The following is a 57,671-nucleotide window of genomic DNA, read 5'->3' as shown; positions in this document are numbered from 1 at the left end:
GACCACCGGCGGTGGCGGGCTGGGAGGTGGCCGACGACTCCGCCTTCGACGCGGCCCGTGGTTGGGGCTGGCAGGACGCGGCCGGTCTTCAGACCCGAGGCGACCGCAACGGCACCAAGGATCCGCGCCTCGCCAGCTACGTGCTGACGACCGGAGGGAAGTTCCGGCTCCAGGTTCCCGATGGCCGGTACCATGTGGCGGCGTCCGTGGGAGACAACACCTTCGGCTCGGGCCTCGCGAGCGTGGAGCTCGCGGGCGCGGGCATCGTCTACGGCGTCGGCGCGGGCAACACGGCGGGAGCCGGCATCGTCGAAGCCACCGGAGGCAAGGGCCTCGTCTTCGACGTCGTGGGGCCCATCAACTGGCTCGCGGTGATGCCGGTCAACGGCCTGGATTTCGACGAGGCGCTCGCCGCGGCGAAGACCTGGTAGCGGACGAAGCCCGCGCTGGCTCAGCGGTACTTCTCGATGAACTGAGTCACCGCGGTAAGGAAGGCCTCGGGCTCCTCGAAGGGTGCCATGTGCGCGGACTTCTCGAAGATGACGAGGAACTTGTGCTCGGGAGGTGTACCCAGGTTGTCATAGGCGTCGTGCGCCATGGCAACCGGCACCGCGCCGTCGTGCCGCCCCCACAGCACGAGTGAGGGAATGGTGATGCGCGAGAGCTTCGGGGACATCCGCAGCGCGTCGTAGAAGGTGTCGTCGGAGAGGATCTTCTCGAGGACGACACCGTTGTTCGTGCGCAGGGCCCCCATCGAGAAGGGCGAGAAGAGCAGCATATCCGCGCCAAGGCCGGGCGAATTCGACGGATCATGGAAGTAGCCCCCCGCCTTGGTGCACAAGCGCTGCCATTTCCAGAGGTTGTCGCTGATCATCCGCGTCCCCTTCATCGACTCGGCCCACTCGGGAACGCCGCGCCACGTGTCCACCTCCTCGCCCGCGGCCAGCTTCCGCTCGGCGTGGACCTTCACGTAGTCGAGCGCGAAGTCCCAGTTCTTCTGCCAGTCGTGGTTGCCATCCAGGTCGATCCATCCGGCCACGCCCTCCTGGTGCTCGAGGAGGTAGGCGGCCCCCAGGGTGCCGCCCCAGCTCGGACCCAAGAGGAAGAGCTTCTGGACATCATGGCGCTGGCGAAGCGTACTGATGACGGCGTGGGTGTCCGCGACGAACTGCCCGAGCGAGAGCGTCTCGGGTGTGGGGTTACCCTGGGCCACCCCGGTGACGCGCTGGTCCCAGTAGACGACGGCGTACTTCTCCTCGAGGGACTCCGTGACGGGCGACACATAGGACATGCTCGAATTACCAGGGCCTCCGGCGAGCACCACCATGAAGACACCGGAGTCCGTGTTGCCACGCACCCACACCGGCAGGTCCGCGCCAGCACTGCGCACGAAGAAGAAATCGCCCTCGGTCTGGAACCGGCCGCAGCCAGTCAGGAGCGCGGCGAGCAACAGGGCGACGGTCGCGAGGGTTCTCATTGGAAGCGGACTCCGAGTTGCACGGCCGCATGGGGCAACAGCCGCTGGTTGAAGGGGAATTGACCGAAGAGCGTCACGCGGGTGAAGAGGGCAAGCGGGGCCACTCCATTGCGTTGCAGGTCCCACCCCAGGCCCAGGCTGGCGGTGGGCATGAGGGCAGGCCTGCCAGCATCCGCGGCCGGCTGCACGGCGCCGTCCGGCGAGACCCCATAGGCCGGGCCTTGCAGGAAGGTGTGCAGGTAACCAGCACCGGCGAGCAGCTCTCCATACAGGCCAAAGGGAGCCGTGAGGCGTCCGCCTACCTCGGCGGAGGCGAAGAGCCCCACGTGGTTGCGCGAGTGGACGTAGCCGCCCAGATTGCCCGTCAGAACGATGGCACCGCTGCCACCACGAACCAGGCTCAGCTCCGTCCCAACGGTAAGTCCCGGATGAACGAGCGTCTCTCCAAAGTACGCCACGGTCAGCGGAAGGCGCGTCGGCGATTCATCGGCACGGGCCGGGGAAGAGAGAAGAGCGGCAGCAGATATCACCGCGGCGAGCGCCAGCCGCTGGGTGACAGGTAACTGAAAATCCATGGGTGCTGTTCCTCCTCCCCATGGAACACCACGGCCCCGTCAAACCGTCACCGCGCTGCGCCTCGATGGGCCTCCGCTTATTTGGACTCGACCCGTCCGAGCGGCCTGGCTACGCCAGTCAGCGCGTTTTGCGCTTCCTGCCAGGCGGAGTCTCCGGGGTAGAGCGCGGTGCGGAGGTAGGCCCAGGTGAGAAGCTGAACGGCAGCCACTCGCTCGGGGTTCTCGTCCGTGGTCTCGGCGACGTCATATCCCGAGACTCCGCCCAGCCCGTGCCCTGCGTCGAACAGGGTGAGCAGGGACTTGGGGCTTGGGGAGAGGAAGTAGGGATCGGCGTGCCAGTCGGCGCCTGCGACCGTCAGGTGGGGAGAGTCGTCCTTGTCGCCGGCGACCACGAGCGCGGGCGTCGTCATCCTGGAGTAATCGATGGTCGAGAAGAAGGAGTAGTTCTCGGCCGCGAACTTGCTGAGGGCGTCGCCTCTGCCGGGCGCGGCGAGCAGCACGCCCGCCTTGATCCGGGGCTCGGCGAAGTTCACTTCCGTTCCGTCGTGGGGATCCGTGTGCCGCGCGCCAAGCAGCAGGCTCGCGGTGTGCCCGCCCATCGAGTGCCCGACGACGGCCACCTTGCTTCGGTCCAAGCGCCCGGCGAGCGCAGCGACGGCGCGCTCGATCGCGTCGAGTTGGTCGAGGATGCGCTTCATGTCCTCGGCCCGCGCTCGCCAGTACAGAGGCGCATCGGGGTCATTGGAGTCGAGGGTGAGCGTCTTTGAGTCGAGATGGGTGGGCTGGATCACGACGAAGCCGTGTGCCGCGAAGTAGTTGGCGAGTGGGGCGTAGCCGTTCAATGAGGAGAGGTGGTTGGAGCGGCCGTGGCCGTGCGAGAGCAAGAGGATGGGCAGTTCGCTTCCGGTCACGGGCGCGGAGACTCGCACCTGGAGATCGACGGCGCGGCCGGGAGCTGGCAGCACGACGGGGCTGACCGAGAGGACCGGCGTGGGTGCGCTGGGGGTGTTGGCCGCGAAAGTCGGTTCGCTCATGATCCTGATTTCCTTTCATGGGCTCGGCCCCGTGAAAACGCCCGGAGACGAGAGCGCGAACCATGCTGCGCGGCGCGATCCGTGAATTGGAAGGACCGGACATTTTCATCGTTCCTTCCGCGCCGGATTGAATGGCCGCAGTGGACGCGCAAGGATACGAGGATGTCTCGCACGATGGACTTTGCCGCCTCGACCTTCTCAATTTCCCGCTTCGTCGAGGACGTTCGCGGTGTCGTGCCAGTCGATGGACGCGCAAGTCACGAACGGCTGCCCGACGGAAGAACGATCCTTGTCTTTCGAGTGTTCGAGGAGGATCGGAAAGGGGATGTGTGCGTCGCGGGCCCGCGAACGCGGGCGCTGTTCAAGAACGCAACCGGCGTCACGCGGGCGGTAATGCTTCAGTTCAAGCCAGGCTGGTCGGCGCAGCTCCTGGGCGTGGCCGCGAGCGAGCTGACGGACCGGATCGTGCAGCTGGAAGACATCTGGGGCCGTTCGGGCGGCGACCTCTGCCTCAAGCTCCTCGCGGCGCGAAGCCTGCCGGAGATGCTCGACCGACTCTCCCACGCGATCGCCCTTCGTGCCCACCAGACATCCGACCCGGCATCGGCACGGCTCGCTCGCCGCGCGGTTCGCTTGTTCGAAGGAGACGAGGTTCGGGTGGAGAGCGTGGCGGAGCGGCTTGGCGTCACGGCGCGGCATCTTCGCCGCGCGTTCACGGAGAGCGTCGGCATCGGGCCGAAGGATTTCGCGCGGGCCGTTCGCCTGCGGCGTGCCGTGGGGATGGCTGCGACCTCGAAGGACTGGGGACGCATCGCCGCGGACGCGGGCTATTACGACCAGGCGCACCTCATTGCCGACTTCCGGGAGCTCGTCGGGCTCACACCGGGCGCCTTCGTGAAGCGTGCGGGCGATCGGGGCGTTCGGTGCGGCTCCGGCGAGGCGGAGGCCGATCTCCACGACACCACGGAGCGACTCGGGAGCTGCTCGATTCCGACTCCGCCAGGCACACCCTCTCAGACAGGGGCCCCCGAGCGGGTCCTCAGGGTGCCCCATCGCTTCATGAGTCGTTAGCGCTCAATAGCTCGGGTCATAGCCGACGCCGGTCCTGAGGGACAAACTGGTCGAATCGCAACGATGATCCGGATTGCCATTCGCGTCGTAGTCGCACTCATAGGTGCCACTTCCGAGGTAATAGCGGTGACTGCCAGGCTGGAGGTTGGTGCTGAGGTTGGACCTCATCGAGGTGTTGTACTTGTAGTTATAGTACGTGGAGAGATAGTTCAGCTGGATGGCGGCGCCCAGATTGACGGGGATGGTGCGGGCGCGATCGGCCCAGAAGGTGACGTAGTAGTCCGTCGCCACGTAGACGTACCATGGGTTTTCAGACCGCGCGGCTTCGACCTCCTCCATGGTGGCGAAGGGCACCCCGGCCAAACCCATGACGCTCAGGTCTCCCGAGGACAGCGCGTCGCGGTTGGCGTCGAAGGAGGTGCCGCTCTTCTTCTCCAGCGTGATGGTCCCATCCGGGCTCTGAGCGGTGGACGGGACCGCCGTCGCGGGCTCCTGCTCACTGGAGGCATCGAGTTCCGGCTGGCAGGCAAACGCCAAGGGGAGCAGCGCGAGTGATGCGGCAAGGAAGGTTCGTTTCATGGGGCTCGAGGTGAGGCGCTAGGTGGACAGTCATGGCGACGAATGCGCCGCCACCACGATTATCGGAGCAAGTGGTTGAATCATGTCAATCAAATCAAGAGCTGCACGTTTTTTCTGATTCTACGAAAAAGAAAGAACACCGTGACTGCCACAGACATGGTCAAGCGCGAGCGAACTTCATGGGCCGAGCTGGCCGCCTCGATTTGAGTGCGTTGACGAGAAGGACAAAGGTAGCCTGGCTGGGGCGGCTTGAGCCTCAACACCACGCGGCCCGAGGGGGCTCGCGCGCCGGGGCCAGCCTCGCACCTGCCGTAGGCAGGCCCACTCCTCCACCTGCCCCTCCCCTGCCACACCTTGCCAGGGCACACATCACCGTCAGCCTCCCACGGCCTCCGTTGAGCCCTCGGCTGCTCGTAGGGTTCGAGGCCTACGAGAGCTCCACCCGCTGCGCTCAGGTTCGAGCATCAGGCGCCCGCGTTTATCGTGAGGGTTAGCGACGTGGGATTGATCACCTCGCCGTTACCCGCGTCGAGCTCCACCTCGTCGTAGCCGAAACAGAATGCATGCCTGGCAATGGCGCGCTCATGGATCGCCTTGGCATATAGAAAGACCGGATCATTCTGGTAATAAAGGCCCCGGTCGGCCTGCGGAACCGGAAAGCGCGAATCGTTCATGAGCGTTGACCGCAACAACGAAGCCCCCAACACCGCCGCGATCCGGTTGCCCGGCCCGTCGTTCGGGTGTGACTGAATCGCATTGCGATAGACTGCCTCAGTCCCCGTCCCGGTCCTCGTGATCGGTGGCTTGAGGCCCTTGACACCCATCGTGTACTTCTGCCCATCGGTGCCGCGGATGAACGTGAACTGGTCCGCCTCGATGACGCACCGATATTCCGCGCCATCATACTCGAGGACCAATGGGTGTTCCCGGTCTTTGTAATAGCTCAAGCACGCGTCAATGTATGGCTCGAGCTGGGTTTCGGGAAACCGGAGATCGACGGGATAGAGGTCACCGTAGGCGATCGCGAAGCCCGGCATCAGCGCCCTGACCCGCTCCCCCTGCGCGTTCTTGATGACCAGCCGCCGCCATGGCTCCGCCGCCTCCAGCCTGGCGAAGATCTCCGCCCGGGCGGAATCGCTGGCAAACCCCATGTCGAAGCGCTTCTCCCGGGTCGGATCGCCAGGATCATAGCCGCTAAACTGGAGCCGCAGTGCGAGCCCGAACGCGTCCACCTGGGTCACGTTGGCGTGTAACCGGGATTTTTCGACCCCGCCATTGGCCGTCGCGAGCCAGTTGAGCTCGATGAAGTCCCATACGATGTCGTAGTTTGGATTACCCTTCGGAGTTCCGGCATCCACCGTTATCGGGCGACCGGTGCCATCCGTGCCGACTTGCAGCTTTCGGCCAAACGAGACATACGCCCGCATGGCCTCGAGCTGTGGCAACTTCAGCCGATTCTCGCCAGGCTCCAGCGCGAGACCATACGAGCCACCCGGCTGGCTTGCTGGAAACCGCGCGACAGTGCCCTCGCGATCGACGAGGTACTCCAGCGTCTTGTTACTGAACAGGTAGAGGTACGCCGGCTTGCTCGATCCACTGTTGTTGAAGATCGTGAACGGAAGGGTTGGACGAGAGGACTTGTCGAGTGACATGCAACGCCTCGTGAAGTTGAGCTGCCAGGAAATAACCGTTCACGGGTGAAATCCCCCGCGTTCGCCGCGCCCCTACCAACCCATGGACGTCCGAAGGCCCTTACCCGTGACTGGTGACCCAGGGAATTTCATCGTTCCCTCAAGCAGGGGCGGAGCCGGAGGAGGCAAGAACCTGCTCAGCAGGGGTCGAACGACACCGACTGGAAATTCGTACGCCCGTAGCTGCCCAGGGTTGTGCGAGATTCCACGCCATGACCTTCGACCATTTGAAGTTCCTCGAAGTCGAGATCCAGATGCCGCTCATGAAGCTTCCGGTGCGCACGAGCCTCATCGAGCTCGAGCGCGCACGAGTGCTCTTGTCACCGGCCTCGACGCTCACCGAGGCGAAGCTTCGCGACGCGGGAGAGGTCACCGACATCATCGCTCCCAGCCTCCTTCATACCGCCGGAATGAAGAGCGCCGCGGCCGTCCACCCGCGTGCCCGCCTCTGGGGCCCGGTCGGCATCCGGGAAAAGCTCCCCGCGCTCTCGTGGCACGGCATCCTGGGAGTCGACGCCTGGCCGTACGAAGGTGAGCTCCGTCACGTGGCCCTTGGAGGAATGCCCGGTTTCAATGAGAGCGTGTTCCTGCACGAGCGCTCGCGGGTGCTGCTCGTGAGCGACCTGGTCTTCAACATCGAGGAGCCACGTGGCATCGGCGCATGGCTGATCCTCAGTCTGTTCGGCACGTATCGCCGGTTGGGTGCCAGCCGCCTGTTCCTCCGCGCCGTGAAAGATCGAGCTGCGTTTCTGGAGTCAATCCAACGAATCGCCGCGCTCGACTTCGCGCACGTCGCTCCCGCGCATGGGGGCGTGGTGTCGAACGAAGGAAAGGCAAAGCTGCTCGCCGCACTGCGCGAGCGGGGCTACGCGACCTGAACATGGCCGTGACGACCCCGTGCCGCGCGCACGGGCAGGACCTGCACGTGGGCAGGGCGCTCCCCGCGCTCGCGCGGGAGGCCGGCGTGGAGGTCGTGCGCGACCAGGTGGTTCGCATGACCTTGCCGGGCCATCGCATGGCCATGCTCCATTACCTCAACATCCAGACCTGGCGGAGCGACGCCTTCGTGTCGAGCCACTACTCCGCCGTGCAGCTCGATGCCTTGGAGGCGGAGCTCCGCGAGCTCGCGGAACGCCCCGACCCGGCCGTGTCCGTCGACTACCACATGCGGCAGATGGTGCTCGCGGCGAGGGCGTAGCTCCCGCGAGCGCCTGCTGCACGTTCAGGAAGATGGCGGTGGGCAGGGCAGCACCTTCCGCTTCTCGCTCCCCGCCGCCCGCGGCTGACGCGTCAGCACGCGTTCCGACATGGGTTCCCCCACGGCTCCCAGTCCGCTTCACTCGGAGAGGCCTGTTGGCATGGGTGTTGCCATGCATCCCGTCAGCGGAAGTATGCCGGCTTTCCCCCTTCCACCTGGGGTACGCCCCAACCTTCTCGCAACACCGTAGCCGAACCACCCTGACACACCCTGAGAGGCTTCCTAGGAGTCCAAACGAGCGCTGGTAAAGGTGGGAGGAAATTCCGACGCCACATCAATACAGTCCTCGCCTGTGTAAATGGCGTAGTGACGGAGGTTGACAACGTGGTCCAGAACTCCTCCCGACTCCGCTCGAAGCCACTCCAGCCAAAGAGAATTACCCACCAGGAAGACGCCAGAAGTGGAATAGGGCGTGCGCTTATGCCAGGTTCGGAGGCGGAAGCTCTCGTTGATATTTCGGTATCCTACGAACCCCTCGAATGTTAACTCGATAGATCGCTCGCTGGCGACGTCGCCGAGGATGATTTGCAAGCCCAGATGCGTGTCGATCAGGCTTTTGCATTCAAGGCCCTTGAACCCTGAGGTGCCCACATCGATGGGTTCGTACGTCTCCGTTATGATGTCATGGGCCATATCGAATTTTTATTCTCTTCTTTCCATCTTGGATTTCAACACGGCAAAGTTGAACGTCCTCCTGAACAACCCCGCCTGGTCCACTCGCGGCGTCTTCTCCTTCATCGGTTCCTTCCTGGCCGCTGCCTGGGGTGCCACGCTCGCCTTCTCCCCACCTGCGTGACGAGGGCCGCGACGAGGATGCGCATGAGGGCATCCACGGGTTGTTCATTACCTTTCAAGCCTCCTCCGAGAAGAAGGGGACCCGCACGCGCCGGGAGGCTACTCTTGGCCGATGCTTCGCCGCGCACTCGTTCCCATCGTCCTCTGCGCTTCGCTCGCCTGGCCTCTGCATGTGCTCGCCTGCAGCAACTCGATGGAGTCCAGCGAAATCAGCTTCACCCAGCCTCTCTGGGTCGATCTGCTCTTCTGGAGCGCGGGCGCGGTGTTCTTGAACCGCGTCGTCCTCGTGAAGCTCTGGGGACCGACCGCCGAGGGTCAGGCCGGGCCTTCATTGCTCCTCCGCTACTTCTTCCTGCTCGTCTTCGGCGCTGTCGTCGTGCTGCTGGCCATGATCGTGGCCGGAGGCCCTCTTCTCAGCCGTAGCTCGGCAGGCTTCTCCACATGCTGGGTGAACCACTCCGTCCTGGTGGTGCTGGTGCTCTGCCCTGTCGTCCTCTTCACCCTGCAGGCCGCGCTCTTCCATGGATGGGCCAACCGGTCAGCCGGAAAGAAGGGGGTTGCCGTTCTCGTGAGCCTGGTGGCCACCTCGGCGGTGCTGGTGTTCGTGATGGCGGTGACTCGCGATACGGTGTTCCTCCCCGAACTCTGCCGGTCCTCGCCGAACTTCTTCGCCAGAGGCTACCGCCCCCCCGACGATTGAGCTACCCCCTGGAGCACCCTCTTGGCCACGCGCTCCCTTCCGCTCGCCTACCTCTCCGGTGCCGCGCTCCTTGCAGTGATTGCCGGAGGCGGCTTCGTGCTGGTCCGCGACGCCGATGTGCTGGCGCTGCGACTGCCAACGCGAGTCCTTGCCCCCACGAAGCACTCGCTCGAGAGTCCACGCGATGCCGTGGAGCACTTCCAGTGCAACCGGTGCCACGTGGTGCCCGGCATCGAGCCGACCTCGGCTCGCATGAGCGAGAACTGCGTCACCTGCCATCAGGCCATCACCGCCGGGCGGCTCGACCTCTGGTACAAAGCAGCCTACGTCCAGCGGTGGAAGGAGCACCTCACGCATCTGGTGCGGACGCCGGACCTCGGCTCGCTGGGCCAGCGCGTCAAGCGGAGCTGGCTCACCACCTGGCTCCAGGCGCCGCACGTGGTGAGGCCCCTCTACGGGGCCACCATGCCCAAGATGAAGATCGGCCCGCGGGAGGCCGAGCTCATCGCCGACTTCTTCGAGGTCACCGAGGAGGACTCCCCAGAGCTCCCGCGAGGTGACGCGGCGGCGGGCCGGGCGCTCTACGAGAAGAGCCAGTGCTCGAGCTGTCACTATCGCGGAGACGCCCCGCTCGAGTCGCTGCGCTACGGCGCGCCCGAGTTCCGCGGCCCCTCGGCTCGCAGGCGCGCCCCCGACCTGCGGTTCGTGCGCAGCCGCATGTCGCTCGCGCAGCTACGAAGCTGGCTGGGTGAGCCGCACCGCATCCTCCCCGACACCGAGATGCCCACCTTCCCGTTCACCTCGAAGGACATCGAGGACCTGGCGACCTTCCTCAGCGAGCCTCTGCCAGGGGTAGCGGCCGAGCCGCGCCCCGCGTACCGGCCGCGCCGGCTCGAGCGAGAGGTGCACTACCAGGAGGTCGCGCAGAAGCTCTCGCGGCACCTCTGCTTCCACTGCCACTCCGACAGGAACCGGGAGGGTGACCAGGGGCCGGGCAACAGCGGCGGGTTCGGCTACGACGGCGTCTCGCTCGATCTCGCCACGCGGGAGGGCATCCTCCGAGGCATCAAGCGGGACGGGCGGTTCCGCGGGCTCCCGGATCGGCTCGAGAATGGCACGCCCCGGCTGGTGGCCAGCCTGCTCGCCCGCCACGCCGAGCTGAGCGGGAATTACGACCCGGCGGTGATGGGCATGCCCCTCGGCCTCCCACCCATTCCCAACGAGGAGATCGATCTGATCTACACGTGGATAGAGCAGGGCGCGCCTGAGTAGACGGGGTCGAATCCCGCCGTCTTCTCTTCTCCTTCCCGCCACGTGGAGCGCCCCGACCCGGCCGTGTCCGTCGACTACCACATGCGGCAGATGGTGCTCGCGGCGAGGGCGTAGCTCCCGCGAGCGGTGTGACGTTCGCTGGCCAGTCGGACGCGAAGATCGCCATGACGTGGAGCGAGCTGTTCCCTCCGGCCGCGGCGCCGGTTGCGAGGCGCTGGGTGAACGTGCCGGCGCCCGTGGGCGTCACGCTCAAGCAGATCTCGGTGGGGAGCGCGAATGCCATCTGGGTGCTCGATACCGCTGGCTCCCCCTGGAAGTGGAACGGCTCCGCCTGGGAGAAGAAGGCCGGCACCGTGAGCACCATCTCCGCCGCCCCGGACGGGACGCAGTGGGCCACCAACCCCCCGGACGCCAACCGCGTGCTGCGCTGGACCGGCACCGGGTGGGACGCCAGCCTCCCCGCGGGAATGACCTACGTGTCCGTGGGCAACGCCAACAACATCTGACGACAGGTGCTCGCCCAAGCAGGTGAGGAGGCGAGCGTAGCGCTCGAGGCAGCGGCCAGGAAGGAACCGATGAGGGAGAGGACGCCGCGAGTGGACCAGGCAGAGTTGCCGCGCAGGACATTCGCGGTGGACGTGTTCGCTTCTCCTTCCCGCCACGTGTCTCGCCGCGTGGTGTCGCTCAAGTTCTTTGACACCCTCACGGAGGCCCCCCTGCTCCAGCGCATCCTCCGCGGCCTCCTCAAGTGCGAGCCCGGGTCATCCGGGCGGCACCCTTGGACGCCATAGCCCTCGCGAAGGTTCCTCGCCGGGACTATCGAGCGGGTGGAGTCGTTCCCGAGATGGACGCCAACACGCGGACGAGCTTGTCGAAACTGTCGGAACGCTTGCGGACACGAGCGATATCGAGCTTCTGAGTCTCCCGCAGCTGGTGGGTCGTCGGGAGATAACTTGGGACGAGTCTGGCCAACGCTTCCTTGGCTCCCCGCTTGCGTTCAGGCTCTGGCGCACCAGCGCCCGCCAGTTGCTCGTCCGTGTAGTTGAGCAACAGCCAGGTCTCGTACTCTCGAAGAGCCATGACCGCGCCTCCCAACGAGAGGCTGCTCACCACACGCGCGGCATCAGGGCCCCATGTCGCAGGACAGTCATCGTCAGCGTCGCATAATACGAGCACCGCATTCGCCTTCCGGGTCTGCTTCGCGAGTTGGATGGCCCTCCGCAGACCTTCTTCCTGACAGGTGCGCTGCGGGCTCCTCTTCTTCTCATCCACCAACTTGCCGCGTGGGTGCCGGATGGGCGCATTGTCAACGACCCACTCGAAGTCATTGAGATGCTGGCGCAGGATCCGCATACACAGGTTCGGGACCGCCCCCACCTCGCCCTTTCCCTCGACGATGCAGACGAGCTTCTTCATGGTGCACGGTTCAGAGTTGGACGATGCCGGGCTCGTCACCTTCGATCCGGAGAGGCTCGGAGCGCATGAGCTCAGCCACGGTAAACAGCCCTTGCCGGACGACCTCACGCTGCACGGACGCGAGCGGGCCTACCTGCGTCACCCCGTCACGATAGGAGCACACGAGAATCTCCTCCTCGCGCGCGGCATCGAGGAGATCCGCGCTGTGCGTGGTGATGAGCACCGAGCCTTGGGTCGAGGCGTCCTTCAAGACATCGAAGAGCAACTGGGCCGCTCCGACATGGATGGCGACCTCCGGCTCCTCGATGATGAGGAGCTCGTCCCGAGCCATCTGCTGCGTGGCAACGAGGATTCCGAGAGCACGCAAGGCGCCTTCCGACATCTCGCTCGTCGAGAACCTCGCCACCTGACCAGCGGCCTGCTGTTGCTCGAAACGCAAGAGCAGGAAGCGATCGAACGACTCCACGAACATGCGGAGGAGCCCGGGGACGATCCGCTGCATAGCCGTGACCACACGCTCCTGCCCCGTGGCGTCGAGGCTCCTGAAGGCCACCGCGATATTGCTCCCCGACTCCTCCAAGCGCGTGTTCTCCGTGGCGGACTGCGGCTGGCGCATGGAGTCCGGGTTGAGGCGGATCCGCGTCACGTTTCGGAGAGCCGCGCGGCGGGACAGGAGCGCCATCTGACGGGCGAAGACCATCGCGCTGGCGGTCTCGCTCAATTTGGGAATCCGTCCGACCGACTCAGCCAGCCGTTCTGGCTCGATCTCCACACCGTCGGGCGTTCTCTCGAGGCGAAACACCGGCTCTCCTCGGGAGAAGAGTTCGATGGTCTCACCGCGGAAGGACCAGCCCCGCGCGCCTCCGCTACGAATGGTGAATTGATGGCGTAGATAGTCGGTATCCAGGCCAGCGCGGGACGTGGCTGAGCGGATGTCCACGGACAGGTCGGCATCCTCTCCAGGCTGCCAGCGCCGGAGACCCACTAGGCCTCCGCGCCGCTCCACGGCCGTCTCGGCATCCGTCGCTACGTCCCGCGCGAACACGAAGGCATCGGCGAAGTTGGACTTTCCGCTGCCATTGGGACCCACCACCACCGTGAAGGGAGCGAGTTCCACGCTGGCCTCGGCGATGCTCCGGTAGTTCTTGAGCTCGATGCGGCGCCACATCTGCTCCAGACTCTCCGTCCGCTCCTCCGCAGCCAGCGGCCGGGCTTCGACGTAACGGTGGATGGCGAGACTGAACTCATTCGCGGAGATCTCGTCCAGGCCAACCACACGGGCATAGCGCGGGACGTCCACGAATTCGTTGAAGGTCGTGACGATTCTGGCGACATCCTCGGCGCGTAGGCGGTTCCACGGACGCTCTTCATGGAATTCCTGCGAGGCATCGATGAAGAGGACCTTTCCCTTCCTCTTCTCTGGTTTACTCCGGTTCAAGACCAGGATCGCCGCCGGGAGAGAGGTGCCAAGGAACAGCCCACCAGGAAGCCCTATCACTGCCTCGAACAAATCATCGCCTAGCATCGCGGCGCGTATCTTCGCCTCCACCTTCCCGCGGAACAGCACACCATGCGGTACGACCGTCGCGAGCTGACCACTCGGCTTCAACGTCGCGACCATGTGCTGGAGGAAGGCGAAGTCGCCGTGATCCCGAGGCGGCATGCCATACCGGAAACGTCCGTAGGGATCGTACGACGCTACCTCGTGCCCCCACCAACGGAGGGAGAAGGGAGGATTGGCAATCACTCGGTCATAGCGGTCCAACTGACCATCCGTCACCAGCCTGGGCTCTCGAATCGTATCGCCCGCTTCAATCCTGGCTTCATGCAGCCCGTGCAGGAGCATGTTGATCCTGGCCAGAACCCAATTGTCGATCTGCTTCTCCTGCCCTTCGAGTCGGATATTCCTTGCATCGCCTCCGTGTGCTTCGACGTACTCCGCGCATCCGAGCAACGTCGAGCCTGTGCCGCACACCGGATCACAAATGCTCATGCCTTCTTGTGGATCGAGGAGTTCGACCATGAGCCTCACGAGCATCACGGGCGTAAAGGATGTTCCCCCACGTTTCCTAGCCCGATGCGCTGTCTGCTCGAGAAAGGCCGAATAGGCATGCCCAAGCGCACCCGGTTCTGCCAGAGCGAGCTCATGGAGCGGGAGCCCTGAGAAAGAATGGACAAGCGTTTGAAGCAATGACTTCCGCTGGGAAGGACCGCCGAACCATCGTTCATCCGCGAAATCGACCGAAGTGAGTACACGCTCGAGCTGTGGATTCGCATGCTCAATGATCGAACAGGCGCGGTTCAGATCATGGTCGATGTGGAGATGCGAGAGGTACCTGAGCCTTGACCATCTCGCCTCCTCAGGGATGAAGAACTCGTGTTCATCGGGGTCTCCATAGGCAACAGCCTCGGGTGCTCCTTCCGCCAGGAGTTCGGCGACGCGCTCTTCGAATACGTCGTTGAGGCGTTTCAGCAAGAGCAGAACGGAGAGGGATGTCCGGTGATGGACCGGCTCTCCCGTGCCACGCAAGAATTCAAAGGAACCGAGGAGCTGGTCGAGGAGCTGCGCCCCACTCACCCTTCGGGGAAAGGCGGCCACTATTGAGACCGAGGTCGGGGCTTCACCGTAAACAGAAACAGGTTCTGCCGCCTCCACAGCCTCGCTGGTGCTCTCGGAGAGCAGGCGCGCAACCAATCCAGCCTTGTCCCGCCCACCTGTCTCCAGGCCCAGCTTGCGGCACAACTCCTTCAGTTGCTCCCGGCTGAGCAGGAGCAACATCTCCTCGGCCTTCCCTCCTGGCAACGAGACCAGAGCGTCCACGATCGGCTGCTTGCTGCGCCGCCCGGGCGGTTCGACACCGAGACGATCGGCCAGCCAGAGGAGGTCGGCCCTCGGGAGGAGCTCCAGGACTTCACGAGGCGTCGGCATGGTCGCCCGTGAGGATACACATGGAGCCCCACTACCGCGACTCCAGTCAGGTGCTCCATTACGGGCCATCCCGCCGACGCCGTCAGCGCTTCTCCAGTTCCTCAAGGTGGAAGACGCGCGAGGCCACCCGGTCCAGCACCTCGTCGCCCCACACGAGGCTCGCCTTCGCCAGCCGGTTCATGTTCTTCGCGAAGACCTTGCCCTCGGGCATCTGCGTGTAGACGCGGCTGAGGCGTATAAGAAGGATGGGAGGCGTGTTGAGGGAGTGGGCAGGTCTGCAGTGAACCGGGCATCCCCGAGCTGGCGCGCCAGACGCAGATCCTGCGGCACGGAGATGGGCTCGCTGTTGCCGCTGTTCGGCCCACGCGGTTCGCCATCCCCCGGTTGACCGACCCTCCTCCGGATGACCGACCTCCTCCCGATGACGGACGCGCGACGTCCCGGGAACGTGCGATTCCCCCTCGCATGAAACGAATCCCGGGACTCTCGAAGCTCGCCTTCATCACCGTGGGTGTCCTCGCCGTCCTGCTCGGCGCCTTCACCCTCTTCGGCAACAACCTCCGCAAGCTCTTCGGCGCCAGCGCGGAGTCACTCGCCGGCACCTCGGAGCTGTCGGCGTACCGGGGGGGGGCCACCAGTCAACTCCAGCGCAAGTCGCTGAGGAACTTCGGCGCGAACAAGGACGACGAGGGCGATTCGTACGCGGCACCGGCTCCGGCTCCGACTCCGGCCTCTGCTCCGAGGTCCGCAGCCGTGGTGCCGGCGCAGGCCACGCGGATGGCCGAGCCCGTCACCACCGGCAACACCCACGCCGCCGAGCGGCCCAACCCCTACACCCTCACCACCGAGGACCGCTTCTCCACCTTCGCGGTGGACGTGGACACCGCCTCCTACACCCTCTTCCGCCGCTCCATCACCGGCGGCTCCCTCCCCCCGCCCGAGTCCGTGCGCGTGGAGGAGTGGGTGAACTACTTCACCTACCGCTACCCCAAGCCCGAGGAGGGTGACTTCCGGGTGGACCTCGAGGGCGCCCCCTCCCCCTTCACCCGGGGCCGCCACCTGGTGCGCGTGGGCGTCCAGGGCCGCACCCTCGCCAAGAGCCAGCGCAAGCCCACCCACCTCGTCTTCCTGGTGGACACCAGCGGCTCCATGTCCCAGCCCGACAAACTGCCGCTCGCGCAGAAGGCCATGAAGCTGATGGTGGACGGGCTCAACGAGTCGGACACCGTGGCGCTCGTCACCTACGCCGGCAGCGTGCGCGACGTGCTGCCCCCCACCCCCGCCTCCCAGCGCTCCACCCTCTTCGACGCCATCGACTCGCTCACCGCCGGCGGCGGCACCGCCATGGGCAGCGGGTTGGAGCTCGCCTACAAGCACGCCGTGAAGAAGGCCAGCTCCAAGGCCGTCTCCCGCGTCGTCGTGCTCACCGACGGTGACACCAACCTCGGCCCCAACCTCACCGCCGAGAGCATGCTCCAGAGCGTCCACGGCTACGTGCAGGAGGGCGTCACGCTGACCACCATCGGCCTGGGCATGGGCAACTACCGCGATGACCTGATGGAGAAGCTGGCCAACAAGGGCAACGGCAACTGCTTCTACATCGACAGCGAGCGCGAGGCCCGCCGCGTCTTCCAGGAGCGGCTCGCCGGTACCCTGGAGGTCATCGCCCAGGACGTGAAGGTGCAGGTGGAGTTCGACCCCGCCACCGTGCGCGGCTACCGGCTGCTGGGCTACGAGAACCGCGCCATCGCCGACAAGGACTTCCGCAACGACAAGGTGGACGCGGGAGAGATCGGCGCCGGCCACACCGTCACCGCCCTCTACGAGGTGGAGCTCACCGGCGAGGGCCAGGACGTGGCCACCGTGCGCGTGCGCGCCAAGAAGCCCGGTGGGGCCGAGGCCTCCGAGCAGCGCTTCTCCCTGGCACGCGCGCAGCTGCGCGGCTCGCTGGAAGAGGCCTCCTCGGACCTGCGCTTCGCCACCGCCGTGGCCGGCACCGCGGACATCCTCCGGGGCGCGCCCCAGGCCGGGGACTGGAGCCTGGCCACCGCCGAGTCGCTCGCCGAGGACGCCGTGGACGGCATGAGCGACCGCGCCGAGTTCCTCGGCCTGCTGCGGCTGGCGCGCGAGCACCGCACCCCCGCCCTGGCCCGCGAGTAGCTAGCGGGAGCCTTCGAGGCCTCGCCCGGCCGCCGCGTCCACCCAGACCTCCACGTTGCCGTGGAGTTGGAGGAGCGAGGCCGGGCACTGGGTGGTCAGGGGGCCGCGCACCAGCGCCGTCACCGCCGCCGCCTTGTTCACCCCGAAGGCCAGTAGCACCACCCGGCGCGCTTGCAGCAACGAGCCCATGCCCAGCGTGAGCCCCGCCAGCGGCACCTTCGACACGTCCTCCCCGAAGAAGGAGGCCAGGGCCTGGCGTGAATCCCGGGACAGCCTCGCCCGGTGGCTCGCCGACTGCAGATTCTCCCCCGGCTCGTTGAAGGCCACCTGCCCGTTCGAGCCGACGCCCAACAGCAACAGGTCCAACCCTCCCGCCATCGCCAGCTGCGCGTCATAGCGGGCGCACTCGCGCTCGGCCCGCTCCGCGCTCCCATCCAGGAAATGGATGCGCTCGGGGGCCAGGTTGACGTGCTGGAAGAGGTGTCGCTCCATGTAGGCCCGGAAGCTGCCCGGGTCGTCGGGCGGCAGGCCGAGGAACTCGTCCACGTTGAAGGTGGTCACCCGCGAGAGGTCCACCTCCCCGCGCCGGTGCAGGGCCCCCATCTCCCGGTACACGTTGAGCGGAGTGCGTCCGGTCGGCAGCCCGAGGACCAACGAGGGCTTCTCCCGGATGGCAGCGGCCACGAGGCCGGCACAGGCGGTGGCAGCTTCCAGCTCGGTGGCGAAGACGCGGACGTTCAAGGCGTGGCCGGAGCGAGAGAGAGCGGGCAGCATAGCCAAAGCGCGCGCTCCGACAAAGCGGCACGTCACCCATCGCATCATGCCCCGCCTGGATTCGAGCCAAGTAGGGTCCGCGATCGGGGGAGGCCCCGTCCGTCCGCTCCCTTAACGACCTCGGGTCATCCACCTCTGGCCGACCGCCACCGTGGCTGCCGGGCGGTTTACACCAACTTCGCGGATGATTCGTCCCCCAGGTGCGTTAGAAGGGCACCTCATGAAAGTCGCCGTTCTCACGGGCGGGGGCGATTGCCCCGGCCTCAATGCGGTCATCCGCGCCGTCGTCCGCCGGGCCAGTGCCCATGGCTTCGAAATGATGGGTCTGCGCGACGGCTGGAAGGGTCTCCTCGAGGACAACCACTTCCGCCTCACGCGCGAGACCACCTCCGGCATCCTCCACCGGGGAGGCACCATCCTGGGAACCTCCCGCGTCAACCCGTTCAAGGTGGAGAATGGGTTGGAGAAGGTGAAGCGGGCCATGGAGCGCAATGAAATCCATGCCGTCATCGCCATTGGCGGTGAGGGGACCCTGTCCGCCGCCACCCGCATGTCCCAGGAGGGGCTGAGCATCGTCGGCGTGCCGAAGACGATCGACAACGATCTCAACGGCACGGACTTCACCTTCGGCTTCGACACCGCGGTGGCCATCGCCACCGAGGCCATCGACCGGCTGCACTCCACCGCCGAGTCGCACAAGCGCGTCATCGTGTGCGAGGTGATGGGCCGTCACGTGGGGTGGATCGCCACCTACGCGGGCATGGCCGGCGGCGCGGACGTCATCCTGGTGCCCGAGGTCCCCGCCGACCTGGTGCGGGTGGCCGAGCACATCAAGCACCGGCACTCCACCGGGCGCTCGTTCTCCATCGTGGTGGTGGCCGAGGGCACGCGCATCAAGACGGGCGCGGACGAGCAGGAGCACCTGGTCACCTCGGGCGCCCTGGACGAGGCCGGCCGGCCCCGGCTGGGCGGCGTGGGTGCCATCGTGGCCCATGAAATCGAGCGGCGCACGGGCTACGAGACGCGCGTGTCGGTGCTGGGCCACATCCAGCGCGGCGGCGCGCCCACCGCGCACGACCGCGTGCTCGCCACGCGCTTCGGCGTCCATGCGTGCGACATGGTGGCCCGCGGCGAGTTCGGCAAGATGGCCGCGCTCCGGGGCAATGAGATCATCAGCGTGGACCTGTCCGAGGCCACCCGCGAGCTCAAGAAGGTCCCCCAGGAGTTCTTCGAGGTCGCCCAGGTGTTCTTCGGGTAGATGGACCTGTACGCGGAGATGGCGGCCCTCGTGTCCGAGGGCCGTCCGTTCGTGCTGGCCACCGTCATCGAGAGCGCCGGCAGCACGCCGCAGAAGCCGGGCTCGAAGCTGGTGGTGCTCGGCGATGGCGGCCTGCGGGGCACCGTGGGCGGCGGCGCCATCGAGCATCAGATCATCCAGGCCGCGCTGGCCCTGCTCCAGGCCCCGGAGCGCACGCGCGTCATCGAGACGCACCTCACGCACGAGCTGGGCATGTGCTGTGGGGGGCGGATGAAGGTGTTCCTGGAGAAGCACGGAGCGCCCCCGAGGCTCACCGTGTTCGGCGCGGGGCACGTGGCGAAGGAGCTGGCCGCGCTCGCGCACCGGGTGGGATTTCGCGTCACCGTGGTGGATGCCCGGCCCGAGTGGGCCAATCCCGAGCGCTTTCCCGGTGTCGAGCTGCTGGTGAAGGATCCGGCGGACCACGCGCGGGCCCTGACCGGTGGTGAGGATCAGTACTTCTGCGTCACCACGCACGACCACCCGCTGGACCAGGCCGTGGTGGAGGCGTTGCTGGAGAAGCCCTCGGCGTACCTGGGAGTGATTGGCAGCCGGCGCAAGGCCGAGCGCTTCCGGATGCGGCTGCGCGCCGCGGGCTTCCCCGAGGCCGCCGTGGAGCGGATGCGCTCCCCCATGGGCGTGGACATCGGCGCGCTGACACCGGAGGAGATCGCCGTCTCCATCGTGGGCGAGCTCATCCAGGTGCGCCGTCACGCCCCCTGACGCACCGCTCCCCTGCATGGAAGACGACAGGGTGCGCCGCTTCCCGAGGTGGCCAGAGGCCCTCCCCTGTTAAAAGCCAGCACCCGCGCCGCGTCCGGCGCGCGGGCCCAGGAGGCGAACACATGGTGGTCCTCACGGATGGTGGCTCTCGCGCCGAGGTCGTCCCCGAGCGAGGAGCACTCGTCAGCCGCTTCACCGTCGAGGGCGAGCCCATCCTCTACCTCGACGAGAGCACCCTCGCGGATGCCACCAAGAACGTGCGCGGCGGCATCCCCGTGCTCTTCCCCGCTCCCGGTGTCACCCCCGGCGGCAAGTACCTGGTGGACGGCCGCGAGTACCCCATCCGCCGCCATGGCTTCGCCCGCGACCTGCCCTGGGACGTGCGCACCCAGGAGGCCTCGCGCGTGGTGCTCGCGCTCGGGCACTCGGAGCAGACCCTGCGCGAGTTCCCCTGGCGCTTCGAGGCGCTCCTCACCGTGACGCTCCGGGGCTCCGCGCTCCACCTCACCTTCTCCGCCGAGAACCGGGACTCCCGGCCCATGCCCCTGCACCTCGGCTACCACCCGTACTTCCATGTCCCCCAAGCCAACAAGGCCTCGGCCCGCGTCGAGACCGATGCCTCGCGCGCCTGGGACAACCGCCAGGGCGCCCACGTCCCCTTCACCGGGTTGGACCTCACCGGGCCCGAGCTGGACATGCACCTGATCGACCACTCGCCCCAGGGCACCACGCTCGAGCGCGGACCGGGCCTGCGCCCCGTGGAGCTCGCCTGGAGCCCCTCCTTCACCACGCTCGTGGTGTGGACACTCGGAGGCCGTGACTTCGTCTGCGTGGAGCCCTGGACCGCCCCCGGAGGTGCGCTCCAGACACACCAGGGGCTGCTGACCGTGGCCCCCGGATCCACCTTCTCCTCCGAGTTCGAGATCAGCGTCGCGCCTCTGGCTCGCTTCGTCCGGTAAAAGGCGGGCCATGTCCTTCCTCTCCCATCTCGAATGCTCCCGCTGCCACAAGAGCCATGACGCGGACCAGGTCCAGAACCTGTGCGACTGCGGCGGCCCGCTGCTCGTTCGTTATGACCTGAAGGCCGCCGCCCGCTCCCTGCGCCCCGCCGACCTGTGCGGCCGCGTCGCCTCCCTGTGGCGCTACCGCGAGTTGCTGCCCGTCCGGGATCCCAAGAACATCATCACCCTCGGCGAGGGCATGACGCCCCTCTTCCCCCTCCCTCGCCTGGGCGCCGAGCTGGGTCTGCGCGACCTTTGGCTCAAGGACGAGGGCCTCAACCCCACCGCCTCCTTCAAGGCTCGCGGCGCCGCCACCGGCGTCAGCCGGGCCAAGGAGCTGGGTATTACCGCGCTCGCCATGCCCACCAATGGCAACGCGGGCGGCGCCTGGGCCAGCTATGGGGCCCGCGCCGGAATGTCCGTCACCCTGGTGATGCCCACCGATGCCCCCGCCATGAGCGTGCTGGAGGCCACCGCCGTCGGCGCCAATGCGTACATGGTCCGGGGGCAGATCACCGACGCCGGCGCCATCGTCGGCCGCTCGGCCAAGGCACATGGCTGGTTCGAAGCCGCCACCCTCAAGGAGCCGTACCGCATCGAGGGCAAGAAGACGATGGGCTATGAGATCGCCGAACAGCTCGCCTGGAGCCTGCCGGACGTCATTCTGTACCCCACCGGCGGCGGCGTGGGCATCATCGGCATCTACAAGGCGCTTCTGGAGATGCGCGAGATGGGTTGGCTGCCCGAGAACGTCCGCTTCCCCAGGCTCGTCGCCGTCCAGGCCGAGGGCTGCCAGCCCATCGTGAAGGCCTTCCGCGAGGGCAAGGACGTCTCCGACAAGTGGGAGAACGCCTCCACCGTGGCCCAGGGCATTCGCGTACCCAAGGCTCTTGGCGACTTCCTCGTGCTCCAGGCCGTGCGCGAAACGAGCGGCACCTGCGTGGCCGTTCCAGATGCCGATACGATGTGGGGCCTGGAACGCATCAGCCGCCTGGAGGGCGCCTTCATCTGCCCAGAGGGCGCCGCGCTCGTCGGGGCCGCTCGTATGCTGCTGCGCGATGGGTGGTTGGACCCCGGTCAGCGCGTGCTGCTCCTCAATACCGGCGCGGGTATCAAGTACCCGGATGTCATGTCGCCCAAGCTGCCCGTGCTCGAGCTCAACGCCACGCTGTGAGGTTCACGCAGTGGTGAGGACGGGGGAGAGAGACCCTCACCCCGTCCCTCTCCCAGAGGGAGAGGGTTATTTGGCTCCCTTGGGTGCCTGGGTCTCTTCCGGCTTCGTGAAGGGCACGTCCTGCACCGGCAGCTTCGTCGCTCCCGGCAAGTCGTAGTGCCACCACTCCATCTTGTTCTTCTTGAAGCCCGCCCCCTCCATCGCCTCCCGGAGGATCTCCCGGTGCTTCCGCGAAGCTTCCGTGCCCCCCGCGTACCCGTGGTGCGCCGCCTTCTCGAATGAGTCGAATGGCGTCGGCATCTCCACCTCGCCACCATCCAGCGTCACCAACGTCAGGTCCACCGCCGCTCCCCGGTTGTGGTTGCCCCCCTTCTTCGGGTTCGCCACGTAGCCCGGGTGCGGGTAGATCTTCCACATCTCCCACTGCACCGCGATCGGCCGGTAGCAGTCGTATACCTTCAGCCGGTATCCCTGCTTGCGCAGCGTCTCCGCCGCCTTCGCCAGCCGCTCGGCCGCGTCCGGCAACAGCAGGCACCTCGCCCCGTCCGGATACACCTTCCTCTTCAGGAAGTTGTCCGGCGTGGCGTACTTCATGTCCACCACCAGGTCCTTCACCTTCTCGGTGCCGTCCACCAGCGGCCCACTCCCCGCCGCCAGCCACAGCCCCAACGCCACGCTCGCAGGTCCCGCCATCTCTCAGGCTCCCTTTACGTACGGCGTGGGGTCCGCTACCCCCGCCTGCTCGAATCCACGACGCCTCAGCACGCAGCTGTCACACCGTCCGCACGCCCGCCCCTCTGGATCCGGGTCGTAGCAGGAGTGTGTCATCCCGTAGTCCACGCCCAACTTCACACCCGCCTGGATGATGTCCGCCTTCGTCATCCCCGACAGCGGCGCGTGCACCTTGAAGCGCGTCCCCTCCACCCCCGCCTTCGTCGCCAGCGTCGCCATCTGCTCGAACGCCCGGATGAACTCCGGCCGGCAGTCCGGGTAGCCGCTGTAGTCCACCGCGTTCACACCGATGTAGATGTCACTCGCCCCCACCACCTCCGCCAACCCCAGCGCCAGCGAGAGGAAGAGCGCGTTGCGCGCCGGCACGTAGGTGATGGGAATGCCGTGCGACATCTCCCCCTCCGGCCGGTCCTTCGGCACGTCGATGTCCGCCGTCAGCGCCGAGCCGCCCACCTGCCGCAGATCCACCGTCACGATCCGGAAGTCCTTCACGCCCATGGCCTGCGTCACCCGCCGCGCCCGCTCCAGTTCCACCGCGTGCCGCTGCCCGTAGGACACCGCCAGGCACACCGGCTCGAAGCCCTCCGCCTTCGCCATCGCCAGGCAGGTGGTGGAGTCCAGCCCTCCCGACAGCAACACCACCGCCTTCTTACTTACCGCCATTGAAGTGCCGCTTCCCTTCCACGCCGTACACCGCCGTGCACGACGTCACGCATTTGCACTCAACGCTCTTCCCCGGCAGGAACACCACCTTCAGCTCCCCGCAGGCCCGCTCGGCGTCATAGCCATTCAACGTCGGGCCCGGCACCGAGCCATCCGGCAATCCTCCATCCGTCAGGTTGGCGCACCGGCTGCCAATGGCCCGGTCCTGGCTGTCGCTCAGCACCACCACCGACATCGATTCCTCTATCTCCGCGCCCTTGCAGCCCTCGCCACAGCTCGGAATCTGCGCCCCGGCCCGGTGGGTCGTCACGTACCGCTGTGTCGGAGCGTCGAAGACCGCCTTGCGCGAGAAGCCGTCGATGGTGAACCACACCCCACCGTCCAGGCTGTCTCGCGAGAAGGTGCCCGAGAAGGCGAAGCCCCCGTCCACCAGCCGGTTGAAGTCACCCCCGTCCCGCTTGCAGTCCGTGAGCGCCCAGTTGGCCTGGGCCTGGAAGTCGAAGGTCCCGATGGTCAGGTCCCCCGGGTACACCGTCTCGGGCACGCACGCGGCGGCGACCGCCACCGCGAGCACGGGGAGCGATATGAGGAGCAGGCAACGTCGGGATGCGGGCATATAGGGTCGGGCAGGTTACACGGTCTCCAGCGCGGCAAGGGCCACCTCGCGGAACGCCGTGCTCGTCCGCAGCACCGCGCCCACGTCCACCGTCCGGGGATCTCCCCCGCGGACCTCGGCGGACAGGTGCGCCACCACGCGCGACGCCGCGAGCGACGCCGGCACGGCACGGAAGGCCGCAACCGCCGCCTCGTCGAAGCCGGGCACCGGACCGGGCCGGGCGAGCGCCTCGCCGGATGCACCCAGGCAGAGGGCCAGTGCACAGAGATAGCCCAGCTCCACCACCCCGAAGCAGGCCAGCGCACCCGCCCCCAGCACCAGCTGGTCCGGCGTGGCGAGGTACGCCTCCACTCCACCCGCCGGGTTCAGGTAGACGCTCAGGTCCTCCACCCCCAGCCCCTTCAGCGTGGGCCGCAGCACCGCGTGCAGGCGCGGCATCTGCTCGTCCGTCACGGGCACCGCGTCCGGAGGCAACGCGTGGGCGAAGCCCTCGGGCCGGGCCACCGGAGACAGCGTCGCGGCCGACGCGCTCGCCGTGCTGGACACGAGCGCCGCACCGAAGCCGTCCACGCGCGCCACCTCGCGGGGCACGTCGTCCCAGGCCGCCAGCGCCTCGGCGTACAGCGTCCACCCATCCGCGTCCACCGGCTGCTGCCGCAGCAGCTCCGGCCAGAGGTGGATGGCCAGCGCCGAGCCCTCGTACGTCGGTGACAGCCTCTCCGCCACCAGGCGCTTCGCCTCCGGCGACAGCTGGCCCGCCTGGTAGAGCCGCTCGGCCAGCCGCACCGCGAACACCACCAGCTGCGAGTCCAGGTACTTGCGGAGGATCTCCTCCAGCGCCGCCGGCTCCTCCGTGAGCCGCTCGCGCAACTGCAACGCCTCGCCCGTGAGCCCCTGCGCCTCGGCGATCCTCGCGCGGCGCTCCAGCCGCTCCGGAGTCTCCGGCAACAGCTTGAGCTGCTCCGCCGCCTCCGGCAGACGGCCCAGGGCCTCGTAGGCCTCGGCCAGACGCTCACGCCACAGCCCCATCGCCGCCGGGCCCGCGAGCATGGCCGCGAGCTGCTCCGCCACCGCCACGAAGCGCGCGTGGTTGCGCGTCTCGTCGTAGATGGGCAGCAGGAACTCCAGCGCACGGATGGTGCCCGGCGCGTCCTCGAGCGCCCGCTCGAAGGCCTCCTGCGCGCGCGCCTTTTCACCCGCCCACATCAGCATGTCGCCATGCTCCACGTGGAGGCCCGCGCGAAGCTTGGGCTCCGTCTCCAACAGGATGAGCAGGCCCAGCGTGTCCGCCGCGTCCGCCATGCGGCCAGCGTCCCGCTGCAAGCGGAAGCGCTCGCGCAGCAGCTTGCCGCGCCGCTCCGGCCAGCCATCCGCCGCCTCGGAGAGCGCCTCGACGCGCTCGTCCAGGGGCAGCTCCCGCACCAGCTCGAGCACCGCCTCGGACAGCTCCGCGGGGCAGCTCCCGAGCTCCGGCAGCAGCTTCCGCAGGCGCTCGGAGAAACCCGGCAGGGCCACCAGCGACTTCAGCGCGCGCAGGCGCGGCTCGGCCGCGGCACCCGGTGCGAGCAATACCTCGCCCCGCAGCTCCGTGGACAGCGCCGCGTCCGTCTCCGAGAGCAGGTCCGCCAGCCGCAGCAGTCCCTCCCAGTCGTCCTCCGCGCGCAGGCCCGAGACCAGGTCGGTGATGTGCGCCGCATCCGCGTCCGGCTTCTCCACCAGCGCCCAGAGCGCCTGACGGACACGCGCCGAATCCCCGGCGCGCTCGGCGAGCGCGAGCGCCCCCAGCAGGTCGCCGGACTCGAGCGCGGGGCCGAAGCCCACCTCGACGGCGCGCGCGGGAGCACCCAGCCGGTGGAAGCGCTCGGCCAGCTCCGCCGGACTCAGCGCGTCCTGGGTCTCGGTCGCCAGACGCTCCAGCACCTCGAGGGCCTCGGCGCGATCGCCCGCGGACTCCCACAGGTCGGCCGACTCCAGCAGCAGCGCCGGACGCTCGGCGGAGTACGCGAGGCGCGCCGCCTGCAACAGCGCCTGCGCCGCACGTCCCGGCTCTCCGGACACCTGGTACAGCGTGGCCACCAGCCGCAGCGACTCCAGGTCGGCCTCGATGGCGACGGCGGCCCGGGCCGCTCGCAGCGCCTCCGGAAGACGCTTCGCGGACTCGAGGTCGCGTGCCGCGGACAACAGCAGCTCCCGGCGCTCCGTGTTGGGCAACAGCTCCGCCCGGGCCAGCCGCACCTCGGCGAGGCGGCCCGGCTCGTCCGTGAGCAACGGCTCCAGGGCCTCCAGCGCCTCGGCGTAGCCGGCACCGGAGGTACCCCGCGCCACCACTGTCTCCAGCGCCTCGCGGGCGACGGACTGACGGTCCGAGGCACTGGCCAGCGACGCCAGCTCCAACCGCAGGAGGGAGGCCTCGTCCGCGTCCTCCGTCTCTGGAATCAGCCGCTCGAGCGCCTCCAGCAACGCGGCCGTGTCTCCCCGCTGGCGCAAGCCCACCACCCGCGCCCGGAGCGCGGCCACGTTGGACGGGTCCGCCTCGGCCGCGCGCTCCCGGAGGGCCGTGGCGCGTCGCGGATCATCGAGCTGGTTCGCGGCGACATCGGCGGCCGCCAGCAGCAGCTCCGCGGCGCGCGAGCCCCCGGCGGCCTGTGCCCCCGCCTCGTAGACGGCGAGCAGGTCCGAGGGACGGCCCAGGGCGCGCAGGCCCACCACCGCCCGGTCGATGATGTGCGCGTCCGCGGGACGCAGGCGCGCCAGGTGCAACAGCGCGTCGATGGACTCCTTCGGGTCCTCGAAGAGGTCCGCGGCGCGGCGGTACAGCACCTCCGCGGTGGCGGCGTCCGCCTTGCGCGCGAGCTTCAACGAGGCGCGGTACAGGCCCTTGGAATCCCCCGTGCGGCCGTACACCTCGGTGAGGAGGGACAGCGCCTCCTGGCCCCGCGTGCCCTCGGGGTCGAGCGACACCACGGCCTCGAAGGACTCCGCCGCATCGCGGAGCGCACCCGAGGACAGCGAGGCATGGCCGAGCCGCAGGTGCGTGCGCACGCGCACCGGGACGGGGAGCGAGTCGCCTCCGGCGGCGAGCAGGCGCCGGTCATACGGCTGGGCCGCGGTGGGGCCACCGCCCTCGGCGGCCAGCTCCGCGCGCGCGGCGAGCGCGTCCACGTCGTTTCCGGCCTTGGAGAGGTAGTCGTCGAAGGCCTCGGCGGCGAGCAGCGCCTCCCCCGCCTCCAGCAACATGTCCGCGCGCTCGCGCAGCAGCGGCAGGGCCGCCTCGGGCTCCAGGGCCGCGGCACGCAGGGAGAGCAGCTCCGCCTGGCGGCGCACGTCCCCGGTGGCACGGGCTCGCAGCAGGTGGAAGGCCTCGGCGCTGGCGGGCGCGAGCTCGAAGGCCCGGTCCTCGCACAGCAGCGCGCGCTCCAGCGCACCGGCCTCGCGGAACGCCTTCGCGGCGGCGAGGTAGCTCTCCGCGGCCTCGACGGGCATCTGCCGCTGCGCCCGGCGCAACATCAGCGCGGCGAGCGACTGGAGGTCTCCCGTCTCGGAGAGCCACGCACGGTGACGGCCGTAGACGGGCTCCAGGAAGGGGTTCGCCTCCAGCAGCAGGCCGTCGAACTCGGCGGCGTCCTCCTCGCGCCCCATCTCGTGGAGCAGGTCCGCCGCCTGACGGGTGAGGTCCAGGTCGTCCGGCCGCGCGGAGCGTGCCGCGAGCAGCGCGATGACGGCCGCGTCCGGACGCCCGGCGTGCTCGCGGTAGAGGGTGGCGGCGCGCAGCAGCAGTTGCGCGCGGCGGGCGGGCTGCTCCTCATGGGAAGCGGAGTCCTCGAACCAGGCGGCCAGCTCGGCCACCCGCCCCTCGCGCTCGAGCAGCTCGCACAGGAGCGTCTCGGCCTCCTGCAGGGAGCGGTCGTGGCGGAGCGCCTCGCGCAGGAAGCCCTCGGCCTTGCCGGAGTCGTCCAGCACGTCCAGGTGCAGCTTCGAGAGCCGCAGCAGCGACGTGGCCTTCTCCCGCGTCCCGGGCAGCAACGGCAGGGCGCGCTCCAGCCAGCGGGCCTCGGCGACGGTGTCTTCCCGGCGCACGGCCAGCTCGATGCCCATGCGCGCCGTGTCGAGCTGCTCGGACAGCGCGAAGGCCCGCTCCAGCGCGGCCTCCGCCGCCGGCAGGTCCAGCTTCGCGTCGCGCAGCATCTCCGCGCGGTGGCGCTCGTAGGTGGCGGCCTCGTCCTTCCGGTCCTCCTTCTCCAGGAGGAAGCGCAGTGCCTCCAGCGAGCGCAGGGACTCGTCCACCCGGCCCGACTCCTCGGCCAGGCGCGCGTGCTCCGCGCAGGCGGCGATGGCGCCGTCGAGGTCTCCCGCCTCCTGGCTGAGCTGGGCCACCACCTGGAGCTGGGCCACCAGCTCGGGGACGCGGCCCGCGTCGCGGTAGAGGTTGGCGAGCGACAGGTGCAGCGGCAGCGGCTCCTCCGCCATCTCCGCCGCGCGCGTCAGCAGGGAGGCGGCGAGCGAGGAGTCGGCCAGCGAGTCGCGGGCCCGCTCCGACAGCGAGACGAGGCGCTTCGCCGTGTCCTCGGACGGAGGCAGGGCGCGCGCGTGGGCGACGAGCACCTCGAAGGAAGCGCGAGGCTCGTCCTTCTCCAGCAGCGCGGCGAGCCGGAGCACGGCGACTTCATTCAGCGGGCGCTCGGCGAGGAGGCGCTTGTACGCGGACACCGCGCGCCGCGAGTCCCCGAGCTTCTCCGCGAGCGCTCCCAGGCGCAGCCAGGCCTTCTCGGCGCGCTCGGGCTCGGTGGCGAAGTCGGCGGCGGCGGCGAGCTGCTCCTGCAGGGGCAGCGCCTCCTTCACGTCACCGTGGAGGAAGAGGAGCTCGGCCAGCTCGGCGAGCTGCGCGTCCCGCGCGGGGACGAGGGCATGGGCACGGCGGGCCAGCTCGAGGGCCCGGGCCATGTCCCCGGCGGCACGGGCATGGGAGATGCCCTCTCGCAGGAGGGTGGCGACCTCGGCCGGAGGAATGTCGCTCGCGCCGACATCGAGGAGCTTCGCGGCCTCGGCGGAGTCCCCACGGCCCGCGACGATGGCCACCAGCCGGCGGCGCACGTCGAGGTTGTCGGGAGCCAGGCGCACCGCCTGCCGCAGCGCGGCCTCGGCGGCCTCGGGCTGCTCCAGGCGCTCCAGGTGGAGGGTGCCCAGCTCCGCGTAGAGCACGGCGGCCTCGGCGGGCGGAGCGTGCGGGGCCTCGGCGGCGATCAGGTCCGCGAGGCGTGCCCAGTCCTCCAGCTCGCGCAGCACGCGCTGAAGCGCGGTGGTGGCCCCGGCATGACGCGGCGCCAGGGTGAGCGCGGACTCCAGGCTGGCGGCGGCCTCGGGGAGGTTGCCCGCCTTCTCCAGCAGGCGCGCCCGCTCCAGCAGGGCCTCCACGCGGCGGGGCACGGGGCCCTGGCGCGCGGCCTCGGCGAGCGCTTGCGCCTCGGCGTCCGGCCGCCCGTCGCGGCGCTCGAGCGTGGCGAGGGCGAAGAAGGCATCGCAGCGCTCGGCCGGGGAGAGCGGGAGCGCCGCGGCGGCGAGCAGGGCCTCGCGGGCCGGAGCACGCGCGTCCTTCTCCACCAGCGTGTGGGCCAGCGCGAGCAGGCGCACGCGGGCGCGCTCGGCGAGCTCCGGCTCGGAGGTGACGACGTTGCGCCACGCGGCCAGCTCGTCCACGTCGTCACCCGCCTCGCGGGCGAGCGCGGCGATGGCGAGCCACAGGGGCGCGGGCCGGCGGGAGAGCTTCGTGGCCGCGAGGAAGTCATCGCGCGCGGACTGGGAGCGGCCCGCGTTTCGGTGGAGGGCGGCGCGGCGGGAAAGCAGCTCGGCGCGGGCATCGCCCTCGGAGGCGGAGATGAGGGTGCCCAGCAGTGAGAGGCGCTCGGTCTCCTCCTGGGGAGTGCCAGTGCCTGGCGGGGGCAGCAGCTCCAGCAGGGCCTGCGTGGCCCAGGTGTCGTGAGGCTCCTCGGCGAGGAGGCTGCGCAGGGCGTCGGTGGTCTCGGCGGTGCGGCCGAGGGCGAGGGACAGCTCGGCCAGCTCGCGGCGGGCGGAGCGGCGCGCCTCACCGGAGAGGCGCGGCCACAGCGTGACGAGGAGGTCGGCCAGCGGCTCGCGCGCGCCCGCCTTGCGGTGGAGGCCCGCGAGCTCCACCTGGGCCTCGAGGTCCTCGGGGGCCAGGGTGCAGTACTGCGCGAGCAGGCGCCGGGCGGCATCCGCTCGGCCCGCGCGCACGGCGGCGGAGGAGGCGCGGCGGGTGAGTTCCAGCAGCTCCTCCTCGCGCAGCGCGTCCGGGTCCGCCGGAGGCAGGGCCAGCACGGCCTCGAAGTCCTCCAGCGCGGAGCGTGCATCCGCCTGCAACCGCAGCTCGCCCCGGCGCATGCGCGCGGGAGCGAAGGAGGCGTCCCGCTCCAGGGCCTCTGCGAGGAAGGCCTCCTCGCGGCTGGTGCCCATGGCGAGCACGGAGGCACGGAAGAGGAGCTTCGAGCCCGCGCGGGCGTCCGTCACCAGCGCGGCCTTGCGCGCGAAGAGGCGGGCGGCCTCCAGCTTCTCGCCGCGCTCCAGCTCCAGCTCGGCGAGCGCATCGAGAGCCTCGGCGGCCAGCGGGCCAGAGGGGCTCGCGTCGAGGGCCGAGGAGAGGCGCAGGAGGGCCGGGCCCTTCTCTCCGCGCTCCAGGAGGACGCGGGCGCTCTGGAGGAAGAGGGGCGCGGCCTCGGCGGAGCGCTCGGCGGCGACGAGGGCCTGGGCACGAGAGGCCCACAGCTCGGCCAGCTCGCGCGTCTCACCGGCCTCGGTATAGAGGGCCTCCAACCGTGAGGCGAGCGCGTCGTCCAGGCGGCGCAGAGGGAAGGCCTGGGCGTAGGCGGCGATGGCGGCCTCGCGGTCCCCCATCTGCTCGCACGCGCGGCCCAGGCGGGAGCGGATGTCCGCGAGGCGCTCGGGAGCGGTGGTGCGCGGCAGGGTGGACAGCAGCGTCTCCAGCGCGCGCCGGGCATGCTCGGGGCGCTCGCAGCGCAGCGAGAGGTCCGCCAGCTCCAGCAGCACGGCCTGGTCCGGGGAGAGACGCGCGGCCTTCTCCAGGGCCACCAACGCCTCGCCGAGGCGGCCGAGCCGCGCTTCCAACACATTGGCCAGCTCGCGCAGCGCCGCCGCCGCGAGCCGCTTGTCACCCTGCGCCTCGGCCACGCGCGCCCGATCGTCGAGGGCGGTGGCCAGGCCCGCCATGTCCGAGCGCTTGCGCTGCAAGGCGCACAGCTCGCCCAGCGTGGGCAGGTCGTCCGGCTCCGCCTTCAGCACCTCCTGAAGGGCGGTGGCGGCGAGGTCCAGGTCGAAGGCGAGGTCGCGCGCGGCCACGGAGAGGCGGCGGTACTTCTGCGCGCGCTCCTTGGGCTCGGGGGTGAGGCGCGCGAGGGCGGAGAGGCAGCGGGTGAGCAGCCCGCCATCGCGGCGCGCCTCGGCGAGCGCCAGCATGGACTCCAGCGCGGGCTTGTGGTCCGGGTCGGCCTCCAACGCGGAGGTGAGGAGGCGCTCGGCCTTCTCGGGCTGCTGCAGGCGGCCGCGGAACAGCTCGCCGGCCTCGGCCCAGAGGGCGGCACGGCGGCCGGGCTCCTCGTGGACGGCGGCGGCCTTCTCCAGGGCCTCGGCGAGCTCCTGGGCCCGACCGGTGGCGCGGAAGTACGGAATCAGCTCGTCGAGCGCGGCGCCATCGCGCGGATCCAACGCGAGCGCGGCCTCCAGGTGCTCGCGGGCGCGGGCCGGGTCGCCGAGCTTCGTGCGGTACAGGCGCGCCAGGGCGTGGTGGCTGCGGTGCGCGGCCTGGCGGATGGGCTCGGAGCGCGGAGCGGGGCCGGCCAGCTCCAGCGCCTGCTGGTAGCCGGCGAGCGCCTCCTGCATCTTCCCCAGCTTCTCGGCCACGCGCGCGGTGGCGAAGAGGGGCTCGGGCTCGCCGGGCAGCAGCGACGTGGCCTCGCGGTAGCGCAGCAGCGCGTTGTCCGGCTGCTGGAGGCCCTCTTCCCAGATGCGGCCGGCGAGCAGGTTGGCGCGGCCCACGCGGTCCAGCTCGTGGCGGGCCATGGCCACCTCGCGCAGGCGGTCCAGGGCCTTGAGGGCGCGCAGGTGCTCGCCCCCGAGGTGGCACAGCTCGCCCAGCAGCAGCAGCGCGTCCGGCTGGTCCGGCGAGAGGCGCAGCGCGGCCTCGCAGTGCAGGCGGGCGCCAGCGACATCGTCCTCCGTCTGGGCGCACAGGCGCGCGAGGTGCACGTGCGCGTCGGCGGCCTCGGAGGGATCTCTCGCGAGCGCGGCGATGCGGCGGTAGGCGCGCACGGCCCCGGCACGGTCGCGGCTCTGGTCCGAGGCACGCGCGAGGGCCTTGAGCGAAGGCAGGTGGTCCGGCTTGAGGCCGAGCACCTCGTGGAGGGCCTTCACGGCCACCTGGGGCGCGTGGTCGCGCGCGGCACGGGCGGCGGACTCGGCGGCGAAGAAGGCGGAGGACTCCTCGGAGGCGCGGCGCGCGAGGGCGCACAGCGCGAGGTAGCGCTCGGCGGCGCGAGCGTGCTCACCCCGGCGCTCGCGCACCACGGCCTCGCCCCAGAGGGCGGCGGGGCTGCGCTCGCGGCGGCGCAGCAGCGTGGCCGCCACGTCGAGGGCCATGTCGTGCGCCTGCGGATCCGCCACGAGGAGCGACAGCAGCCGCTCGGCGGCGAAGGGGTGGGCGTCCTGGGCGTCACCGGCCTGGAGGTAGGCGTCGCGGGCCTCGGCGAGCTTGCCCTGGGCGATGAGGGCCTCGGCGTCGGCGAAGGCGCGGGCGCCCTCGAGGGCCAGCAGCAGCTCCTCGTCGGGCGGCGAGGGAGGCGGCAGTCCCCCGGCGGAGAAGCGCAGGCGCAGGCCCGCGCTGCTCACCTCGACGGAGGAGAGGCGCGCGGTGTCCAGCACGGGCATCTTGAAGCCCCGGCTGACGGCGGACTTCTGGCACAGCGCGGGCAGCACGCGGGTGGAGAAGCCGGTGGCGCCGCGCACCTCCACCTCGGGCAGCAGGCCCAGCTCGGCCACGGTGGCGGCGATGAGGCCGGGCACCTGCACCGACGGCGTGGAGGCGAAGCCGTACAGGCGCACGTCGTAGAGGTAGAGGGCGAGCCGCTCGCCGTCCGCGTCGAAGGCCATCTTGAAGGTGAGCGGGGTGCGCTCCGGGGCCTGGAGGAAGGCCTGGCCCTCCAGGTAGCCGGGGCGGAAGTGCAGCTTCAGGTTCTCGAGCCCGGCCACGCGTCCGGCCAGCTCGGCCACCTTGCGCGTCACCAGGTCCGCGTCGACGTGCAGCTCCAGGAAGCCGAAGAGCAGCTTCTTGCGCTGGTAGCGCGAGGCACCCGCGCTGACGTTGAAGGGGAAGGTGACGTCCGGAATCTGCAGCGCGAAGTCGGCGATGGACAGCCCGGGCGCCAACTCGAGGGGCGGAAACCCCACGAAGGCGCGCCGATCCAACAGGCGCAGCTCGGGGGCGGCGGCTTGCGCTTCGGACGCGGGCTTGGGCGAGTCGCTGTCGGTGGCCATCTGCGGGGGCTTCTAAGGAGCACCCGAAACTACCACGTGGTCTAAGCCCCCGGAATTTTTGCTATTCCCCCGCCCGGGGGGCAGGCGGAGAAACAGCCGGCTGAAATGGCCCCTGCCCCCATTCGTGAGACCCAGGTCACCGCTCCCACCGGAAAACACAACGAATGCGCGCTCGACTCCTCCTTGGATTGGCCCTCCTCCTCATCCCCTTCGCTGCACCAGCCCAGCAGAAGGCCGCGAACCCGGACTGGGTGGCGCGCAGCAACGCCCACGCGCAGGTGCTGCTGGACACCACCGCCCGCTTCACCCCGGAGCTCGCCTCGGCCTTCGGCATGGCCACCCATGACGACCAGGTGCTCGACCTCGGACCTCGCTTGGGTGAGCGCACCCGCGCCGCCATGGCCAGGGCCCAGGCCGAGCTGGAGAAGCGCCTCGCCACGGAGAAGGACCCGAACGTCCGTCAGGACCTCCTCATCCTGGTGAAGGCGGCGAAGGAGAACATCCAGGGCTCCACGCTCAACGAGCGCTACCTGCTCACCTGGGTCGACGTCCCGGAGGTGGTGTTCCAGAGCATTCAGCAGCTCCTCCAGGAAGAGGTGGCCCCCGAGCGCCGGGCCAAGGCCCTGACCCGCCTCCAGCGCTACACCGGCCTTGCGCCGGGCAGCAAGCCGCTGACCGAGCTGGCCAAGGCGCGCTTCGAGGAGAAGCGCTCCAACCCGAAGCTGCTGGGCCCGGTGAAGCTCGAGGTGGAGCAGTCCCTGGCCAACGCGCGGACCTACGTGAAGGGCATCCGGGAGCTGTTCACGGAGTACAAGATCGCCGATGCCGAGCCCGCCCTGGCCGCGCTCGAGAAGCAGGTCGAGGACTACGTCGCCTGGGAGCGCAAGGTGGTGCTGCCACGGGCACGCGAGGACTTCCGCCTCCCACCGGAGCTCTACGCCTTCGGGCTCCTGCAGTTCGGCATCGACATCCCGCCCGAGCAGCTGATGCGCCGCGCGCAGGTCGAGTACCTCTCGGTCCGCGCGCAGATGCAGGTGCTCGCTCCGCTCGTGGCGAAGGCCCGGGGGCTCGACGCCACCGACTACCGGGACGTCATCCGCCTGTTGAAGAAGGAGCAGCTCGACCGCGATCGGATCGAAGGACACTACCGCGAGGTCATCACGCAGATGGAGCAGCGGATCTCCCAGCACCGCGTGGTGGACCTGCCGAAGCGTCCGATGGTGATGCGCCTGGCCTCGGAGGCCGAGAGCGCCGCCCAGCCCGCGCCGCACATGGACCCGCCCGCGCTGATCAACAACACAGGCGAGCAAGGCCAGTTCGTGCTGCCGCTGGGCAGCCCGGCGAGCAGCGGCAAGGGCGAGGCCTACGACGACTTCACCTTCGCCGCCGCGGCCTGGTCCCTTACCGCGCACGAGGGCCGTCCGGGCCACGAGCTGCAGTTCACCGCCATGGTGGAGCGCGGCGTGTCCCTGGCGCGCAGCATGTTCGCCTTCAACTCCGTCAACGTCGAGGGCTGGGCGCTCTACGCCGAGGCGGAGATGGTCCCCCACGAGCCGCCCGAGGGTCAGCTGATCGCCCTGCAGTTCCGCCTGCTGCGCGCGGCCCGCGCCATGCTCGACCCCATGCTCAACCTGGGTCAGCTCACGCGCGAGCAGGCCGGCCGCGTCCTCACCGAGGAGGTCGTGCTCTCCGCGCCCATGGCCCGGCAGGAGCTGGACCGCTACACCTTCCGCTCTCCGGGCCAGGCCGGGAGCTACTTCTACGGCTACACCCGCATCCTGGAGATGCGCGCCGAGACGGAGCTCGCCCTCGGCGCGAAGTTCGACCGGCTCGCCTTCAACAACTTCCTCCTCGACCAGGGACTGCTGCCGCCGGACCTGCTGGCCAGGGCGGTGCGCGAGGAGTTCGTGCCGGCACAGAAGGCGCGCTAGCCCCGCGGATGGCCATCACGGGCCGCCAGCCGCCACGGTCGAGAGCGCGAGCCGCGTCCCCACGGGTGGCGGTGTGAACCGGATCAGTCCCCCCTCGCTCGAGCGCAGGAACACGAGCGAGGGGTCCTCCAGCGGCACATCGAACTCGAAGCCCAGGCGGGTCGGCCCCCCGGCGTCCGCGGCCAGCACCGTCACCGTCATCCCCTCCAGCGCCACCTTCGCCCCCGTGCCGAGCACGTACTGAGAGCCGCGAACGCTCTGCTCGGCATCACTGGCGAGGAAGTGTCCCTCGGTGAGCTCCAGCTCGATCGAAGCCAGTCCGGTGCGGGTGAAGACGGGGGACATCGGCGCCAACGACAGCGGCCACCAGGAGCGCGGGAACGGCTGGCCCTGCAAGGCCCACATGACGGGGGTGTACAGGGCCACGCCGACGTCCCGGGCATCGAGCACCACCACCCGCTGCGAGGGCAGCCGCGCGAAGTCCACCTCGCGTCCCGCCTTCCGCGCCAGCTCCTCGGTGCTCGAGCCGAGCTGGCGGATCATCATCGCCATCGCGGGCCAGCTCAGGGGCGCGAGCACCAGGTGGAAGAGCGCGAGCACCCCGCCGGTGACGATGGCGCCCCAGCGGCTCCAGCCCCGCTGCTTCCGCGAGCGCCACGCATGCAGCAGCACCACGGACAGCAGCGCCGAGGCCCCCAGGCCCGGCACGAGCAGCACCCGGCTCATGGGCAGGGTGGAGGCCACGGGCAGCAGGGACAGCCCCGCACCGGCGGCGAGCCAGCGGCAGTGCCGGCGCTCCTCCTCGGAGAGGCCGGGCCAGGCCGAGCGCAGCAACAGACCCACCAGCGCGAGCCCCACCAACCCCACGCCCACCAGCACGGGCCGGCTGCCCGCACTGAGTCCCCAGAGATCCACGGGAGCACCCAGCAGCCCGGCGATGAGCGCGGGCACCCGGCCGAGCGCGGCCTCCAGGTAGCGTCCCGGCTCTCCCACCGGATCCAGATACATGGTGGAGCCATGGGCGCCGTACCCGAGCGCCTTGTAGACCCCGAGGTACGCGAGCGCGAGCACCGCCGCGGGAGCCACGGCCCGGAGCCGCTCCGCCACCGTCCCCCGGGCGCCGAGCAGCTCATACGCCAGCAGGTAGGCGAAGACGCCCAGGGCCGTCTCCCCGGCCGTCAGGCTCGCGGCGAGCGCCGCCAGGGACAGGGGCAGGGCCCAGGGCCGCCGGGCCTCGCGCCACTCCAGGTGCAGCCACAGGCCGAGCAGCGCCAGGGTGGCGGCCACCACGGCGTTGCGGTTGGCGATCCACCCCACGGGCATCAGGTGCGCGTCATCCACGGCGAAGAGGAACAGCGCGAGCGCCCCGAGCGCCCCGGGCAGGAAGCGCCGCAGCAGGGTGCCGAAGACGGCCACCAGCCCGAGGTACCAGGCCATCGAGTGCACGTGGTAGCCCAGCGCCTCGCGGCCGAAGAGGCGGTGATCCAGCGCCCCGAGCGCGCTCGCCAGGGGGCGCCAGAAGGCGATCTTCAGATCGGGCAGCGTCCACCAGGGATAGGGGCCCTCCTGCACGATGCGCCGCATGCCCTCGGGGTCTCCCCCGGCGAAGCGGAAGAGATCCAGGGACGAGCCCAGGGGCCACCGGCCCTCGAAGATGAGCAGGTGGATGTAGTCATCCAGGACGAATCCCATCCCCAGCGTGGGCAGGGCCAGCACCAGGGCGGCGAGAAGGGAGAGCCAGAAGGCTCGCGGGAGGTCGGACCAGCGCTTCGAGGTGGGGTCGTTCATGGAGGATATCGCGGGCCCCATGACAACAGCGTCCGGCCCCGGGTTCCAAGAATCGAGAATTCGAGAAGAAGTCCTCGCGGCTGATTTCGCCCGGACAGTTGACGAAGCCCTCAACACGTTGTTCAAGCAGGCACGCTCCTGACAGGTCAGGATGGCGCGCCCCGGAATGGACTCCTCCGCCTCCATCACCCTCGATGACTCGCACTGGCCCCTGCTGGTGGCCAGGTTCGTGGGGGTGCCCTCGCTCCAGCAACAGGACGAGTACTTCCACCAGTTGCGCACCTACCTGCGGCGCAAGGAGAAGTTCGTCGGCATCCTCGACACCCGCGAGGTGCGGATGATGACGGCTGAGCATCGCCGCAACCTGGCTCTGTTCGCCAGGGAACAGGACGCACAGATACGCGCCCAGGTGCTGGGCTGCGCTGCCATCATCACCTCGCCCGTGATGCAGCTGACCGCGAGCATCGTCCTCCACCTCATCCCCATGCCCTTCCCGTACTTCACGACCACCTCCATGTCCGAAGCGGTGCGGTGGACGGCGAAGTGCATGGAGGGCCCGAGGTTCGGTCCGCCCCCGGACACGCACCGCGGAGAAGAACACCCACGAGCCTCCTAGCCGGGCTGGGGAGCAGCGGAGCCCTCGAGCGCCGCTTCGTGAGCAACGCGTCTGACCCGGTACAGTGGCCCGCTCGATGGAACTCCCTCACTCGTCAAGCTTCCGGCATTACGCGGCGCTCGATGGCGTCCGGGGGCTCGCCGTGCTCGCCGTGGTCCTCCACCACGTGACGGCCCGGGTGCCCGGCGGCTTCCTGGGTGTGGACGTGTTCTTCGTGCTCAGCGGCTTCCTCATCACCACGCTGCTGCTCAAGGAACACGCGAGGGACGGTGACGTGGATCTCCGCGCCTTCTACGTGCGCCGCGTGCTGCGGTTGATGCCGGCCTCCCTCTGCGCGCTCCTGCTCGGTGGGCTCGCGGTGGCCTCCATCGGGCCCGACCCCGGGGCCATGCCCTACGTCTACGGCATCGCGGCGGTGCTGCTGTACGCCAGCAATTGGGTGACGGCGTTCGACCCGGATGCCATGGGCATCCTCAGTCACACCTGGTCGCTCTCCATCGAGGAGCAGTTCTACCTGGTGTGGCCCGTCCTCCTCTGGATGCTGCTGCGCTCGCGGGTCTCCTCCGAGGCCCTCCTCGCGGGACTGCTCGCCGTCGCGGGCGCGAGCACCGCCTTCCGGCTCTGGGCCCAGGTGGCGCAGTGGAGCGAGTCCTTCTCCTATATGCACACCGCCGCACGGCTGGATGGTCTGAGCCTGGGCTGCGCCTGCGCGATACTGCTCGACAGGCGGCCGGAGGGCGCGCTCGTCCGCGGACTCTCCCATCCGTTCAGCGCGGTGCTCTCCACGGTGCTGCTCGCGGTGGGGGCCCTCACGGTGCGCCTGGACGCGGGCCTGGGTTGGGTGCTCGCCATCTCACTGGCCAACCTCGCGGCGGCCTCGCTGGTGCTGTTCTCGGTCCGCGCCAGCACCCCCGGCTCACTCCTCGGCCGGCTGCTCTCCTGGCACCCGCTCGTGGTGGTGGGACAGCGTTCCTATGGCCTGTATTTGTACCACCTCATCATCTTGCGCTGGATGCTGCCGCCCCCTGGTGTGCGGCCTCCCGTGTGGCAGCTGGGCGCGGCGCTCCTCGTCACCGCCGTGGTGACGGAGGGCCTCTTCCGCTGGGTCGAGCGCCCCATCCTCGGCCTGCGTTCCACCGTCCTGCGCCTCGTGCGTGCCGGAGCGCGGGGGGTGCCCGAAGCACGGCCCGAGTGAGTCGTGGCCTCCACGCTTGCTCGCGTGGATCTCACATGTACCCACACTCCACGGGGACCTCCACGCGAGAGGTTCACCAGCAGTCATCTGGAGACACATCCAGGGCGACAGGCCCTCGGGTTTTGCTGTTCCGCTGGCTGGAGGGCGGGCAGAGTACCGGCCCCGCTTCACGCAACGCCCCCTGCCCGCGCTCCCCGTTTCCGGCGAAGATGCAGCGCCCGTGATCGATACCGGTACCCTCGTCCTGGATGGCCGCTTCCGTGTGCTCCAACTGCTCGGAGCGGGCGGTATGGGCGAGGTGTATCTCGGCGAGCAGGTGTCGCTGGGACGCAAGGTGGCCATCAAGGTCCTGCACGCGGACCTGATGCTGCACGCGAGCATGATCGAGCGCTTCAAGCGCGAGGCCCGGCTGCTGTCCGCGGTGGAGCACGCGTCGGTGGTGCGCGTCATCGACTACGGCGAGACGGGTGTCGGCGCGTGCCTCGTCATGGAGTACGTGGAGGGCGAGAACCTCTATGACGTGCTCCAGGCCGGAGCCATGGCGCCCTCGCGCGCGCTGCCGCTGCTCTACCAGCTGGCCGAGGGCCTCGCGGCCATCCACGACAAGGGCATCATCCACCGCGACCTGAAGCCGGAGAACGTGCTCCTCACCCGGGGGTTGCGCGGCGAGCAGGCGCGGCTACTGGACTTCGGCATCGCCCGGCTGGTGGAGCCGGACACCGCGAGCAACCTCAGCCAGGTGGGGCTGGTGGTGGGCACGCCGGAGTACCTCTCGCCGGAGCAGGCCACGGGCGCGCCGGTGGACCCGCGCAGCGACCTGTACTCCTTTGGAGTGCTCGCCTACCGCGTGCTCTCCGGACAGCTCCCCTTCCCCGGACCGGGACCCACGCAGTACGTCGCCCAGCACGCCGCCTCGGCGCCCCTTCCCCTCATCGAGGCCGCGCCCACGCTCATGGGCCAACCCGCGCTCGTCGCGCTGGTGATGCAGCTGCTGAACAAGGACCCCGCCCAGCGGCTGCCCAGCGCGAACGCACTGGTGGACATGCTCGGCGCGGTGGCGTCCGTTGGAAGCCAGAGCGGAATGGGTCTGGCGGTGGCGGCCGGCGCGTCCTCCTCCACCTCCCCGAGCATCTCGGACTTCCTCATCCCCGAGCTGCCCACCGAGGGCGGGAGCGGAACGGTCGCCTTCGCCGTGCCCGCCCCGGCGCCAGCGCCGGCCCCGGCCCCCTCCCCCGCCTCGGGCACGGCCGCCTTCGGGGTGCGCGACGTGACCGTGCCCGCCCGTCCCTCGTCCTCCAACCGGCCCTCGTCCTCCAGCGCGCGCACCCGCCCTTCCAAGGCGCCCGCGGCCCTCGCGGCCATCGAAGGCATCTCTCCCTCGCGCGCGCGCACCCGCTCCTCTCCCGAAGCCCTCGAGGCCCTGCCCGCCATGAACCAGGTACGAGGCAGGACCAACGCTCCCGGCCCGAGGCTCACGGACCTGCTGCCCGCCCTCGGCGGCGGGACGCTCACGGGTACCCCGCGCAACCTGACGGTGATGCTCACCGACCTGCAGGGCTACACCGAGCGCACCTCCCGGCAGACGCACGAGCAGAACGCGCGCATGCTGGAGACGCATGACGGGCTGCTGCTGCCCCAGCTGCGCGAGTACGGCGGGAAGCTGGTGCAGAAGCGGGGCGACTCGCTGCTGGCCGTCTTCTCCTCGCCCACCCACGCGGTGCTGTGTGGCATGGCGATGCAGGACCGGCTGTGGCGTCACAACCAGCAGTGCGACCCGGAGGAGCGGCTGCCGGTGCGCATCTGCCTCCACACGGGCGAGGTGCTCGTCACGCGCGACGCGGTGCTGGGCGAGCCGGTGGAGGTGGTGAAGGCGGTGGAGCAGGTGGCCGAGGCGGGCGAGGTCGTCTTCACCGAGTCGGTGAACCTCGCGCGCGGCCGGGTGGAGGGAGACTCCGAGCCGTGCGGCAGCGTGCCCATGCCGGGCAGCGGCGAGCCGCTGCGCCTCCACCGCTGCCGCCGCGCCCCGGAGGGCCTGCCCTTCGGAGGCCAGGACGAGGTGTCCATGCGTCCTCCGCTCACCGAGCAGCTGGCCCCGGTGATGCGGCCGATGCGGGCGGCCTGGAGCCGGCTGGAGCAGGTGGCCCGGCCGGTGGTGGAAAGGCTCGTCGAGCGGGTGGTGGCGCTCGCCCGCGCCTACCCGGGCCAGACGGTGGGCGTGAGCCTGGGCGTGGTGGCGGTGCTGGGCGTCGGCTCGTACGAGGTGGTGCGCCGAGGCAACCCGGTGTACCAGGCGCGCGTGCTGGTGGAAGAGGGCCAGGCGGCGGAGGCGCTGAAGCGTCTGGCGGAAATCCCGGCGGAGGCGAAGAAGGACGGGGCGGTGCCGCAGGTGCGCGCGTGGGCGCTGCACGCGTTGGACCGGCACGAGGAGGAGCACTCGGTGCTGACGGGGCTGGACGCGGAGGCGCGGGAGTCCCTCGAGGACCCGGTGCTGGACGGGCTGGCCGAGGACTTCGGCGAGGACGAGGGGGACAAGGGGCTGCGCAAGCTGCTGTCCACGTTCCCCAAGGAGCGGGTGAAGGAGCACTTCGAGGAGCTGGCCGAGGAGGAGCACTCGCCGAGACAGTGGGGCGCGCTGCGCTACCTGGAGGCGGTGCAAACCACGGCCGGGCTGGACCTGGTGAAGCTGTACTCGGGAGCGCTCGAGTCGAAGAACTGCGGCGTGCGGGCGCGCGCGGCGCGGCGGCTGGCGGGCCTGGGTAATCCGGACGCCCTGCCGGCGCTGGAGCAGCTGAGCAAGCTGCCCCGGGAGAAGTCGGGCCCGAGGAACTGCGGCCAGGACGAGGCGGAGGACGCCGTCAAGACGCTGACGAAGAAGTGAGCGTCCCCGCCCCTCCCGGGCTCATGCCACCTCAGTCATCCCACTTCGCATGGCCCTTCTTCCTGCCGCGGCCATGCCCCCGGCCGTCATCATCGTCATCCCAGTCGTCGCCCCTGGACTTCACCTTCTCGTCCACCTTGAGGAGCGCGCGGGAGTAGGCGTCGTAGTCGAGGTGCAGGTGGCCCCTGGCGCCGGGCGCGAAGGCGCGGAACTTCACCTTCCACACGTCGTGGCCCTTCAGGTGGGCCTCCTTCAGCTCGCACCGGTAGCCGCGCGACTGGCACTGCCCCAGGCCGAGCGACACGGCCTCGTCATAGGACATGGAGCGGGGCGGCGGAGGCGGCGCGGGACTTGGCGCGGGCCGTGGGTAGTGACCCCGGCCGGTATGCAGGACACAACCCGGTGCGAGACTGAGCAATCCAAGAAGCAGGACGATTCGCATGCGCCTCCTGACGCAGGAACGGCGCCCGGCTTCAAACCCACATGGGCACAGGAGTTCCTACAACGGCCCGGGAGCGGCGAAACCGGCGAAGAGCTCCCCGGCCAGCCAGGCGCGCTGGCCGCGAGAGGCGGCCCGCAGGTAGTCGTTGAGGACGGGCCCGTCCTGGCCGATGCGGTGGGTGCGCGGGAAGAAGAGGTTCATCCGCGAGCGGGCGATGCCCTTGCTGCCCCGGTGGATGAAGGTGACGGTGCCATCGGGCTCGAAGCTCTCGACGACGCCGATGTGCGTCATCCCATCGTTGCGCAGGCCGTCGCGGTTGCGGTCGTACGTCTCGCGGAAGAAGACGAGGTCTCCCGGCCGTGGGCGGTGGCGGAGGGCCCCCTGGTCCTGGGCACGGCGGAAGATGGCGGAGACGGCGTTCTCCCCACCGAGGAAGCCATGGCTGACCAGGTCGATGCCGGCCCGCTGGTAGGCGAGCCGCACGAAGCCGGAGCAGTCATCCGGCACGCCGCGCGCCACGCTCCCCAGGCGCTTCACCCCCACGAGCTGCACCGCGCGCTCGACGATGAGGGCCGCGACACCCGAGGGCGTTGCCGCCGCGCCGGGGTGCCAGGTCCGGAGGCTGGCCGACGAGGACACGAGCCGCGCGGCGTCGACGGTGGTGATCAGCGCATGCGCCACTCCCTCCAGCACGGCGGACTCGGCGCCGCCCACGCCCGGCCGGGGAGCGGCCACGGAGCGCGGCTCGGCCGGGAGCGCTGGACGGAGCGCGGGCGCGGTGCCGGCACAGGCGACGAGGAGACACACCGGGACGAGGGCGAGACAGCGCATTCGGGGTTCCCGTGAGGCGAGAGGGAGGGCGGACATTATCCACCTCCAGCGTCGCCTGCACGCTCAACGACCGGACGGGGGGCGTCCGCCTGCCTCCGAGGTGCTCAGCCGGGAGGGCCCGCCGCGGGGAGCCGGAAGGTGAAGGCACTGCCCTTGCCCACCTGGCTCTCCACCGACAGGTCTCCCCCGCACTCCTGGATGATGGTGCGCACCACGGGCAGGCCCAGGCCCGTGCCGCGGCCCGGAGACTTGGTGGTGAACCAAGGCTCGAAGATGCTGGCCAGCGTGTCCTCGGGGATGCCCACGCCGGTGTCCTCCACGCGGCAGCAGACGAGGCCCGCCGCCACGTCCTCGTGGAGGCACACGCACACCTCCGCGGGCCGGTCCCGCACCGGCTCCACCGCGTCGGCGGCGTTGCTCACCAGGTTGAGCAGCACCTGCTCCACCCGCGTCCGGCTCACCTCGAGCCAGAGGGGAGACTCGGGTGCCGAGAGCGACACCTTCACGTGCTTGATGCGGCCCGCCGTGCGCAGCATGGCCAGCGTGCCCGCCACCAGCTCGCGCAGGTCCACCCGCTCCACCCGCGTCTTCCCGGGCCGGCCCAGGTCCATCAGGTGCCGACCGTGCATGGCCACGTGCTCACAGGCCCAGCCCAGCTCCTTCAGCTCCTCCGGATCCGGCGGGATGCCTCTCTCGGCGCACTCGGTGAAGTAGCACCTCAGGCTGTCGAGGACGGTGGAGATGTTGCGCAGCTCGTGCCCCACACCGGCCGCCAGCGTGCCCAACGTCGCCAGCCGCTCCACCTGCAGCAGCTGCCCGCGCGTCCGCTCCAGCTCCGCCTCCAGCATCTCGTGGTAGCGCACGCGCTCTTCCACGTCCGTGGCGATGCCGATGGCGCCGGTGAGCACGCCGGACTCGTCGAACACCGGCGTGTAGTGCGTCTCGTGGTGCATGCCGTCGAACAGGGTGTATTCGGAGAAGGCCTCACCGGCCAGCGCCCGCCGGGCCTGCCGCACGATGTCCGGGTTGTCCCGGTAGTGCTCGAAGATGCTGAGCCCCACCAGTCCCCCCGGCACGAGCCCCAACGACGCCAACCCCCCTCCGTCCGAGAAGGTGAAGACTCCCTGCGCGTCCAGCGCCCAGATGATCATCCGCGCGCCACGCACCGCCGTGCGCAGCCGCATCTCGCTCGTGGCCAGGGCGCGCTGCATGGACTCGCGCTCGCGCACCTGGGCCTTCAGCAGGCGATTGGCCGCCGCCCCCGCCTCGAGCGCCATCTGGAGCTGATCCTGCGCCTCGTGCCGGCTGCTGACGTCGACGAGGATGCCGAGCACGCCGGTGACGCTCCCCCGCTCGTCCCGGAGCGGCACCTTGCTCGTCTGCGTCCAGCGCTGCCAGCCGGTGCTGTCGTGCACGGGCTCCTCGAACTCGGGCAGCGGCTCCCCGGTTCGCAGCACCTCCTGGTCGCACGACCGGTAGAAGTCCGCGTCCCCCGCGCGCCAGGGCAGCTCGTAGTCGGTGAGGCCCACCACCGCGTCGGGGTTCGCCAGGCCGGCGAGCCTGGCGAACGCGGCGTTACACCCGAGGTAGCGGAGATCCTCTCCCTTCCAGAAGATGGGATAGGGCAAGGCGTCCAGGATGCGCCGCAACAGCTCGGCCCCCACGTCCTGGAGTACCGGCATCTGCACGACGGCTTCACGCGACCGCATGGGTCAGCCCTCCCTCTCCGCGCGGCTCTGCGTTTCGGAAGAATACAGGGTCATCGGACGACTTCAGGGCCGGGGCACCTCGGGATGTTGGCCGCCAGACGCCTGGGCATCGTCCCTGCTACGACTAGTGGACGGTTGAAATCCCCCAGAAGGTTGAGCACCACGTGAGACAGGAAAGTGAGCATCTAGCGGTCATGGACGCGCGACGCCCCCAGCCTGAAGGAGCTCCCGAGTCGTGAAGGCCCTGGTCGTTGGCCTGCTCGCGGGCGCGCTCGGGAGTGTCACGGGAGCATGGTTCTCCCGGCGGGGTTCGAGGCGGAGGGAGCCCGGCGCGGCCACCCTCCTGCGCACGGAGGTGGCCGCGGCGCTGGCCCATCCGGGCACCCCACGGGAGATGCTGCAACCGTGCGCGGAGGCGATGGTCCGCCACCTCGGAGTGGCCCTCGCGCGCATCTGGGAGCTGCCTCCCGGCGCGGACACGCTCGAGCTGAAGGCGAGCGCCGGGCTCTACACCCACCTGGATGGAGCCCACGCGCGCATTCCGGTGGGGCAGCTGAAGATTGGACGGATCGCCGAGGAGCGCCGGCCCCACCTCACCAACGACGTGCCGAACGATCCGCGGGTGCCCGGGAAGGAGTGGGCCCGACGCGAGGGACTGGTGTCCTTCGCCGGCTACCCGCTGCTGGCCGAGGGCCGGGTGGTGGGGGTGGTGGCGATGTTCGCGCGCCGCCACCTGGAGGACGACACCCTGGAGGCCATCTCCCTGGTGGCGGACTCCCTGGCCCAGGGTCTCGCGCGCCTGCAGGCCGAGGAGCGCCTGCGGCGGAGCGAGGAGCTCTTCCGGCTGCTGCTCGACTCCACCGGCGAGGCCATCTACGGCATCGACCTGGAGGGGCGGTGCACCTTCGCCAACCGCACCTGCGTGCGGCTGTTGGGCTACCCGGACGCCTCGGCGCTCATCGGGCGCATCATGCACGACGCCATCCACCACACGCACGAGGATGGGAAGCCCTATCCCCGGGAGGAGTGCCTCCTCTACGAGGCGGCCACGCGGGAGGGCACCCACAACGACAACGAGTGGCTGTGGCGCGCGGACGGGACGGGCTTTCCAGCGGAGACCTGGTCCTACCCGGTGTGGCGCGAGAACGGGAACGAGCACGAGCGGCTGGGAGCGGTGGTGACCTTCGTGGACATCACCGAGCGCCGGAAGACGGAGGCGGAGCGGGCGCGGTTGTTGAGCGAGACGCAGGAGGCGGTGCGCCTGCGGGATGAATTCCTGGCCATCGCCTCGCACGAGCTGCGCACACCACTCACGCCGCTGCGGCTGGGGGTGCAGCGCGCCATGCGGCTGCTCCACGGGGAGCGGCCCTCCACCGAGGAGATGCTGGCCCGGCTGACGGTGGCCGAGCGGCAGGTGGTGCGCCTCACGCGGCTGGTGGAGAGCATGTTGGACATGTCGCGGCTGACGCGGGGCACACTGCAACTGGAGTCGGCGCCGTGCGACCTGGGGGAGCTGGTGCGTGAGGTGGAGGAGCGCTCGCGCGAGGTGGTGCGGCAGGCGGGCTGCTCGCTCGACGTGCGGGTGGAGGGGACGGTCGTGGTGCTCGGCGACAGGCTGCGGCTGGAGCAGATGCTGGAGAACCTGCTGTCCAACGCGATGAAGTACGGGGCGGGCAGTCCCATCCACATCCACTGCCGGGCGGAGGAAGGCCGCGCCCTGCTGAGCGTGGAGGACGAGGGCATCGGCATCGCGCCGGAGGACCAGCAGCGCATCTTCGGGCGCTTCGAGCGCGCCGTCCCGGTGCGCAACTACGGCGGCTTCGGGCTGGGGCTCTACATCCTGCGGGAGATCGTCGAGGCCCATGGCGGGAGCGTGTCGGTGGAGAGCGAGCCCGGACGAGGCGCCCGCTTCACCGTGTCGCTCCCCCTGCTGGACGTCCCGGCGTAGCGCCGGGCGCCCGCCTCAGCCCTCCCAGGTGGACATCATCGCGCGCACCCGCTCGTAGCGCTCGAGCAGCTCCGCGCGTTTGGCGGTGAAGAGCACCATGAAGCCCACCACGCCCACTCCGAGCAGGGAGAGGAAGGCGGCGCCCATGCGGTGGTCCCGGATGCCGAAGCGCGCCAGGTTGGCGATGACACACGTCACCAGGAAGGCGCTGCCCAGGTACACGTAGGAGCGGATGCGCAGCGCCATGCCGGCCGCCACGCCCACCAGGCACAGGAAGACGCACAGCAGCATGGCCCGGCCGTCCTGGAACATGAGCGGCTTCCAGGCCCCGGCCACGTAGATGATGGTGATGGCCAGGGCGCGCAGCTTCGCCCGCGTGTCCGGGGTGAGCGCGTCCTGGAAGACGCGCAGCAGCACCAGCAGCGAGAGGCCCGCGGGGATGACGTAATACTGCGGCTCCCCTGCCCCCGTGCCCATCCAGACGAAGAAGAGCGCCGCGTTGAAGGAGCACACCGACACCAGCGAGGACATGCCCCGCTGCGAGGGGTGCGCGGCCAGCGCGGCGAAGTGGGCGGCGTAGCCCACCAGCAGGGCCGCCACGTACAGCGGTTGATGCCATGGCGCGGTGAGCAGGCCCGCCATGGGGAAGAGGAAGGCGCCCCACAACGCGGGCCGGCGGAAGGCGGGCAGGCCCGCGCCCTCGCGCATCACGAAGACGTAGAGGCCGGAGAAGAGCGCCCCGCCCACCAGCGCCGCGAGGCTGTCCGCCGCGCCCAGCCCCGAGACCAGCGCGTGCAGGCGCACCGCCAGGTAGCCGAGCACCAGCGTCCCCTGCGCGAGGAAGGCGGAGGTCTCGTCCTCCTCGCGCACGGCGCGGCGCACCAGCGCGAAGAAGAGCACCGCCAGACACACGCAGTCGATGATCGCCTCGCGCATCACCCCGGCCGCCCCGGGCACCAGCACCAGCCCACCGAGCACCTCCACCAGGGCCACCACGGCGAAGGCATGGCCCACGCCCCGGCGCACGCGCTCGCCCGCGACGGACAGGGCCAGCGTGGCCAGCAGCGCGGAGAGGGCGCCGAAGAGCGGGAGGATGAACTCCGCGCCCCTGCCGGTGGAGAAGATGGCGCCCACGTGCGCCAGCAGCGCGTGCAGCGCCACCAGTGTGGCCACCCACCCCACCACCTCGCGCTCGCGGCGCCGGTACACCACCGCCCAGGCCGACCCGAGACCGAGCAGGAAGCACGCCCCCGTGCCCGGGTGCTTCAAGTCACGCAACATGGCGAGGGACAGCAACGACAGCGCCCAGCCCGCGTGGTGCAGCGCCGCGCCCACGGTGAAGTCGCGCTCGTCCAGCCACGTGCCCACCATGCACAGCACGAGCCCCGTGCCGCTCAGCACCGCGGGTGTCCAGAGGGGCGGCACCAGGGCGACGAGCATCGCGCCCAACAACGCGGTGGCCACGTTGGCCATCCACCGCTCGCGCGCCACCATCAGCACGCCCGAGGCCAGGCCCGTGAGGAGCGCCACCGGGAGGGGCAGCGCGCCCGGCCCCCACTCCACCAGGTGCATCCCCACGGGCACGGCCGTGGCGATGGCTCCCGCCACCCACAGCGGCTCGCTCCACGTCTCGGAGAGTCCCGGCGACAGGCGCGCGGCCAGCCGGATCAGGGCACGCTGGATGTCTCCGTGCTGGCACAGGGCGGACAGCAGCGCGGCGCCGAACCCCACCGCGGCGAAGGTCAACGCCGACTGTGGACCCCAATCGAGGAAGCCGTGCTCCGCCGTCCTGCCCAGCGAGGCACTGGCGAACACGAGCACCGAGGCGGTGAGCATCCAGCTCTGGGACAGGAGGAAGGCCCCCACCAGCAGCACGCCGGCCAGCAGGATGATGGCGCCGGGCGTGGGCGCGTGCAGGACGATGGACCCGGCGGCGAGCGCGAGCGCTCCCCCCACGGTGAGGGGCCGCAGCAGGGAGTCCGGCGGCGTGCGGAGGAAGGCCCACAGCGCACCGGGGACATGGTGCGTGAGGAAGCCGAGCGCCAGCAGCAGCGCGATGGCCACCGGGTGGAGGGGGAAGCAGAAGAGCAGCAGGCCCACCCCGAGCCCCACGCGCACCGAGGGCTTCGGTCCGGGCAGCAGCACGAGGGCGGCCACGAGGAGACCCAGCACCCACGGATCCGCCTGGGTCTCGGGCACCAGCACGACGCCCACGAGCGTCAGCGCACCCTGCATCCACGCGGACAGTTGGCGGGCCAGCGCGTCGTCGGGCCTTCCGAGCAGGAGGAGGCGCGCGGCGGGCAGGTGCTCGGCGGCGCGCACCACCCCGAGCGAGAGGAGCGGCAGCGCGGGCGCCCAGGGCATGGGCAGTTGGGAGATGAGGACGACGCCGAACGCGAGCAGCGGCGCGAAGGCCGCGAAGAGCGGCTGGCGGTTGGCCCGCGTCCACAGCAGCGGCAGCAGCATCGCGCCCGCGAGGACGGGGTAGGCCTCCGCCCCATGGGGGTGAGCGCACGCGACGCCCAGGAACAGCAGGGCGCAGAGGCTGGCCGCGAGCGCGAAGCGGCGCTCCCCGGCGAGCCACCGGAACGCCGTCCGGGAGGACTCGAGCAGGGCGAGGACGCTCAGCAGCGTGGCCACCGCCAGCTGCGCCAGGGCGCCACGCGGGAGGATGTCCACACTGGCGAACACGGTGGCGGTGACGACGCTGACGGAGGGGTGCAGCGCACGAGCGGTGAAGAGGGCCGCGAGCGCTACGCCGAGCATCAGCGGATATGGCTGCGTCCCGTGCGCCTGGATGGCCGCCAGCGAGGGGAAGAGGAGGGCCACGAGGCCCGCGGTGAAGGTGCTCGCGCTGCGTCCCCAGCGCGCGGCGGCTCCCGAGGTGCCGAGGGACCAGAAGATGAAGCAGGTGACGGACAGCGCGGGCGTCATCCACGGCCAGGCGGAGAAGGCGCCCAGGCGAGGCAGGAGCGCGACGCCGGCGAGGATGACGGCGAGCGGGCGCACGATGGGGAAGGTGCGCGAGGTGACGGCGACCGCCGCCGCGGCCAGGAGCACGATGACGCCGAACCAGGGCACCTGGCTGGCGAGGCCCCAGACGAACGCCAGGAGGGCGTACACGATGCCGGGCCAACCGAACAACCGGGCACGGCCGCCGAGCTCGCCCAGGGCGGCGAGCCCCAGCCCGGAGAGGGCGAGAGCCAGGGGAACCAGCGAGGGGTCCACGAGACTGGCGAGCTTGGGCACGACGGCGGCGGCCCCGAGGGCCGCGAGGGCGAGCAGGAAGGGATTGGCGAGGTTCCACGCCACGAGGAGCGCGGCGGTACCGCAGAGCGCCATGCCCACCACACCGGACACACGGGAGCCCACGCCGAGCCCGTAGACGAACCCGACGAAGGAGAGCCACGCCACCGCGACACTGAAGGTGAGACGCGTGGGGCGGGTGCAGACGAGCGACAGTCCGGCGAAGACCAGCGCCACGCCACCGCACAGCAGCGAGGAGCCGGAGGGCCCCAGGAGGAGGACGGAGGAGAACGAGAGGAAGAAGGAGAGCAGGGCTCCGGTGATGGAGAGGTAGAGGCGCTCGAAGAGGAACCCGCTGCCCACGCAGAGGGGAATGAACGCGAGCGCGGCCCAGAAGGCCGGGCGCTGGTCGAGGCCCATGTGCCCGAGGAGGACGAAGACGAGGCTGGCGGCGGCGGTGGAGCGGAGGAGGATCTCGGAGGTCTGCGCGTCCCGCACCGAGGAGGAGCGCTCGGCGCGGGAGCGCAACCACCCGGCGAGGACGACGCCCGCGAGGACGAAGGGCACGGCCGAGAGGGCCCCGAAGTGGAACGGGAGCTTCCCGGACACGGGATACCCCAGCGAGGCCTTGAGCGAGTCGATCAGGGCCCGCACGGCCCCGGGGACGAGCTGCCCGGCGGAGGCATAGGAGAGGTACGCGCCGGCATAGGCGAGGTACAGCCAGCGAACCCGGGAGAGCGCGCCACGGGAGAGCCCGAACACGGTCCAGGTAAAGACGGCCGCGGTGAAGAAGAAGGCCGGGGGCGAGCCCGTGGCGGCGAGCACGAGGCAGGCCACCTGAAGCGAAGCGACGCCCATCGAGAGGGAATCAGCGGCCTCGTCGGGCGGGAGGCGGCGGAAGCCGAGACAGGCGGCGAGGAGGAAGGCGAGGAACGGGGCGTACCCCCCGAAGGAGGGAGCCACCCCGGCGGCGGAGAGCGCGAGGTGCAACCGGACGGAGAACAGCAGCGCCAGGTAGAGGGGGGCGCCGAGGGCGAAGGCGAGCGCCTTGGAGCTCCTGGGCTCGGGGACGCGGTGGCGCGAGAGGACGAAGAAGAGGGCGCAGGGGAGGACATCGAGCCAGAGCGCGTGAGTGCCGAGGCGGGCGAAGAGGGAGGCCAACCCCAACATCAAGGTGGTGCCGATGAGCGCGAGCTGGACGGTGGGCCGGGAGGGAGCGTCGAAGGATTCAGCGGGCTTGCGGACGAGCCAGGCCGCGGCGAGGGACCAGGCGAGGAGCAGGGGGAGCAGGAGGGCGAGGGGGACACCGTCGAGACTGAGGCTGCCGATGGGACCGAGGGCGATGCCGGCGAGGGGTGCGACGGAGGCGCCGATGAGACCGAGGATGCGGCCGGCGCTGGCGAGGGCCTCGCGGCGTGCGAGCAGGGAGCCGCAGATCGAGAAGGCGGCGGAGTAGCCCGCGGTCATGCCGAAGACGACGAGGGAGCGGGAGAAGGAGGTGAGACCGGCCCAACTATCGAAGGCGAGATAAAGGGAGCCGGCGACGATGAGGAAGGCGCCGATGAACCAGCCGATGCTCTCGTAGAGGAAGGGGCGCCAGACGGTGTCCCAGGTGGAGACCTGTTCGACGATGCGAGCGGAGACGGAGCGAACGGGAGGAGCTTCGAAAAGAGGTTCCGTAACGACGGGAGGAAGCACGACTCCCTCTCCCTCCGGGAGAGGGCTGGGGTGAGGGTATGTCGGATCCGAAGTCGACCCCGTGTATGCCCCCTCTCCCTCTGGGAGAGGGCTGGGGTGAGGGTCTACTGGAGCCGGATCAGAGCCCTGTCCGGCCATGAAGGCCGAGACCTCCGCGGCGGCATCGGAGAGCGAGCGGCTCTCGCCCTGGACCTCGAGGATCACCGGAGGAGGCCCCTCCTCTACGGGAGCCGGAGAAGAACCAGGGGCGGCCACGGAGGAAGAGGAAGCCCCCTCGGCGAGCACGGAGAGGAGGATCCGGGCCTGCCGCTCATACCTCTGGGAGAGGTAACTGCGAGCGCCCGTGGGGACATACGAGGGGTCCCAGTGGGCGAGCTCCGCGAGGAGGAAGTGAACGTGGGCGAGCTCTTGTTCCAGGACCTCGCGAGGGCGGGAGGACATGGGCTTGCCGCACGCGGCGCAGGCCAGACCCCCGAGCCGTTCCTGCCGGCAGGACGAGCAATACATGTTGAGAGAAGCCCCCTACAACGACCATGCCGGACGCGAGGCCCAGGGAAATGAGGAACTTGGGGCCACGGGGGTGCTACCCACACGACGCAGTACGCCCGCGCCCATGTGCAGCGTACTGCACAAAGGGACGCGGGCGCACGCGAGGGACCAACGAACCGCCGGGCGTCAGATGACGGCGTCGGTGGCGCGGCGGATGCGGCCCCAGTCGAAGTTGTCGGCGGGGTCGACCTTGCGGCCGGGAGCCACGTCCCTGTGGCCGAGGATGTTCTTCATGGGGACGTTGTACGTCTTGGCGAGGTAGGGGACGAGCTTCTCCAGGGCGCGGTACTGGGCCTCGGTGAAGGGGGTCTTGCCGCTGCCGTCGTTGGTGATCTCGATACCGAGGGAGCGCGCGTTGACGCTGGGGCTGGTGTCGCCGTGAAGCGAGGACTTGCCCGCGTGCCAGGCGGCCATCTTGTCATCGACCAGGTGGTAGATGGTGCCGTCCTTGCCGATGAGGTAGTGCGCGCTGACCGACTTGTCGCCATTGGGCCTGGTCAACGCCCGCAGGTCCCCCTCCACGTTGTTGGAGGCGGTGTGGTGAAGGACGATGGAGTCGATGTCGGCGCCACCGCGCGAGCCGTAGTTGGCGGAGGGGACCCACTTCATGTCCGGCCTGGTGACCTTGCCGGGGGTGGGAGTGGGACCCGGAGCGGGGGTGGGGTTGGAGGAGGGAGGCTTCTGGCCGGCGAGGGCCTTCTCCAGGGCGGCCTTGGTCTTCGGGCCGTACTCACCATCCACGCCCAGCTTCCACGCGGACTGGAACTTCTTCACCGACTCCTCGGTCTTGGGGCCGTAGACGCCCGGGCCGGAGTTCATCTGGGCCTGGGTCATGTAGCCCAGCTTCACCAGGGCCGACTGGAGCTGCTTCACGGGGGCGCCGTTGTCGCCGCGCTCCAGGCCCGCCGCGGGCGCGGTGACGGAGGGAGAGGAGGGCGGCTTGGAGGGCGCGGCGGGGGTGAGGTCCTTGAGCATCGCGGCGCGCGTCTTCGGGCCGTACACGCCGTCGGCCGTCAGCTTGTGCGCGGACTGGAACTTCTTGAGCGAGGCCTCGGTCTGGGGACCGAAGGTCCCCGGCCCGGAGTTCATCTGGGTCTGGGTCATGTAGCCCAGCTTCACCAGGGCCGACTGGAGCTGCTTCACGGCGGGCCCCGAAGCGCCCTTGGACAGGGTACCCGACGGCAGGGAGGGCGCGGACGAGGCGGCGGCGGAGGCGAGGGCGACCTGGGGGCGGGTCGAGGAGGAAACAGTGCTCACGGTCAGCTCCGGGGGAAAACTGAGACGACGACGGAATTATCGCCGGACGAGAGCAGATGTTGCTACCCCCTGGAAATATAGTGCCGGTATGCAGCGCCCCCTGGGCAGGAACGAACGTGATTTCTGGGTCCTCGACAAGCAGACCGAGTTCAACTTCACCCTGGTGGTGCGGCTCTCGGGTCCGCTCGACCCGGAGCAGTTGAAGAAGGCGCTCACGGCGGTGCAGCACCGCCACCCGTTGCTGGGCGTTCGGATCGACGGGGACCCACCCGGATTCCTACCAAGCGTCAATCCCATTCCGCTCCAGGTGCTGGAGCGAGCGGACGATGACCACTGGCGCCGGCGGACGGAAGGAGAGCTGGTCACCCGCATTCCCAGCACCGAGGGCCCCCTGGTGCGCGTGACGCTCCTGAGCTCGCCCCAGGTCCACGAGCTGCTCATCACCTTCCTGCACGCCATCGGGGATGCGCTCTCGGGGATCCACTTCATTCGCGACCTGCTCCAGGCCCTGGGGATGATCCTCGAGGGCCAGCGGCCCGTGCTGGCGCCGCGCCCCGCCTCCGTGCCCCTGGACGCGCTGCTGCCCACCCGCGTGCGGGGACTCGAGGGCGCGCTGAAGGCCGGGTCCTTCGTGGGCCGGATGCTGCCGGGCCTGCTCTCCCGGCCGCGCAAGCTGCCGGGGAACGATGAGGTTCCGCTCGCGCAGCGCGAGGCCCGGATGCTTCCCCACGAGCTCTCCGAAGCCACCTCCGAGAAGTTGCTTCAGCGGGCCCGCGCGGAGGGCTGCACCCTCCACGGCGTGCTGATGGCGACGGCGCTGCGTGCCATCGCCCGCCAGTTCCCGGAGTCCGAGCCCATTTCCCTGGCATGCAGCACGGCCGTGGATCTCCGCTCCCTGCTCCAGGGCGACATCGCCGAGGACATCGGGGTGTTCGTGGCGCCGGTCACCACCTTCCATTCCGTTTCGAAGAGCGCCTCCTTGTGGCCGCTGGCCCGCGAAGCGACGAAGAAGGTGCACCAGGCCCGCGAGCGGGACGTGCTGGTGGCGACAAGACTCCAGGGCGGCATGATGCCGCGGGACATCCGCAAGAGCCTCGAGCTGTTCGCGCACCCCGCCTGGGGAGCCTTCGGCATCACCAACATCAGACGGGTGGAGCTGCCGGAGCGCGTCGGCCCGCTGTCATTGGAGAAGGTCCACTTCGTGACCTGCGCGCGCATGCTGGGGAGCACGCTGGGGCTGGCGGCCTCCAGCTTCCGGGGCCGGATGTTCCTCAACTACGTCTACACACATCCGGTGGCTTCCCCCTCCCAGATTCAAGCCGTGGTGCGAGACGCGGTCGCGGAGCTGCACACGGCGGCCTGAACGCCGCGAGGTTTCTCGTGCCGTGCCCCGGCCGCCAGTACCGTCTTTCCGCTCGGTCTCCTCCCGAGACCAGCCCCTTTGCCCAGGAGTCAGCAGACATGCCGGAAGAACGCAGGCTCGGAGAGGTTCCCGGACCCAGAGGCCATTGGTTCTGGGGCAGCATCCAGGAACGGCGGCGCGAACCGCTCCAGCTCTTCACCCGCGCCCATCAGGAGCACGGAGACTTCGTCCGCCTGCGCATGGGGCCCACCATCCACCTCCTGTCCCTGGCCAGCCCCGAGCTCATCAAGCACGTGCTGGTCGATCATGCCGACAGGTACAACAAACCGCCCAGCTTCCTGCGCGACGTGCGCGACCTGCTCGGCAACGGCCTCTTCAGCAGCGAAGGTGACTTCTGGAAGCGCCAGCGCCGCCTCATGCAGCCCTCCTTCCACAAGGAGCGCCTCGCCACCCTCGCCGAGGGCATGGTGGACGTCACCGGGCAGATGCTGGCGCGCTGGCGGTCCCACTCGACCTCCGCGCCCCTCGACATCTTCAGCGAGATGATGCGCCTGACCCTCGCCGTCGTCGGCCGCGCCCTCTTCTCCACCGACGTCAGCGGCACCGCCGAGCGCGTCGGCCAGGCCATGGCCGTCGCGCTCGAGGAGGTCAACTACCGCGGCCTCTCCTTCGGCCTGCGTCCTCCGGACTTCATCCCCACCGCGCGCAACCGTGCCTGGCGCCGCGTCCTGTCCACCCTCGACGCCATCGTCTTCGACATCATCGCCCGCCGCCGCGAAGGCCAGACGCACGGGGATGATCTGCTCGCCACGCTCATGGCCACCCAGGACGCCGACACCGGCGAGCGCATGACGGATCAACAGCTGCGCGACGAGACGATGACCCTCTTCCTCGCCGGTCACGAGACCACCGCCACCGCACTCGCCTGGATGTGGCACCTGCTGTCCCAGCATCCCGACGTGGAGGCCCGTGCCCGCGCCGAGGTGGACACCGTGCTCGGCGACAGGCTCCCCACCGCCGACGATCTCCCCCACCTGCGCTACCTCACCCAGATATTCGAGGAGACGCTGCGCCTCTACCCGCCCGCGTGGCTCTTCGCCCGCCAGCCGGTGAAGGAGGACGTGCTCGCGGGCGTCCACATCCCCGCGAGCCCGCGCGTCATCGTCACGCTCAACGCCTACGTCCTCCAGCGCAACCCGAAGCTGTGGCCCGACCCCGAGCGCTTCGACCCGGACCGCTTCTCGCCCGAGCACGCCGCGGACCGGCCCCGCTTCTCCCTCCTCCCCTTCGGCGGAGGCCAGCGCCTGTGTATCGGCAACGCCTTCGCCCTCATGGAGGCCACGCTCATCACCGCCACCGTGCTGCAGCGCTTCCAGCTGCGCGCGCTGCCCGGCCGCCCCGTGGAGCCCGAGCCGCTCATCACCCTGCGGCCCAAGGGAGGGCTCCCCATGCTCCTGGAGCCCCTGAGCCGCCCGGCCCGGGTCACCCTACCCGCGTAGGAACGCGGTGCCGTGACTGCCGGGCTTCTCGGCCTCGCGCAGCACGGCGTCGTTGGGAGAGATGCCCACGATGTGGATGGCCTCGATGCCCTCCTCGAGCATCTCCAGGCTCTCCTCCACCTTGGGAATCATGCCGCCCTGGATGACGCCGGAGGCGATCTTCGCGCGGGCCTCGGCGGGGGTGAGGGTGGGCAGGCGGGTGGAGGGGTCGTCCTTGTTGGCGAGCACGCCGGGCACGTTGGACACGAGGAACAGCTTGGCGGCGCCGAGCTTCGCGGCCACACGGGTGGCCACGGTGTCCGCGTTGACGTTGAAGACGTTGCCCTGGGCGTCCCCGGAGAGCGAGCCGAGCACGGGGACGAAGCCCGCGTCGGCGATGCGCTGGAAGAGCGCGGTGTCCACGCCGGTGATGTCGCCCACCAGGCCGAGGTCCACGGGCTCCGGCCCCGCGCCGCTCATGACCTTGGGAGGACGGCGCTTCGCGTCGACGAGCCCGGCGGACATGCCGGTGGTGCACAGGGCGGGGACACCGGCGATGCGAAAGGCGGAGGCCACGTCCACGGACACCTGGCCCGCGAGCGTCATCTTCATCACCTCGAGGGTGGCCTCGTCGGTGTAGCGGCGGCCGGCGACCATCTTCGGCTGAAGCCCGAGCCTCTTCTGCATCTCGGTGGCCTGGGGCCCGCCACCGTGGATGACGGTCACGCGGATGCCCGCGTCGAGGAAGGCGCGCACGGCGGCGCCCACGCTCGCGGCGAGCTTCGGCTTGTCCATGGCCAGCTCGCCGCCGATCTTCACGACGAACCAGCGCCCCCGGAAGTCGGTGAGCGCGCTCATGGCCACAGTCCCGGCTCGGCGAGGGTGAGGCGCTCGTCCCAGCCCATCATCAGGTTGAAACTCTGGATGGACTGACCGGCGCCGCCCTTCACCAGGTTGTCGAGCGCGGAGAAGCACACCACGCGGCGGGTGTTGCCGGTGACGGGGCCGAGCGTGAAGCCCACCTCCACGTAGTTGCTGCCGGACACGCCCACCACCTCGGGCTGACGGCCGCCGCCGACGATGCGGATGAAGGGCTCGTTGCCGTAGGCCGACTTCCACGCGGCGGCGAGCTGCTCCTGCGTGACGGAGGCGGGCACCTCGGCGAACGAGGTGGAGAAGATGCCGCGCGGCAGCGGCGCGGACACGGGCACGAACTCCAGCGACATGTCCTCCTTGCCACCGGCGAT

The 57,671-nt window shown here is 69.9% G+C and carries 41 protein-coding genes (2 of these 41 running past the window's edge); 19 read left to right on the top strand and 22 right to left on the bottom strand.

What is annotated here, in order from left to right; all coding sequences use genetic code 11:
* On the top strand, nt 1-431 hold the final stretch of the coding sequence (locus NR810_RS52885; protein WP_407653866.1) for an Ig-like domain-containing protein. The gene continues 1,069 nt to the left of window position 1, outside the view; 431 of the gene's 1,500 nt are visible here — the last part of the coding sequence; the start codon falls outside the window, past its left edge; the stop codon is at nt 429-431.
* Between the two features lie 20 nt (nt 432-451).
* Here NR810_RS52885 and NR810_RS32985 read toward each other — a convergent pair whose 3' ends face one another.
* From NR810_RS32985 to NR810_RS32975, 3 genes are all read right to left on the bottom strand, one after another.
* A complete protein-coding gene (locus tag NR810_RS32985; RefSeq protein WP_257458412.1) occupies nt 452-1,477 on the bottom strand; it encodes an alpha/beta fold hydrolase in 1,026 nt (341 codons plus the stop codon).
* On the bottom strand, nt 1,474-2,052 hold the full coding sequence (locus tag NR810_RS32980) for a hypothetical protein (protein WP_257458411.1): 579 nt from the start codon (nt 2,050-2,052) through the stop codon (nt 1,474-1,476). Before NR810_RS32980 ends, NR810_RS32985 begins: the two co-directional genes overlap by 4 nt.
* 77 nt (nt 2,053-2,129) lie before the next feature.
* Nucleotides 2,130-3,086: an alpha/beta hydrolase family protein gene (locus NR810_RS32975; RefSeq protein ID WP_257458410.1), complete on the bottom strand. Its 957-nt coding sequence runs from the start codon at nt 3,084-3,086 to the stop codon at nt 2,130-2,132.
* A 162-nt stretch (nt 3,087-3,248) separates the two neighbouring features.
* Between NR810_RS32975 and NR810_RS32970 the strand changes: the two genes are divergently transcribed.
* Complete coding sequence (locus NR810_RS32970; protein ID WP_257458409.1) at nt 3,249-4,157, top strand: helix-turn-helix domain-containing protein; 909 nt, start codon at nt 3,249-3,251, stop codon at nt 4,155-4,157.
* 3 nt (nt 4,158-4,160) lie between these two features.
* On the opposite strand, the gene NR810_RS32965 is transcribed toward NR810_RS32970, so the two are convergent.
* Both NR810_RS32965 and NR810_RS32960 read right to left on the bottom strand, forming a co-directional pair.
* Complete coding sequence (locus NR810_RS32965) at nt 4,161-4,736, bottom strand: hypothetical protein (protein WP_257458408.1); 576 nt, start codon at nt 4,734-4,736, stop codon at nt 4,161-4,163.
* Between the two features lie 464 nt (nt 4,737-5,200).
* A complete protein-coding gene (locus tag NR810_RS32960; protein ID WP_257458407.1) occupies nt 5,201-6,388 on the bottom strand; it encodes a beta-1,3-glucanase family protein in 1,188 nt (395 codons plus the stop codon).
* 251 nt (nt 6,389-6,639) lie between these two features.
* Between NR810_RS32960 and NR810_RS32955 the strand changes: the two genes are divergently transcribed.
* Both NR810_RS32955 and NR810_RS32950 read left to right on the top strand, forming a co-directional pair.
* The gene (locus NR810_RS32955) at nt 6,640-7,305 is read left to right on the top strand and encodes a hypothetical protein (protein WP_257458406.1); all 666 of its coding nucleotides are present in this window, start codon (nt 6,640-6,642) and stop codon (nt 7,303-7,305) included.
* Nucleotides 7,306-7,307: 2 nt separating this feature from the next.
* On the top strand, nt 7,308-7,625 hold the full coding sequence (locus tag NR810_RS32950; protein ID WP_257458405.1) for a hypothetical protein: 318 nt from the start codon (nt 7,308-7,310) through the stop codon (nt 7,623-7,625).
* Nucleotides 7,626-7,907: 282 nt separating this feature from the next.
* Here the strand turns inward: NR810_RS32950 and NR810_RS32945 are convergent, their stop codons facing one another.
* Nucleotides 7,908-8,318 (bottom strand): hypothetical protein, encoded by a 411-nt coding sequence (locus NR810_RS32945; protein ID WP_257458404.1) that lies wholly within the window; start codon nt 8,316-8,318, stop codon nt 7,908-7,910.
* A gap of 274 nt (nt 8,319-8,592) precedes the next feature.
* Between NR810_RS32945 and NR810_RS32940 the strand changes: the two genes are divergently transcribed.
* The 3 genes from NR810_RS32940 to NR810_RS32930 all read left to right on the top strand — a co-directional run bounded on the left by NR810_RS32940 (nt 8,593) and on the right by NR810_RS32930 (nt 10,958).
* On the top strand, nt 8,593-9,180 hold the full coding sequence (locus NR810_RS32940) for a hypothetical protein (protein WP_257458403.1): 588 nt from the start codon (nt 8,593-8,595) through the stop codon (nt 9,178-9,180).
* 21 nt (nt 9,181-9,201) lie between these two features.
* Complete coding sequence (locus tag NR810_RS32935; RefSeq protein ID WP_257458402.1) at nt 9,202-10,452, top strand: c-type cytochrome; 1,251 nt, start codon at nt 9,202-9,204, stop codon at nt 10,450-10,452.
* Nucleotides 10,453-10,580: 128 nt separating this feature from the next.
* A complete protein-coding gene (locus NR810_RS32930; RefSeq protein ID WP_257458401.1) occupies nt 10,581-10,958 on the top strand; it encodes a tectonin domain-containing protein in 378 nt (125 codons plus the stop codon).
* A gap of 310 nt (nt 10,959-11,268) precedes the next feature.
* Here NR810_RS32930 and NR810_RS32925 read toward each other — a convergent pair whose 3' ends face one another.
* The 3 genes from NR810_RS32925 to NR810_RS32915 form a co-directional block, all read right to left on the bottom strand.
* The gene (locus tag NR810_RS32925) at nt 11,269-11,868 is read right to left on the bottom strand and encodes a DUF4276 family protein (RefSeq protein WP_257458400.1); all 600 of its coding nucleotides are present in this window, start codon (nt 11,866-11,868) and stop codon (nt 11,269-11,271) included.
* Between the two features lie 10 nt (nt 11,869-11,878).
* The gene (locus NR810_RS32920) at nt 11,879-14,797 is read right to left on the bottom strand and encodes an N-6 DNA methylase (RefSeq protein ID WP_257458399.1); all 2,919 of its coding nucleotides are present in this window, start codon (nt 14,795-14,797) and stop codon (nt 11,879-11,881) included.
* A gap of 82 nt (nt 14,798-14,879) precedes the next feature.
* Complete coding sequence (locus NR810_RS32915) at nt 14,880-15,008, bottom strand: hypothetical protein (protein WP_257458398.1); 129 nt, start codon at nt 15,006-15,008, stop codon at nt 14,880-14,882.
* 254 nt (nt 15,009-15,262) lie between these two features.
* Here NR810_RS32915 and NR810_RS32910 point away from each other — a divergent pair, with 254 nt between their 5' ends.
* Nucleotides 15,263-16,957, top strand: a complete 1,695-nt coding sequence (locus tag NR810_RS32910; RefSeq protein WP_257458397.1) for a vWA domain-containing protein — start codon at nt 15,263-15,265, stop codon at nt 16,955-16,957.
* Here NR810_RS32910 and NR810_RS32905 read toward each other — a convergent pair whose 3' ends face one another.
* Nucleotides 16,958-17,731 carry a glucosamine-6-phosphate deaminase gene (locus NR810_RS32905; protein WP_306818697.1) on the bottom strand — a complete coding sequence of 258 codons (774 nt, stop codon included), beginning with the start codon at nt 17,729-17,731 and terminating at the stop codon, nt 16,958-16,960.
* A gap of 220 nt (nt 17,732-17,951) precedes the next feature.
* Between NR810_RS32905 and NR810_RS32900 the strand changes: the two genes are divergently transcribed.
* The 4 genes from NR810_RS32900 (at nt 17,952) to NR810_RS32885 (ending at nt 21,926) form a co-directional block, all read left to right on the top strand.
* Nucleotides 17,952-18,989, top strand: coding sequence for a 6-phosphofructokinase (locus tag NR810_RS32900; RefSeq protein WP_257458396.1), 1,038 nt, complete (start codon nt 17,952-17,954; stop codon nt 18,987-18,989).
* Nucleotides 18,990-19,751 (top strand): xanthine dehydrogenase accessory protein XdhC, encoded by a 762-nt coding sequence (xdhC, locus tag NR810_RS32895; protein WP_257458395.1) that lies wholly within the window; start codon nt 18,990-18,992, stop codon nt 19,749-19,751. It abuts the gene before it with no gap.
* A 122-nt stretch (nt 19,752-19,873) separates the two neighbouring features.
* A complete protein-coding gene (locus NR810_RS32890; RefSeq protein WP_257458394.1) occupies nt 19,874-20,710 on the top strand; it encodes an aldose epimerase family protein in 837 nt (278 codons plus the stop codon).
* A 10-nt stretch (nt 20,711-20,720) separates the two neighbouring features.
* Nucleotides 20,721-21,926, top strand: a complete 1,206-nt coding sequence (locus NR810_RS32885) for a threonine synthase (RefSeq protein ID WP_257458393.1) — start codon at nt 20,721-20,723, stop codon at nt 21,924-21,926.
* Between the two features lie 66 nt (nt 21,927-21,992).
* Here the strand turns inward: NR810_RS32885 and ddpX are convergent, their stop codons facing one another.
* Genes ddpX through NR810_RS32865 form a run of 4 tightly spaced genes read right to left on the bottom strand, consistent with a single transcriptional unit; the run spans nt 21,993 to nt 33,495 of the window.
* Nucleotides 21,993-22,619, bottom strand: a complete 627-nt coding sequence (gene ddpX, locus NR810_RS32880) for a D-alanyl-D-alanine dipeptidase (protein ID WP_257458392.1) — start codon at nt 22,617-22,619, stop codon at nt 21,993-21,995.
* Nucleotides 22,620-22,622: 3 nt separating this feature from the next.
* The gene (gene queC / locus NR810_RS32875; protein WP_257458391.1) at nt 22,623-23,321 is read right to left on the bottom strand and encodes a 7-cyano-7-deazaguanine synthase QueC; all 699 of its coding nucleotides are present in this window, start codon (nt 23,319-23,321) and stop codon (nt 22,623-22,625) included.
* A complete protein-coding gene (locus tag NR810_RS32870) occupies nt 23,308-23,937 on the bottom strand; it encodes a hypothetical protein (protein ID WP_257458390.1) in 630 nt (209 codons plus the stop codon). Before NR810_RS32870 ends, queC begins: the two co-directional genes overlap by 14 nt.
* A gap of 15 nt (nt 23,938-23,952) precedes the next feature.
* Nucleotides 23,953-33,495 carry a tetratricopeptide repeat protein gene (locus NR810_RS32865; RefSeq protein ID WP_257458389.1) on the bottom strand — a complete coding sequence of 3,181 codons (9,543 nt, stop codon included), beginning with the start codon at nt 33,493-33,495 and terminating at the stop codon, nt 23,953-23,955.
* A 164-nt stretch (nt 33,496-33,659) separates the two neighbouring features.
* Here NR810_RS32865 and NR810_RS32860 point away from each other — a divergent pair, with 164 nt between their 5' ends.
* Nucleotides 33,660-35,426 (top strand): DUF885 domain-containing protein, encoded by a 1,767-nt coding sequence (locus NR810_RS32860; protein WP_257458388.1) that lies wholly within the window; start codon nt 33,660-33,662, stop codon nt 35,424-35,426.
* Nucleotides 35,427-35,441: 15 nt separating this feature from the next.
* On the opposite strand, the gene NR810_RS32855 is transcribed toward NR810_RS32860, so the two are convergent.
* Entirely contained in the window at nt 35,442-37,214 is a 1,773-nt protein-coding gene (locus NR810_RS32855; protein ID WP_257458387.1) for a hypothetical protein, read from the bottom strand.
* Between the two features lie 166 nt (nt 37,215-37,380).
* On the opposite strand from NR810_RS32855, the gene NR810_RS32850 reads away from it, so the two are divergent.
* The 3 genes from NR810_RS32850 to NR810_RS32840 all read left to right on the top strand — a co-directional run bounded on the left by NR810_RS32850 (nt 37,381) and on the right by NR810_RS32840 (nt 41,903).
* Entirely contained in the window at nt 37,381-37,830 is a 450-nt protein-coding gene (locus NR810_RS32850; RefSeq protein WP_257458386.1) for a hypothetical protein, read from the top strand.
* 76 nt (nt 37,831-37,906) lie between these two features.
* A complete protein-coding gene (locus NR810_RS32845) occupies nt 37,907-39,025 on the top strand; it encodes an acyltransferase family protein (RefSeq protein ID WP_257458385.1) in 1,119 nt (372 codons plus the stop codon).
* A gap of 220 nt (nt 39,026-39,245) precedes the next feature.
* Nucleotides 39,246-41,903: a protein kinase domain-containing protein gene (locus tag NR810_RS32840; RefSeq protein ID WP_257458384.1), complete on the top strand. Its 2,658-nt coding sequence runs from the start codon at nt 39,246-39,248 to the stop codon at nt 41,901-41,903.
* A 31-nt stretch (nt 41,904-41,934) separates the two neighbouring features.
* Here NR810_RS32840 and NR810_RS32835 read toward each other — a convergent pair whose 3' ends face one another.
* The 3 genes from NR810_RS32835 to NR810_RS32825 form a co-directional block, all read right to left on the bottom strand.
* Entirely contained in the window at nt 41,935-42,345 is a 411-nt protein-coding gene (locus tag NR810_RS32835) for a hypothetical protein (RefSeq protein WP_257458383.1), read from the bottom strand.
* 57 nt (nt 42,346-42,402) lie between these two features.
* The gene (locus NR810_RS32830; protein WP_257458382.1) at nt 42,403-43,176 is read right to left on the bottom strand and encodes a C40 family peptidase; all 774 of its coding nucleotides are present in this window, start codon (nt 43,174-43,176) and stop codon (nt 42,403-42,405) included.
* 104 nt (nt 43,177-43,280) lie between these two features.
* On the bottom strand, nt 43,281-44,885 hold the full coding sequence (locus NR810_RS32825; protein WP_257458381.1) for a PAS domain-containing sensor histidine kinase: 1,605 nt from the start codon (nt 44,883-44,885) through the stop codon (nt 43,281-43,283).
* 235 nt (nt 44,886-45,120) lie between these two features.
* On the opposite strand from NR810_RS32825, the gene NR810_RS32820 reads away from it, so the two are divergent.
* Nucleotides 45,121-46,833: an ATP-binding protein gene (locus tag NR810_RS32820; protein ID WP_257458380.1), complete on the top strand. Its 1,713-nt coding sequence runs from the start codon at nt 45,121-45,123 to the stop codon at nt 46,831-46,833.
* Between the two features lie 15 nt (nt 46,834-46,848).
* Here NR810_RS32820 and NR810_RS32815 read toward each other — a convergent pair whose 3' ends face one another.
* Both NR810_RS32815 and NR810_RS52280 read right to left on the bottom strand, forming a co-directional pair.
* On the bottom strand, nt 46,849-51,777 hold the full coding sequence (locus NR810_RS32815) for a hypothetical protein (protein ID WP_257458379.1): 4,929 nt from the start codon (nt 51,775-51,777) through the stop codon (nt 46,849-46,851).
* A 675-nt stretch (nt 51,778-52,452) separates the two neighbouring features.
* The gene (locus NR810_RS52280; protein WP_326522529.1) at nt 52,453-53,583 is read right to left on the bottom strand and encodes a peptidoglycan recognition protein family protein; all 1,131 of its coding nucleotides are present in this window, start codon (nt 53,581-53,583) and stop codon (nt 52,453-52,455) included.
* 88 nt (nt 53,584-53,671) lie between these two features.
* Between NR810_RS52280 and NR810_RS32795 the strand changes: the two genes are divergently transcribed.
* Nucleotides 53,672-54,946, top strand: a complete 1,275-nt coding sequence (locus tag NR810_RS32795) for a phthiocerol/phthiodiolone dimycocerosyl transferase family protein (protein WP_257458378.1) — start codon at nt 53,672-53,674, stop codon at nt 54,944-54,946.
* Between the two features lie 98 nt (nt 54,947-55,044).
* Nucleotides 55,045-56,445 carry a cytochrome P450 gene (locus tag NR810_RS32790; protein WP_257458377.1) on the top strand — a complete coding sequence of 467 codons (1,401 nt, stop codon included), beginning with the start codon at nt 55,045-55,047 and terminating at the stop codon, nt 56,443-56,445.
* Here NR810_RS32790 and argB read toward each other — a convergent pair.
* A complete protein-coding gene (gene argB / locus NR810_RS32785) occupies nt 56,434-57,282 on the bottom strand; it encodes an acetylglutamate kinase (RefSeq protein WP_257458376.1) in 849 nt (282 codons plus the stop codon). The two genes, NR810_RS32790 and argB, sit on opposite strands and share 12 nt — an antisense overlap.
* Nucleotides 57,279-57,671, bottom strand: the 3' portion of a protein-coding gene (gene argC, locus NR810_RS32780) for an N-acetyl-gamma-glutamyl-phosphate reductase (protein ID WP_257458375.1). It continues 672 nt past the right edge of the window; 393 of the gene's 1,065 nt are visible here — the last part of the coding sequence; its start codon lies beyond the right edge, outside the window; it ends in the stop codon at nt 57,279-57,281. Before argC ends, argB begins: the two co-directional genes overlap by 4 nt.

The sequence above is a fragment of the Archangium lipolyticum genome (assembly GCF_024623785.1).
Taxonomy (GTDB): domain Bacteria; phylum Myxococcota; class Myxococcia; order Myxococcales; family Myxococcaceae; genus Archangium; species Archangium lipolyticum.
Note: the sequence above shows the minus strand (reverse complement) of the source record. Positions and strands in the feature narration are given on the sequence as shown.

Bases quoted from the DNA above. Each gene is read 5' to 3' on its own strand.
- NR810_RS32970 (WP_257458409.1), top strand. From the start codon at position 3,249: ATGTCTCGCACGATGGACTTTGCCGCCTCGACCTTCTCAATTTCCCGC.
- NR810_RS32960 (WP_257458407.1), bottom strand. From the start codon at position 6,388: ATGTCACTCGACAAGTCCTCTCGTCCAACCCTTCCGTTCACGATCTTC.
- NR810_RS32915 (WP_257458398.1), bottom strand. From the start codon at position 15,008: ATGCCCGAGGGCAAGGTCTTCGCGAAGAACATGAACCGGCTGGCGAAG.
- NR810_RS32940 (WP_257458403.1), top strand. From the start codon at position 8,593: ATGCTTCGCCGCGCACTCGTTCCCATCGTCCTCTGCGCTTCGCTCGCC.
- NR810_RS32855 (WP_257458387.1), bottom strand. From the start codon at position 37,214: ATGAACGACCCCACCTCGAAGCGCTGGTCCGACCTCCCGCGAGCCTTC.
- NR810_RS32920 (WP_257458399.1), bottom strand. From the start codon at position 14,797: ATGCCGACGCCTCGTGAAGTCCTGGAGCTCCTCCCGAGGGCCGACCTC.
- NR810_RS32890 (WP_257458394.1), top strand. From the start codon at position 19,874: ATGGTGGTCCTCACGGATGGTGGCTCTCGCGCCGAGGTCGTCCCCGAG.
- NR810_RS32835 (WP_257458383.1), bottom strand. From the start codon at position 42,345: ATGCGAATCGTCCTGCTTCTTGGATTGCTCAGTCTCGCACCGGGTTGT.
- NR810_RS32950 (WP_257458405.1), top strand. From the start codon at position 7,308: ATGGCCGTGACGACCCCGTGCCGCGCGCACGGGCAGGACCTGCACGTG.
- NR810_RS32825 (WP_257458381.1), bottom strand. From the start codon at position 44,885: ATGCGGTCGCGTGAAGCCGTCGTGCAGATGCCGGTACTCCAGGACGTG.
- NR810_RS32900 (WP_257458396.1), top strand. From the start codon at position 17,952: ATGAAAGTCGCCGTTCTCACGGGCGGGGGCGATTGCCCCGGCCTCAAT.
- NR810_RS32885 (WP_257458393.1), top strand. From the start codon at position 20,721: ATGTCCTTCCTCTCCCATCTCGAATGCTCCCGCTGCCACAAGAGCCAT.
- queC (WP_257458391.1), bottom strand. From the start codon at position 23,321: ATGGCGGTAAGTAAGAAGGCGGTGGTGTTGCTGTCGGGAGGGCTGGAC.
- NR810_RS32790 (WP_257458377.1), top strand. From the start codon at position 55,045: ATGCCGGAAGAACGCAGGCTCGGAGAGGTTCCCGGACCCAGAGGCCAT.
- NR810_RS32845 (WP_257458385.1), top strand. From the start codon at position 37,907: ATGGAACTCCCTCACTCGTCAAGCTTCCGGCATTACGCGGCGCTCGAT.
- NR810_RS32870 (WP_257458390.1), bottom strand. From the start codon at position 23,937: ATGCCCGCATCCCGACGTTGCCTGCTCCTCATATCGCTCCCCGTGCTC.
- NR810_RS32925 (WP_257458400.1), bottom strand. From the start codon at position 11,868: ATGAAGAAGCTCGTCTGCATCGTCGAGGGAAAGGGCGAGGTGGGGGCG.
- NR810_RS32985 (WP_257458412.1), bottom strand. From the start codon at position 1,477: ATGAGAACCCTCGCGACCGTCGCCCTGTTGCTCGCCGCGCTCCTGACT.
- NR810_RS32860 (WP_257458388.1), top strand. From the start codon at position 33,660: ATGCGCGCTCGACTCCTCCTTGGATTGGCCCTCCTCCTCATCCCCTTC.
- NR810_RS32850 (WP_257458386.1), top strand. From the start codon at position 37,381: ATGGACTCCTCCGCCTCCATCACCCTCGATGACTCGCACTGGCCCCTG.
- argB (WP_257458376.1), bottom strand. From the start codon at position 57,282: ATGAGCGCGCTCACCGACTTCCGGGGGCGCTGGTTCGTCGTGAAGATC.
- NR810_RS32830 (WP_257458382.1), bottom strand. From the start codon at position 43,176: ATGCGCTGTCTCGCCCTCGTCCCGGTGTGTCTCCTCGTCGCCTGTGCC.
- NR810_RS32905 (WP_306818697.1), bottom strand. From the start codon at position 17,731: ATGCTGCCCGCTCTCTCTCGCTCCGGCCACGCCTTGAACGTCCGCGTC.
- xdhC (WP_257458395.1), top strand. From the start codon at position 18,990: ATGGACCTGTACGCGGAGATGGCGGCCCTCGTGTCCGAGGGCCGTCCG.
- NR810_RS32795 (WP_257458378.1), top strand. From the start codon at position 53,672: ATGCAGCGCCCCCTGGGCAGGAACGAACGTGATTTCTGGGTCCTCGAC.
- NR810_RS32975 (WP_257458410.1), bottom strand. From the start codon at position 3,086: ATGAGCGAACCGACTTTCGCGGCCAACACCCCCAGCGCACCCACGCCG.
- NR810_RS32910 (WP_257458397.1), top strand. From the start codon at position 15,263: ATGAAACGAATCCCGGGACTCTCGAAGCTCGCCTTCATCACCGTGGGT.
- ddpX (WP_257458392.1), bottom strand. From the start codon at position 22,619: ATGGCGGGACCTGCGAGCGTGGCGTTGGGGCTGTGGCTGGCGGCGGGG.
- NR810_RS32945 (WP_257458404.1), bottom strand. From the start codon at position 8,318: ATGGCCCATGACATCATAACGGAGACGTACGAACCCATCGATGTGGGC.
- NR810_RS32965 (WP_257458408.1), bottom strand. From the start codon at position 4,736: ATGAAACGAACCTTCCTTGCCGCATCACTCGCGCTGCTCCCCTTGGCG.
- NR810_RS32865 (WP_257458389.1), bottom strand. From the start codon at position 33,495: ATGGCCACCGACAGCGACTCGCCCAAGCCCGCGTCCGAAGCGCAAGCC.
- NR810_RS32955 (WP_257458406.1), top strand. From the start codon at position 6,640: ATGACCTTCGACCATTTGAAGTTCCTCGAAGTCGAGATCCAGATGCCG.
- NR810_RS32980 (WP_257458411.1), bottom strand. From the start codon at position 2,052: ATGGATTTTCAGTTACCTGTCACCCAGCGGCTGGCGCTCGCCGCGGTG.